Source organism: Pseudomonas sp. JL23 (genome assembly GCF_056933585.1).
This window is the reverse complement of record NZ_CM167795.1, coordinates 1308966-1366636: the sequence shown is the minus strand read 5'-3', so window position 1 is coordinate 1366636 and position 57671 is coordinate 1308966. Positions and strand designations below refer to the sequence as shown.

Sequence of the window (57671 nt, the reverse complement as noted above, 5' to 3'; positions counted from 1 at the left end):
TGCGACTACTCCGGATTTATAGGTTTTATGGCAGAGAAAAGTTCGGCATAACCATGCGGTGAAACACTGCCACGCTGTACGTGGCAAAACCGCTCAGGGCGCTCCGGGTTCGCTCTTGATGGCGAACATCTGGGTCGGGCGCCTCGACTTATCGGGGGTGAAACTTCAGGGCATCAACAACTCGCGTCGGCCATCGGCGTGCTCGACGACTTCGCCGGCCAGACGCAGGCGCTGGTCGTCCAGATAACGGTAATCACGGCGCGCTGCGGCCAGTTGGGCCAGGTCCAGCTCGACGCTGAACTGGCAAGGCTCGCGCCCGGCTTCATGCAGCAGCGTGCCGAACGGATCGACCAGGGCGCTGCCACCGGCAAATACCAACTGGCCGTCGCCCTCACCAACCCGATTGACCATCAGGGCGAATGCCTGATTCTCCTGGGCGCGGGCCATGATCGCGGTGCGATGAGTCGGACCGTAGGGGTCCATGTTGCCGTTGGTGACGATGATCAGCTCGGCGCCCAGTTGCGCCAGAGCCCGGGCCGACTCAGGGAATTCGATGTCGTAGCAGATCAGCACGCCGACGCGCAGGCCGTTCCACTGCGCCGTGACAAAGCGGTCACCGGCACTGAACACGCCACGGTCCGACGCCCACAGGTGAGTCTTGCGATAGCGCAGGGCAATCTCGCCTTCGGCGTCGATCAGCAGCGTGGTGTTGTAGAACGTGCCGTTATCGTTTTCCGCCACGCCAACCACGACTGCGACCTTCCTGGCCCGGGCAGCCTGTTGCACCGCTTGTACGGTCGGGCCGTCGAGGGGTTCGGCAATCTGCGCGACGGTGTCGGCGGACGGGAAGCCCATCAGGTGGGTTTCCGGGAAGACAATCAGTTGCGTGTCGCTGGAACAGGCGGCAATCGCAGCCAGTGCGCTCTTCAGGTTATGGGCAGTGCCATTGTCCTGGCCCGCAAGTTGAGCGAGTTCGACCTTCATGGGTTCTCCTTGTTCGGAACAGGAGCCGGTCCGGCACAATAAATGCTGGCCTGATCATCGGCTCGGCAGGCAGTATGCGCATCAGCAAGTGTTACGGGGTATTACGCAGCTGCGGTAACCCTAAAGGGGTATGAATGAGCATTTCACTACAGGACGTCGCCTGGCACCGTGCTGTCGCGCAATTGATCGAAGCACTGGACCGGCCCAATTTCTGGGCGCAGCTGGTCCGCCTGCTCGGCCAGTACGTACCGTTCGATAGCTGGGTCGCCCTGCAATTCAGCGCCCATGAACGCCCCCAGGTGTTCGCCGAATGCCCTGCCGAAGACGGCAGCCCCGACCAGTTGTTTCAGGACTACCTCAAAGGTCTGTACCTGCTCGACCCCTTCTATATCGCCAGCCGCGAGCACCCGCAGACCGGTCTGCTGCGCCTGGCCGAAGTCGCGCCGGAGCATTTCGAACTCACCGAGTATTACCAGCGCTACTTTCGCCTCAATGTGGTGGCCGACGAAATCCAGTTCAATTGCCAACTGCCGGGTGAGCGGACCTTGTGCCTGTCGCTGGGCTCGACCCAGCGTTTCAGCGCCGAGCACATTGCCCTGCTATCGTTGATCCAGCCGTGGGTGGTGGCACTGTTGCGCCAGCGCCTGCCCTTCGAATTGAACGATCATCCTGTGTCGGTGGAACCTGCCACTCAGGATCAGGACTGGCGCAGCCGCCTGGAAACTTCGGTGCAGCAACTCAAGGGCGCGCAACTGACCGCTCGGGAACTGGACGTCGGGCGCCTGATGCTCAGCGGCTGCTCGGGCAAGGAGATCGCCCGCAAACTGGATATTTCGGTGGAAACCGTACGCGTGCACAAGAAACACATGTACAGCAAACTGGGGATCAAATCTCAATCCGAACTGTTTTCGATTTTCCTTCAGGCGCAAAACGCTTGAAATGACTCAAGGCGTTACTCCCATAAGAAACCCTGGGTAGATGCGGCACAGATCGCCAGACCCTTTGACTACCAACCGCCATTAGCCCTCAGGATTCCGTATGAGCTTGTCTTTACTCAGTCGTTACGCCGTGTTCGTTGGTTGCGTGCTGTTCACCCTGTCAAGCCTGCCATTCTGGCAGCACGAATGGCTCTGGCCGTTCACCCTGATCACCGCCGTACTTAGCCTGGTCGGCCTGTTCGACCTGCTGCAATCGCCCCACTCGGTGCGACGCAATTACCCGATCCTGGGCAATATCCGCTACGCCGTCGAAGCCATCCGCCCGGAAATCCGCCAGTACCTGCTGGAGTCCGACAGCGACGCCCTGCCCTTTTCCCGCTCCCAGCGTTCGCTGGTCTATTCCCGGGCCAAGAACGAGTCGGCGGACAAGCCTTTCGGCACCCTGATCGACGTTTACCAGACCGGCTTCGAATTCATCGGCCACTCCATGCGCCCGGCGCCGTTGAGCGACCCCAATTCGTTCCGCGTCACCGTCGGCGGCCCGCAGTGCAGCCAGCCGTATTCGGCGTCGATCTTCAATATCTCGGCCATGAGTTTCGGCTCCCTCAGCGCCAACGCCATTCGCGCGCTGAACCAGGGCGCCAAGCTGGGCAACTTCGCCCACGACACCGGCGAAGGCAGCATCAGCTCGTATCACCGCGAAAACGGCGGCGACCTGACCTGGGAACTGGGCAGCGGCTACTTCGGTTGCCGCAATGCCGACGGCAGCTTCGACCCGCAACGCTTCAGCGTGCAGGCCAGGGACCCGCAGGTGCGAATGATCGAGATCAAGCTGAGCCAGGGCGCCAAGCCGGGCCATGGCGGCATCCTGCCCAAGCACAAGGTCACTCTGGAAATCTCTGAGACCCGCGGCGTGCCCATGGGCGAAGACTGTATCTCGCCATCACGGCACAGCGCCTTCTCCACGCCCATCGAGATGATGCATTTCATCGCGCAATTGCGTGAGCTATCCGGCGGCAAGCCGGTGGGCTTCAAGTTCTGCCTGGGCCACCCTTGGGAATTCATGGGCATTGCCAAGGCCATGCTGGAAACCGGCATCCTCCCGGACTTCATCGTCATCGACGGCACCGAAGGCGGCACCGGCGCAGCCCCGGTGGAATTCACTGACCACATGGGCTCGCCCATGCGCGAAGGCCTGCTGTTTGTGCACAACACCCTGGTCGGCCTGAACCTGCGCGACAAGATCAAGCTCGGCGCCAGTGGCAAGATCGTCAGCGCGTTTGATATCGCCTGCGTACTGGCCATCGGCGCCGACTGGGCCAACTCGGCACGGGGCTTCATGTTCGCCATCGGCTGCATCCAGTCGCAGAGCTGCCACACCAACAAATGCCCGACCGGCGTCGCTACTCAGGACACCCTGCGCCAGCGCGCCCTGGTGGTTCCGGACAAGGCCCAGCGAGTCTTCAACTTCCACCGCAATACCCTGCATGCCCTGGCGGAAATGCTTGCCGCTGCGGGCCTCGATCAGCCTTCACAACTGGAAGCCAAGCACCTGGTGCGACGCATGTCGGCCACCGAGGTCAAGCTGTTCTCCCAGACCCACGTGTTCCTGCAACCGGGGCAACTGCTCAACGGCATCGTCGACGACAGTTTCTATTCGCGCATGTGGCGCATGGCCCGTGCCGACAGTTTCGATGCCAATGATGTGGATTGATTGAGCCCGATTCAGACAGTTCGCCATCACGGCGAACTGCCTGTATTTCGAGACATCCTGTAATACCCCCGCTTTGCTTTTATCGCCAAATCCCGCCACCCTCCGCGCCGCCGATCAGCCCCTGACCGGCGACACGGAACCTCAGGTCTGCTTGACCTATCTTTTAAATACGACTCAAGAGCCTACCGTTATGACTGACGGACGCGACCCGCGCATCGACTTCTTCCGGGGTCTGGCGCTGATCTTCATTTTCTGGGATCACGTGCCCGACAACCCGCTGGGCCAGTTGACCCTGCGTAACTTCGGCTTCAGTGACGCGGCGGAAGTCTTTGTCTTCTTGGCGGGCTATGCCGCCGTTCTGGCTTATGGCCGCATCCTTCAGCGCGAAGGCTGGCTGGTGGCCTGTATGCGCATCCTGCGCCGCACCTGGGTGTTGTATGTGGTGCATATTTTCCTGCTGACCCTGCTGATGGGCATCGTCTTCATTGCCAACAACCATGTTGAAACCCGGGACATGGTGCAGCAGATGGGCCTGGAGTATTTCGTCGGCAATCCTCAGGCAGCCCTGGCCGATGAATTGCTGCTGCGCTTCAAACCCAACCTGACCGACCCGTTGCCGCTGTATATCCTGCTGTTGCTGGCCTTGCCCCTGGTGCTGCCAGTGTTGATGCGCAAACCGCTGGTGGCGGTAGGCTGCTCCATACTCCTCTACCTGATGGTGCCTCTGCTGGGTTGGAATCTATCGGCCTATAACGGCGGTGTCTGGTACTTCAACCCGGTGGCCTGGCAACTGCTGTTCGTGCTCGGCGGTTTTTGCGCCCTGCACGCCCGGCCTCCGAATGCCGCGCCGACACGCGCCTTGCGCCAACAGCCGCTGTTACTTCTCGCAGCGACCTATGTCATTGCTGCCGGTGTCCTCACCGTCAGCGTCAACTGGCCCGATCTGCATACCGCCCTGATGCCGCACTGGCTGATCCCGCTGATCTACAAGACCGACCTGGCCCCGGCGCGCCTGCTGCACTTCCTGGCCCTGGCTTACTGCATCGCCAGGCTGCTGCCCGACCATCACCGCTGGCTGAATAACTGGCCGGCACAACATACCTGCCGCATGGGCCGCTATTCCCTGGAAGTCTTCTGCTTCGGCGTACTGCTCTCGACCCTCGCCGACGCGGCAAATGCCCTGGCCGGTGATACCTGGCCGATGCAAATCTGCACCGCCCTGCTCGGCGTGCTGCTGATGGGGCTGATGGCCGCCGGGTTGGAGTGGAACAGGCAATTGAACAAACCGGCGCGGGTGGCGGCGGTTTGAGAACGGAGTCGCAATAAATATCCATCTCGGAATTTTCCTACGGGTTTATCAGGCCAAGTTTTTTGCGGGTTGGCCGCTAATCCTGAGGAAACCAGTTAATCCGAGGGATAATCGATGGAAATCAAAAGGAACGAAATCTGGGTGAATGGTTATAAGGCAATAGAAGTGCCTCCTGCGCCAAGCCAACGAGAACTGCCAGCCAGCCTTCGGGCGATCAAATCCATGGAGTTTTATACATTCGAGTCAGGTTCGCCGCTCAGTTGCGTGCCAATCCTGGTAGGCAAAGAACGCCTCACCGAAGCCACTTCCCGAGAAAAGGACCCGATGGGCGGAAATACCGTTGCGCTAAAAGAAGACGAGTGTTGCTGGATGTGCCGTTACTCTCGCATGAAAGCCATGGAAGTTTACGTTAAACAGGAACTACAAAACGTTGATAAAGAATGGGCAACATTCAGGAAAAACAGTACCCTATCCGACCCCGAACTTATGAAAAAGTCTTTTGGTGTCACGCTAAACCGCGATTATGGCATCCAGATCCTGGATCCAAACAATAGCCTTAGCATTGCCGAGAAGCAGCGAGCGGCGCAAGCGATCACAAACCAAAAATCATTGCACGCCGCCATAGTCAAGCACGCCAAGCTCCTATTAGAACTTGCAAGTTACTACACATATGAAAGACCTGGAAGCCAGCTAACGATTGAAAACTTCTCCGAAACAATAAACTACGTCAGCCTGCTTTCCAAGAACAATGATCGAGACTCGATCCGCACCCTACTGAACACGGAGCCGGACAACAGCTCGAAAGAATACAACATAATAAACACGGAAGCCTGACCGGATAGAAACCACTTCAATGGGCTTAATAAGTGCGGCCACAGAGTGGCTGCACTTATCAAGCGCCTAAATCATCAGTTTCTGATCTTCACGGCCGATACCATTTTTTGACTGCACACGTGCCCTAATCCGAATACGTAGTGATCATTGACATCCTCGCTGCCAATGATCGAATCAAATGCATACCAGCCACCCACGTTATAGCTAGTCACCCACGTATATAGATACCCGTGAGGCATTGGTTTGATCGCCTTTGCAGCGAACCCGCCTGACGTGCAGCGACTAATATCAAATGACAGTGATGCCCAGCCCGTTTCATCGCTCTCGACGCTTTGGGCCACGTCAACCCTGGAAGAGTCAAGCGTTTTAAATAAATGCAGCTTAGCGATACCGCCCTTCAATGGACGGCCAGTCGTATCTTTAAATAGGGCTTTAAATATCAAAGGCCCGTTCGTTTGGGTGCCCATAACCCTAATATTGGTAAGAGGTACTCGTGCCATGTCGGCAGGCCCCTCCAGTTTAGACTGTGCCAACACCGGGTATGATCCAATTGCAAGACCATATGCCCCACCAAAGAACACCTTCTCCTTATCATGAAATATCCTGACCAGAACAAAATCATCTGGCTTTAGATCGGAAAACACAATAGGTTGATTAGTGTTTTTCACTTGCCACCTCCCGGATAGAAAGTACTCCACCCTCCATGGGACCTCTCCAATGTTGTGAAAGGGTGTTACCAAGACAGCATCTTGCCCACGAATAACCTTGAAAGAGAAATAGTGAACACTGTCTTCAGTGGCAAGCCTTTTATCAATAATATTTAGCTGATCCGGCAACTCCCAAACCTTGAGATCCTCTTTTGAATGCTGCTCAAAATCGATGACTTCTGCAATACGCTCCTTTGAATTAAGGTTCATCATCTGCTGCGCAGGCGAAACGAACGGGGTAGCATTCGCTTCAAAAAAATTCAAAAGCATAACTGCAATAAAAATCCATTTTTTATACATTTTCATACATTCACTCCAATGAGTTAACCATAAGCCCTAAGGGCCATGTCGCAATGCGTCACCGCAATCACAAAACGACACAATCAACTTATTCATGCAGCGTCAACCGCTCAAAAAATATAGAGAACAGTCTTACAAATACATCAGACTGCCTGGCCTCATGAAGTAGTCCATTTAACCGGTACACCGTGGATACCTGGCGCATAAACATAATTTGCTCCGGCGGCTCGCCCACCGGCTAAGCTGTTAATCAGGTGCGATTAGCCGCTTTAACCGGGCCATTGAATCATGAGCGCATTCGGGCATTCAGATACGCAGCAGGTAGTTGATGCTGACCATCAGGGCCAGGTTTCCTCAGCGAAACCCTCAAGGCGTCGGCGTTATTTCTGGCGTTTTGTCTGGTTGCTGATGCTGATGGCGCTCGTAGGCATGGGCCTTGCCATTTATTCGGAAAGCCGCAGCTCGCGCTTGCAGGCGCAGGAGTTCAGCCGCTATAGCGGGGAGCTGAGTTACACCCTGCAACCCGGTCCCAGCGAGGCGGTGGTCTACCCCGGCGAGGGGCCGTTCGACAAGCGCCTGGGCTATTCCGCACTGGGCGAATTTCTGCCGCGTCTGCTCAAGCGCGACTATCTGATCACCGAACAGACCCGCTTCTCCCCCGCCCTGTTGCGCTACAGCCAGCGTGGCTTCTTCGTGCCCTATCAGGAGAAAGTCCAGGCCGGGCTGCTGATCAACGACTGCCGGGGCGATGCGCTGTACCAGTTCCGCTATCCGCAGCAGTTCTACCCGACGTTCGCTGACATTCCGCCAGTTGTCGTGCAAAGCCTGTTGTTCATCGAAAACCGCGACCTGCTCGACCCGCAGCAGCCCCAGGCCAACCCCGCCGTGGACTGGCCGCGCTTTGCCAAGGCGGCGCTGTCGCAACTGGCCAAGCTGATCGGCCTGCCGGGGCAATCCGCCGGGGGCAGCACCCTGGCGACGCAACTGGAGAAGTACCGCCACTCTCCCGATGGCCTGACCCAATCGAGCAGCGAGAAGTTGCGCCAGATGATTTCCGCCAGCGTGCGCGCTTATCAGCCTGGCGAGCAGACCCTGCCAACCCGACAGAACGTGGTACGGGACTATCTCAATAGCGTGCCGTTGTCGGCAGTGCCCGGCCATGGCGAAGTGCATGGCATGGCAGAAGGATTGCGGGTCTGGTACGGCGCCGACTTCAACCGCACCAACACGCTGCTGGCGGCCACCGCCGACGATCCGCAAAGTATCTCCGAGCGCGGTCTGGCATTGCGCGAGGTGTTGTCGCTAATCATCGCCCAACGGCGCCCGTCGCATTATCTGGCCACTGGCCGCAGCGAACTTTCCGACCTGACCGACAGCCATATCCGTCTACTGGCGCAGAATGGTGTGATCGACTCCCGGTTGGCTGATGCCGCCCTGCTCAGCACCGTGACCTACCGCGACTGGGTGCAGCAGCCGACCATGCAGCCGATCGAAAGCAACAAGGCCATCAATGCCGCCCGCAGTCGCCTGTCGGTGCTGCTCGACCGGCCGTTTTATGATCTGGATCGCCTTGATCTGGTGGCCGACAGCACCCTGCAGGCGCCGCTGCAGGAACGTGTCACCCAGTATCTGCACCAGTTATCGGACCCGACCTTCGCCGCCAGTGTCGGCCTGCTCGGCGAGCGCCTGCTGACCCCGACAACCACCGACAAAGTGCGTTACAGCTTCACCCTGTTCGAACGCGGCGCTGACGGTGCCAGGGTGCGGGTGCAGACCGACAGCACCGATCAGCCCTTCGATATCAACGAAGGCAGCAAGCTGGAACTAGGCTCCACCGCCAAGCTGCGGGTGCTGACCACATACCTGGAAATCATCGCCGAACTGCATGAGCGTTACGCCGATCAATCCAGTGCCGCCTTGCGCAAAGTGCCGGTCAACGAATCCGATCGCCTGACCCGCTGGGCCGTCGATTATCTGCTGCTGAACAAGGATCACGATCTGGCAAAAATGCTCGGTGCCGCCCTCGACCGCCAGTATTCGGCCAGCCCCGCCGAAAGTTTTTTTACCGGAGGTGGCCTGCACCACTTCAATAACTTTCAGGCCCAGGACAACAGCCGCAACCCGACCCTGCGCGAGGCCCTGCGTGAGTCGATCAACCTGCCGTTTATCCGCCTGATGCGCGATCTGGTGCGCTACAGCACCTATCAGGCACCGAACAACAGCGCCGAACTGCTCAAGGACGACGACAACCCGCGCCGTCAGGAATACCTGGCCCGCTTTGCCGACCGCGAGGGTACGGAGTTCCTGCTGCGCTTCTGGAAACGCTACAAGGACAAGTCCACCGCAGAACGTCTGGATACCTTTCTCGACGGCGTACACCCCAGTGCCGTGCGTCTGGCCGCCGTACATCGTTACCTGCTGCCCAACGCCAGCCAGGCGAGCTTCAACGCCTTTATCCGGGCCCATTACGCCGGGGAAAAAAGTGGCCCGGTACTCAACGAAAAGCGCCTGAGCGAGCTGTACGGCAAATACGGCCCCGGCGCCTACGATCTGCCGGATCAAGGCTATATCGCACGGGTCCATCCGCTGGATCTGTGGCTGGTGGGGTTCCTCATGCAGCATCCCCAGGCTTCATTCAAAGATACCGTTGCCGCGAGCCGCGACGAGCGTCAGGAAGTCTACGGCTGGCTGTTCAAGAGCCGGCACAAGAGCGCTCGCGACAGCCGCATCCGCACCATGATGGAGGTGGAGGCGTTCCTTGATATTCATCAGCGCTGGCAGCGCCTGGGCTATCCGTTCGACCATCTGGTGCCTTCCCTGGCCACCGCCATCGGCAGCTCCGGCGACCGTCCTGCAGCGCTCGCCGAGTTGATTGGCATCATTCAGAACGACGGCATGCGCCTGCCCGTGCTGCGCATCGACCAGTTGCACTTTGCCGCCGGAACACCCTATGAAACCCGCCTGAGCGACAACCCTGACCTGGGCAAGCGGGTCTTGCCCAGTGAAGTAGCGGCGGCCATGCGTGAGGCCTTGTCTCAGGTGGTCGAGGGCGGTACGGCCAAGCGCGTGCAAGGCACTTTCAAACTGGCCGACGGCCAGGCCCTGGTCATGGGCGGCAAGACCGGCACCGGCGATAACCGTATCGAAAGCTTCGGCGCAGGCGGGCGACTGCTGGGATCGCGCGCCATCAATCGCACCGCGACCTTCGTGTTCTACCTCGGCGACCACCACTTCGGCACCCTCACCGCCTTCGTCCCCGGCCGGGCCGCCGAAGGCCTGCGCTTCACTTCGGCCCTACCGGTGCAGGTGCTCAAGGGCATGGCACCGATTCTGGTGCCCTATCTGCAGCCTGGGGAACGGACCGGGTGTCAGGTGCCTGCCGTCGCCTTCGACCAGACAACACGTACCGCTATGAATTAACACGTTTTTCTGTGGGACCGGCTTCAGCCGGGAAGACGATATGGCAGGCGATAGAAATGTATCGATCATGCTCACCTCTTCCCGGCTAAAGCCGGTCCCACGGATTGTTGAGCCATCCAGCTCACAAATGAGAACCGTTCGTCTTTATCTCTCTTGCGCAACGCTTAAGATATATCTTAAGGTATATCTAAACGTAACAGGAGATAGAGAAATGCGTGATGACCCTCACCACCGCCACGAGCACCACCATCGCCCCTTCGAAGCGGGCGACAGCCGCGATGGCTTCGAAAAACGTCACGGCCGTGAACGCGGTGGCCGTGGCCCGCGGGTATTTGCCCCCGGCGATCTGAAGCTGCTGCTACTGGCCCTGATCGCCGAGCAGCCCTGCCATGGCTACGACCTGATCCGTCAGATCGAAGGCCTGTTCGATGGCGCCTACAGCCCGAGCCCCGGCGTGATCTACCCGACCCTGACCTTTCTCGAAGAAAGCGAGCTGATCCTCGGCGATGCCGACGGCGGCAAGAAGCGCTACACCATTACCGAGGCCGGCCAGCAATCGTTGCAGGAGCAGGCCATAGCCCTGGACGGCGTACGTATGCGCATCGACGTCAGCAAGCGTTCGCTGCGTGGCCATGACCGGCCGCCGGAGATTCATGAGGCCGTACACAACCTGCGCCACGCCCTGCAAATGCACCACGGACGCTGGAGCCCGGAAGAAATCCTGCGGGTTCGCGACCTGCTCAATAACACCGGCAGGGCCATCGTTGATGGTCCTCAAACTGCGTCGGAGAAGTCCGTATGAATTCGCAACAACAAGCTATCCACCGTGTCAGCCACGAAATCAAACGCCGTAAGCTCGAAGTGCTGCGCGTGACCGACGTCACCCCGCTGATGCGCCGCATCACTCTGCACGGCCCGGAGCTGGCCGGGTTCATCAGCCTGGGCGCCGATGATCACATCAAACTGCTGTTCGCCCAGACCCCGGAAGAACAGGCGGCACTGGAAAATTTCGGCCCCGGCGCCGAAGGCCCGCGTCCGACCATGCGCGACTACACCCCTCGCCGCTATGACGCTGCCACCGGTGAGCTGGATATCGATTTCGTCCTGCACGGCGAAGGCCCGGCCGCGACCTGGGCGGCTCAGGCACAACCGGGGCAATTGCTGCATATCGCCGGGCCACGGGGTTCGATGATCGTCCCGGACATGTTCGACAGTTACCTGCTGATCGGCGACGAAACCGCCCTGCCCGCCATCGCCCGGCGCCTGGAAGAATTGCCGGCCAATCGCGCCGCTCTGGTGGTGGTGGAAATCGCCAACCCGGACGAGCAGCAGGTGTTCCAGAGCGCGGCTCAGGTCGATGTGATCTGGATCGTGCGTGGCGAACAGGACCTGGTACAGGTCACGCGCAAACTGGAAATGCCCGAAGGCCGTCTGTACGCCTGGATCGCCACCGAGTCGGGGCTGTCACGCAAGGTTCGGGCGGTATTGCTCAATGAGTTTGGTCTGGATGAGGCGGCGGTGAAAGCGGCTGGGTATTGGCGCGCGGAGGGTGCGCAAGAATAAATCTGCAGACGCGGGAGTATTCTCCCGGCTAAAGCCGGTCCTACGGGCCATGCGCGTGCCTGTAGGAGGCTTTAGCCGCGAGAGCGCCGCCCGGCCGTTCCTACAGACCTGTGTTTGCCTTACTCCGGACGCTCACACGATCAGCCAGCAACAAAACCGCAGCCAACCCCACAAACCCCGCCAATATCCCCAACGCATTGCGCAGCGCCGGTGGATAGCCCAGGGTGCCAATGTCGATGAACGGGTAGACATAATCGCCGAGCATGTCGCCACGTAGCAGCAAATAGGCGAAATAGCCCAAGGGATAAAGCATCCACAGCAGGATATGAACCGGGCGCAAGAAGCCCTTGGCCACGTACCGCCACCAGTAGAGCAGGAACGCCAGCGGCATGATGTCGTGCAGCAGCTCATCGGCAACGAACTGCCAGCCCTCCGGCTTCCACAGATGCCGCAGCAGCAGGTTGTAGGCGATGCCGACCAGCACGATGCTCACCGTGATCCCGCCACAGACCACCGGATGACGAAAAAACCGATGCCCGGCCGACACGCCAGTACTGACCGCACAGGTCAGGGCCGTGGCCGCCAGGGTGTTGCTCAGTACGGTAAAGAAGCTGAAGAACTTGACCAGCCCGCCCAGCAGGCTGGCGTGGTCGGCCCAGCGCGAATAGAAAATCAGATAGAGCTGGATGGTCAGTCCGACCCAGCCCAGAAACGCTGCGGCAATGACGTAGCGACGCTGCCCCGACGTCATCGGCGCGGATCCGCTACCCGGTGTTTCGTTGTACATCTGTTCGATCCCGCCGTTACCAGCCCTTGCTGCGATGCAGCTTCACATACAAGGCTTCGACCTTCTCCCGCGCCCAAGGTGTCTTGCGCAAGAAGGTCAGGCTGGACTTGATGCTCGGATCGCTTTTGAAACAGCGGATATCGATGCGCTCGGCCAACCCCGACCACTCGTAATGCGCCACCAGGGCATTGAGGATCTGCTCCAGCGTCACGCCATGCAAAGGGTTGTCGTTGGGAGTGGTCATGCCGGGCCTTTTCAACTCGAAGAATAGAAGCTGCGCACCTTAGGGTCGTTGCCGTCCAAGCGCAAGCCGCGCCGTTAAATCAGCCCGCTTCATGAACTCTGGCCGCACGCGGATGCCTATCAAACAACGCCGCACCAAACTGGCGCCCGCAACCATGCGCAACGTTCTGACCAACGGTTGATTTTGCCTGTCATTCAGCCTCGTCACGAACTAGCGTCAAAAGTACGGCTTAACGGTGTCTGACGCCCCGGCCAAAAGAATAAAGCGACATTCAATTTTTTCGGAGATTCACACTATGAGCACTGACGGTGCCTTGAGTAGAAATCGCCTGCTGCCGACCCTGCTAGGCGTGGTAATCGTGCTGATGGGCCTGGCCTTGCTGGCATTGGGCATACGCCTGAGCCAATTGGGTGGCTCGCTGTACTACCTGATCGCCGGGATCGGCTTCACAATCACCGGCGTACTGCTGGTCCTGGGCCGCCGCTCGGCCTTGAGCCTGTATGCCGTGCTGCTGTTCGCCAGCACCGTCTGGGCCTTGTGGGAAGTCGGCCTGGACTGGTGGCAACTGGTGCCGCGTCTGGCCTTGTGGTTCGCCATTGGCGTGGTCCTGTTGCTGCCATGGCTCCGCCGTCCGCTGCTGATGGGGCAGCCGGGGGGCATGGCTACCGGTGGCCTGACCATAGCGGTCGTACTGGCCGGTGCTGCGGCCGTCGCCAGCCAGTTCACCAATCCCGGCGAGATCAAGGGCCAGTTGGACCGCGATACCGCAGGCACCACCAGCGCCGCCCCGGCCATGCCCGATGGCGACTGGCAATCCTACGGTCGTACCGCCTTCGGTGATCGCTACTCGCCTTTGGCGCAGATCACCCCGGACAACGCCCACAAGCTGGTGCCGGCCTGGACTTTCCGCACCGGCGATATCCCCGGGCCCGGCGACCCTGGCGAGACCACGGCGGAGAACACTCCGCTCAAGGTCAACAACATGCTTTATGTCTGCACGCCACACAGCCAGGTGATTGCCCTGGACCCGGACTCGGGCAAGGAACTGTGGCGCTACGATCCTAAAATCAGCACCCAGAAGGCTGCCAACTTCAAAGGCTGGGCGCACATGACCTGCCGTGGCGTGGCCTATCACGATGACGCCACCTACGCCGCTGCGCCTGCCGCTCCCGCGCAAAGCCCGGCGACCACCGCCAGCGCCAGCTCATGTCCGCGCCGTCTGTTCCTGCCTACGGCCGACACTCGCCTGATCGCCCTGAACGCCGACACCGGCAAGGTCTGCGAAGACTTCGGCGACAAGGGCCAGATCGACCTGGGTGCCAATATCGGCACCTTCGCGCCGGGCGGTTACTACTCCACCTCGCCACCGGCTGTCACTCGTGACCTGGTGGTGATCGGCGGCCACGTGACCGATAACGTTTCCAATGACGAGCCGTCCGGGGTCATCCGTGCCTTCGACGTGCACACCGGGCGCCTGGTGTGGAACTGGGACAGCGGCAATCCGGACGACACCACGCCCATCGCGCCGGGCAAGACCTACACACGCAACTCGCCGAACATGTGGTCCATGTTCAGCGTCGATGAAAAACTCGGCATGCTTTACCTGCCCATGGGCAACCAGACACCCGACCAGTGGGGCGGCAATCGCACCCCGGCCTCGGAGAAATTCAGTGCCGGCCTGACGGCCCTGGATATCGCCACTGGCCATGTGCGCTGGACGTTCCAGTTCACTCACCATGACCTGTGGGACATGGACGTCGGTGGTCAGCCAACCCTGATCGACATGAAGACCGCCGAAGGCGTGAAGCCGGCCGTTATGGCTTCGACCAAGCAAGGCAGCATCTATGTGCTGGACCGCAGCACCGGCCAGCCGATCGTGCCGATCAACGAAGTGCCGGTGCCCCAGGGCGCGGTCGCCGGTGATCACACGTCGCCGACCCAACCCAAGTCCGACCTCAACTTCATGCCGCCGCCGCTGAAGGAACGCGACATGTGGGGCGTCACACCTTTTGATCAGGCCCTGTGCCGTATCGACTTCAAGTCACTGCGCTATGACGGCGCCTTTACCCCGCCGTCGCTGCAAGGCTCGATCGTCTATCCGGGCAACTTCGGCGTGTTTGACTGGGGCGGTATTTCGGTCGATCCGGTGCGCCAGATCGCCTTCGTCAACCCGGACTACATGGCCTTCCGCTCAAAACTGGTACCGGCCGCCGAGGTCGAGGGCGGGCCAGGTCGCAAGAGCGAAACCGAAGGCGTACAGCCGAACAAGGGCACGCCTTATGGTGTGATCCTCGAAGCGTTGCTGTCGCCACTGGGCCTGCCTTGCCAGGCGCCAGCCTGGGGTTATGTTGCCGCCGTGGACCTGACCACTCACCAGACCCTGTGGAAACACAAGAACGGTACGGTGCGTGACAGCTCGCCCGTGCCCCTGCCCCTGACCATGGGCGTACCGAGCCTGGGCGGGACCTTTACCACTGCCAGTGGCGTAGGTTTCATGAGCGGCAGCCTGGACCAGTTCCTGCGCGCTTATGACCTGCGCAACGGCAAGCAACTGTGGGAAGGCCGCCTGCCTGCAGGCGCCCAGACCACGCCAATGACCTACACCGGCAAGGACGGCAAGCAGTACGTGCTGGTCGTGGCCGGTGGTCATGGGTCGCTTGGGACGAAGCAGGGTGACTATGTGATGGCGTACAAACTGCCGGATTGAGGCAGGACTGACGTGAAAAAGGCGGCCATCTTTCGATGGCCGTTTTTTGTGGCGCACACGGTGGGACCGGCTTTAGCCGGGAAAGGGGCGGTGCTGCTGACGCATCTCCATCGTCTGTACCAACGCCTTCCCGGCTAAAGCCGGTCCCACAAAAACCAGTTATGTGTTGTTTGATAAAGGCCGGTCACTTATTGATAACATCCCCCCGCATCGGCGCCAGCCGTGCGATCAAACGGTTCTGCACCGGCACCGGGATCTTCTGCGCGTTCATCGAGTCGATCAGGTCTTCCACCAGGGCGTTGAAGTCGCTGGGGGTCAACTTCTGGCCCTTGTGTGCTTCGGCCATATCGCTGCCGGTATAGCGACAAGGGCCGCCTGCTTCGACGCAGAACTGTTCGACCAGTTTGTCACGCAGGCGCTCGATATCGATCTTGCGAAAGCGCTCGACGATACGTTCGTCCCTGGCAATGTTCAGCAGCATGCCTTCGACGATGCGCTGGATGCCGGCACGCTGGCCGAGGTCTTGATACAGGCTGTCATCCTTGGGCGGTTGCTGGGCGCAGGCGGCCAGCAGGGCCAGGACCAGGCAGGGCAACAGACGCAGGGCACGCATCAGAAACTCCCCTGAACGGAAAGATAAGTGCCGTTCTGGTTATCCAGGGTGGCGATCTCACCCAGGCGCGCGTAGGCCAGGACAAAAGAAACGTGTTTGTTGGGGAAGTAGCCGACGAACAGATCGACCCAGTCGCTTTCTCCGGCAAAAGACAGGTTGTCGGGCTTTTCCCGGTAGTCCATGCCCAAGGCCCAGTGCGGGTTGAACAGCACGGCCACGCCGCCTTCCTTGAGCAGGCTGCGGCTGTCGCGGCGGTCACCGCCGAAGCCCAGCAAGCCGGTTTCATTGGCCCGGCTGTAGCGCACGCCGCCGTTGACCACGACGTTGTAGCCAAAGGCCGCACCCATGAACAGACGGCTGGCGGTCAGGTAGCCTTCCACATCCGAGTCACGCTTGGCGCCGACCAGGCTGGGAATCAGGAAGTCGTTCTGATGCTTGTATTCCAGACCCAGGGAAACCTGAGGCAGGTTGTCGTAGATCAGGTCGCCGAACAGGCGCACCTTGACCCCGAAGATGTCCTGGGACAGGTTGTCATCCGGCAGGCTGAGCTTGTGCACCAGAGTGCCCAGATCGAATCGCTGATGGGCGTAGGAGAGTTCCACACGGTTACCGTAGGACGCCGCCATACCGGCCACATCCAGGGTGTAATCCGGCAGATTGACATGAGTCGCGAATGCGCTCGCGCCCCATTCGCCTTCATCGCCATAACCGGTCAGCACGGCCCAGGGAATAACCCCGCCGCCGGCACCACCCTCAATACTGGTCGCGCCACCGGTAGCGATCAGTCGGCCATTATCAGCCTCGGCCAAGGGTGTCGAGATTCCCAACACACAGCCCAACAACAACGGGAGTTTGTACTGCATAACCAAGCGTCCTGTTTCAAAAATAGGCGTTCCCCTCGACGAACGGGGTCAGTCACCGCCTTACTGCATTAAAACCTTCCAGACTTGCCGTGCTAATGCACCATGATGCTTGGTGCCGTCAGCGGCTTGGCCATCCAGGCCTCGAACGCGGCAGCCGATAGCGGCCGGCTGATCAGGTAGCCTTGGGCTGTGTCGCAATGCCAGCGTTCCAACAGACGCAGGCTGTGCTCGTACTCGACACCTTCGGCCACCACCTTGAGCCCCAGGTTGTGGCTCATTTCGATGGTCGAACGAACAATCACCGCGTCCTCGCTGGTTTCATCCAGGTTGCGCACGAATGACTGGTCGATTTTCAGTTCCTGCACCGGCAGGCGCTTGAGGTGTGCCAATGAAGAGTAGCCGGTGCCGAAATCGTCGACGGACAAACTGATGCCGCATTCACGCAGACGGTTTAGCACCTTGAGAGCCTGCTCCGGCTCGCGCATCACGGCACTTTCAGTGATCTCGAATACCAGTTGTTCGGCCGGCACCCGATACATCTTGAGCAAACCATTGACCCGATCCGACAGATCGCCGATGAGCAGGTCATCGGCGGAAATATTCACGGAAACTTGAATCTGCAATCCGCGCCGTGACCATTCGGCCAACTGACGCATGGCTTCTTCGATCACCCAGTTGGTGAGGATCTGAATGCTGCCGGTGCGCTCGGCCAGGGTGATGAATTCAGCAGGCGAAACATTGCCGAACTGCGGGTGATTCCAGCGCAGCAAGGCCTCGGCCTGACGCACCTGACCCTGGCGGATATCCAGCTTGGGCTGGTAGTGCAGGTGCAGTTCGCCGTTGCGCGCGGCCTTGCGCAGGTCGCGAATCAGAGTGATCTGGCGCTGATGCTCGAGGTCGCGGCCATCTTCGTAGATCTGCAGGCGGCCCGGCAGGTTGCTGGCATCCTGGCGGGCAATGGCGGCGCGCTGGAGCAGTTCCTGGGGCGCATCGCCATTGTCCGGGTAACTGGCAATACCGATGCAGGGATCCAGGCTGATGTCATGGCTGTCGACGCGCTGGATGTCACTGAGCATACGCTGCAACTGGTCAGCCACACCGACCGCGCCTTCGCTGCCGGTCTGATCGAGCAGCAGCAAGAATTCATCGGCGTTCAGGCGCGCCACGGTATCGCCGGAACGCACCGTGTCTTGCAGGCGCTGACCGACTTCCTGCAGCAAGAGGTCGATGCCCTCGGCGCCGATACCGTCGCGAATGGCGCGGAAATTGTCGATCCCCAGGTACAACAGGGCCACCGGACGTTCGGCGGAAATGGCGCTGCCCAGGCGCTCCAGCACCAGGGCACGGTTGGGCAGACCGGTGAGTACGTCATGCAGGGCGTTGTGCGCCAACTGGCTTTCGCGAACGGCAATACCGTGTTGCATATGGTTGATGGCACCGGCCAGCATACCCAACTCGTCGCTGCGCTTCATGATCACCGGCGTGGCATAGTCGCCATCGCCAATGCGTTTGGCTGCCAGGGCCAGGGCCTGGACCGGCAACGACACGCTACGTGCCAGCAGCAACGTACCGATCAGCGAGGCAATCAAGGCTGCCAGGGTGATCCAGAAAATGTTTTCGTCCAGTGGCACGAACGCCTGCAGCGCCTGATCCAGCGGGCTTTGCAGCAAGGCGATGACCTGTTCGCTACCGTCGCTGACCACGTTGGCCAGCATCAGCGACTGACTGAGGAAGTTCAGCTCGCCATGCTCGCTCATCTTCATCTGGCTTTGCGGGGCCTTGAGCATCAACTCGATCAGGCTGTTGTGCAGGTTATCAGGCAAGGTGCTGATCAATTGCCCCGGATGGGACTTTTCCACCGCCAGGAACGACACCTCAAGGCCGCTGAGCGAGCGCAGTTCCTGGGCGAAATCGACGTCCATGGCAAAACCCATGACCACCCGACCGATGGGCAGCGGCGCCAGCACTGTACTCTCGACCAACAGGTGCGGCTTGCCCTGCAACGGCACGATCAACATGGCCTGCTTGTTGTTTTTCGCGTCACGCAGCGGCTTGTCGAAACGAAACCGCGAGCCCTCGGGAATCTCGGCCACAGTACTGGAAATCACTTTGCCATCCATGCCCAGCAGGAACATGTCGCTGGCATTGATCCGCGCACCGTGATTGAGCAGCACCGAACGGATGGTGGCTGAGTCGGCACTGGCCACCGCATCGCGAAATCCGAAATCCGTCGCCAGCAACTGCACCGCATCGCTCAAACGCTTGCCGCGGATATCCAGCAAGCCTTCGAACACACGGGTACCCACCTCCAGTTGCTCGCGAGCCTGACGCTGCACGGCATCGCCGGTTGCGACCTTGACGGCAAAGAACAACGCACCGATGACGACCAGCAACAGGACGATTAGAACGCTGGCAATGCGTGCCTGAAAGCTGGTCCGCAGGTTCATGGCGTGGCAGCTTTCTTGAAGGCATCACCGAAAGCGCTGGGCGCTGGCGCCTTGGGGGTATCGTCGCTCTTGGGTTGAACAGCCAGGCTGAACGTCTGGCTCAGACCCGCAGCCGGAACGTCGAACTCGCCCGCAGCGATGGGTTGCATGTCTGCCACTTGGGGGTGCCACAGGGTCGCGGTGTAATGACCGGCCGGAACCTGGTCGAATTTGAGCGCGCCCTTGGCATCACTGACGCCGAACCACGGCTCGTCGGTGACATAGATATAACCGAGCATCCAGTCATGAATATTGCAGCCCAGCACCACGATGCCCGCCTTGTCAAACAGCAGCGGGTCCGAAGGCGTGCCTTCGTACAGACGCAGTTCGAAGCGCTTGGCCGGGGAAAAGGAATACACCTGATGACGAATATTGTCGCTATTGGGAAACTTGACCTGGGTGCCGGTGTGTACTGCCAGCACGCGCGGGACAAATTCCTTGTCGCGCTGGTCCATGTCGGCCTTGAGCACCAGTGGCGCGGTTCCAGCAGGCCCTTTCAGGGTCAGCACGGCGCCGGACAATGGCTGGCCTTGCTGATCGTTGATCCGGGCATTAAAGGTAGCGGCCGAAGCCGTTGCAGCAGACAACATCAACAGTCCAGCGAGGTACGCCGAGGAAAATGCGTTGATCATCATGAGTTCCAATCCGCAACGGCAAAGCCGGAAATGATAAAGCCAGCCTTGGCGGTGAAAACACGTGGGACCCAGATTAGCTGGCGATGCAAATAAGTTCACGCCTTATAAAAGTGGCATTAAGCCATTGCTGACTAAAGGTCAGCCTTTGCGCGCGTTTTCGCCAAACTCGCCCCTGTCTTCGATGCTATCGGCAGCGACCATTGAAACCTGAGCCTAGTTGCCCCATCTAAGGACCATGTTCAATTATGCAGGTGCCCCATGAGCGACCAGCAAGCAGACTCACAGAATGTGCCCGAAGACGATCACGAGCACGAAGTTACCCTGAGCTCCGACAGCACCTCTCTTGCCCTGCCGGGGCAAAATCTTCCGGACAAGGTCTACATCATCCCGATCCACAACCGGCCGTTCTTTCCCGCGCAAGTGTTGCCGGTGATCGTCAACGAAGAGCCGTGGGCCGAGACCCTGGAACTGGTGAGCAAGTCCGAGCACCACTCCCTGGCCCTGTTCTTCATGGACTCGGCGTCCGACGACCCGCGCCACCTCAACACTGCAGCGATGCCGGAGTACGGCACGCTGGTCAAGGTGCACCACGCCAGCCGCGAGAACGGCAAGCTGCAATTCGTCGCCCAGGGCCTGAGCCGCGTACGCATTCGCACCTGGCTCAAGCACCATCGCCCGCCTTATCTGGTGGAAGTGGAATACCCGCAGCAGTCCAACGAAGCCACCGATGAGGTCAAGGCCTACGGCATGGCCCTGATCAACGCGATCAAGGAACTGCTGCCGCTCAACCCGCTGTACAGCGAAGAGTTGAAAAACTACCTGAATCGCTTCAGCCCCAACGATCCCTCGCCGCTGACCGACTTTGCCGCCGCCCTGACGTCCGCCAAGGGCGCCGACCTGCAGCAGGTGCTCGATTGCGTGCCGATGCTCAAGCGCATGGAAAAAGTCTTGCCGATGCTGCGCAAGGAAGTCGAGGTTGCGCGCCTGCAGCAGGAGATCTCTGCAGAGGTCAATCGCAAGATCGGCGAGCACCAGCGCCAGTTCTTCCTTAAAGAGCAGCTCAAGGTCATCCAGCAAGAGCTGGGCCTGAGCAAGGACGACCGCCAGGCCGATATCGAACAGTTCGAACAGCGCATGGTCGGCAAGGTCCTGCCCGCCCAGGCGCAGAAACGCATCGACGAAGAACTGGGCAAGCTGAAGATCCTCGAAACCGGTTCGCCGGAGTACGCCGTGACCCGCAACTACCTGGATTGGGCCAGCTCAGTGCCATGGGGCATCTACGGCAAGGACAAGCTCGACCTCAAGCACGCGCGCAAGGTGCTCGACCAGCACCATGCCGGGCTCGATGACATCAAAGCGCGGATCATCGAATTCCTCGCGGTCGGCGCCTACAAAGGCGAGATCAGCGGTTCCATCGTATTGCTGGTCGGGCCGCCGGGCGTGGGCAAGACCAGTGTCGGACGCTCCATCGCCGAATCCCTGGGCCGGCCGTTCTATCGCCTGAGCGTCGGCGGCATGCGTGACGAAGCCGAGATCAAGGGCCACCGCCGCACCTACATTGGCGCCCAACCGGGCAAGCTGGTGCAGGCGTTGAAAGACGTGGAGGTGATGAACCCGGTGATCATGCTCGACGAAATCGACAAGATGGGTCAGAGCTACCAGGGCGATCCGGCGTCGGCCCTGCTGGAAACCCTGGACCCGGAACAGAACGTCGAATTCCTCGATCATTACCTGGACCTGCGCCTGGACCTGTCGAAAGTGCTGTTTATCTGCACCGCCAACACGCTGGACTCGATCCCCGGCCCGTTGCTGGACCGCATGGAAATCATTCGTCTGTCCGGCTACATCACCGAAGAAAAAGTCGCCATTGCCAAGAAACACCTGTGGCCCAAGCAGCTGGAAAAGGCCGGTGTGGCCAAGACCAGCCTGTCCATCAGCGACGTGGCCCTCAAGGCCGTGATCGACGGTTATGCCCGTGAAGCCGGGGTGCGTCAGCTTGAGAAGCAATTGAGCAAGGTGGTGCGCAAGGCCGTGGTCAAGTTGCTGGATAACCCGGACTCGGTGATCAAGGTCGGCCCCAAGGACTTGGAAGCAGCCTTGGGCATGCCGGTGTTCCGTAACGAGCAGGTGCTTTCCGGCACCGGCGTCATCACGGGCTTGGCCTGGACCAGCATGGGCGGCTCGACCCTGCCGATCGAAGCGACCCGCATCCACACACTGAACCGCGGCTTCAAGCTCACCGGCCAGCTGGGTGATGTGATGAAAGAGTCTGCGGAAATTGCCTACAGCTATGTCAGTTCCAATCTGGCGAAGTTTGGCGGCGATGCCAAGTTCTTCGATGAAGCCTTCGTGCACCTGCACGTTCCTGAAGGTGCTACGCCCAAAGACGGCCCAAGTGCCGGTGTGACCATGGCCAGCGCCCTGCTGTCGCTGGCCCGCAACCAGGCGCCGAAGAAAGGCGTGGCCATGACCGGCGAGTTGACCCTGACCGGGCATGTCCTGCCGATTGGCGGCGTACGGGAGAAAGTCATCGCGGCGCGGCGGCAGAAGATCAACGAACTGATCCTGCCTGAGCCTAACCGCGGCGACTTCGAAGAACTGCCGGACTACCTTAAGGAAGGCATTACCGTACACTTCGCCAAGCGCTTTACGGATGTGGCGAAGGTGCTGTTCTAAATCATCTGGATTGGACTGGTACCTGTGGGACTGGCTTTAGCCGGGAAGGCATATTCCCGGCTAAAGCCGGTCCCACGGGTTACCCGCAGTTCTGCACTCCCCGGACAAATCCCTCATCGGTTATGCTCCTGCCATCGTGTCCGCCTGGAGGCTCCATGACCCCATTTCGCCTGATCGCTCCCCTGAGCCTGGCCCTGCTTGCTGCCTGCGCTCAGCAGCCACGGCAGAATGTCACTCTGGAAAAACAGACTGACTGCCCCATCCAGCTCAAAAACGGGCAAAACCTGATCCTCAGCCTGCCCAGCTCCCCCGCCACCGGTTACCGCTGGGCCATTCAGGACTCAGCGGGCGGCGTGTTGCGCAGCCTCGGCCCTGAGGTCTATCACAACCCGGACGCCTCTGACCTGCTCGGTGCCTCCGGTATCTCGACCTGGCGTTTCCAGGCCTTTGCCTCCGGCAGCGGCCGCCTGCGCCTGACCTACCAACAGCCCTGGGCGCCAGAAGAACCCTCGGCGCAGGTGTTCGACTGCCCGATCAAAGTCGACTGATCATCCGCCAGCATCAGACAGTGCGCGCATCGCCAGATCAATTTGGCTAAAATGCCGCCCTTTCTGATCCATCGCCGGAATCGCCGTGAGCAAAGAACCCGACCGCATATTCGCCCAGCCCCTGGCCCAAGTGCCGGACTTCGCCTTCAACGAAGACGTGGTCAGGGTCTTTCCGGACATGATCAAGCGCTCTGTGCCGGGCTATCCGACCATTGTCGAGAACCTCGGCGTGCTCGCCGCGCAATTCGCCCAGCCGGACACCCTGCTGTATGACCTGGGTAGTTCGCTGGGTGCGGTAACCCAGGCCCTGCGTCGCCATGTGCGTACCGATGGCTGCCGGGTCATCGCGGTGGATAACTCTGCGGCCATGGTCGAGCGTTGCCGCCAGTACCTCAATGCCCAGGATTCGATGTTTCAGGAGCTGCTACCGGTGGAGGTGATCGACGGCGATATCCTCGCTCTGGAATTCAAGCCGGCCTCGGTGGTGGCGCTGAACTTCACCCTGCAATTCATTCCGCCGCCACAGCGCCTGGAACTGCTCGGGCGGATTCGCCAATCCCTGGTACCCGGCGGTGCGTTGATCCTCTCGGAAAAACTGCGCTTCAACGATGAACAGGAACATGCCCTGCTCACCGACCTGCATATCGCCTTCAAGCGCGCCAATGGCTACAGCGAACTGGAAATTGCCCAGAAGCGCAGTGCCATCGAGAACGTGATGAAACCCGACAGCCTTGAAGACCACCGGGAACGCCTGCTCGCTGCCGGCTTCTCGAAAGTCGTGCCCTGGTTCCAATGCCTTAACTTTGCCTCGTTGATTGCCCTGCCATGATCGATCTCGCTCCTCTGGTCCGCCGCCTGGCGGGCACCCCTCTGGCTGACTGGGCCAAAGGCCTGCAAGCCCAACTCGATGCCAAGATGGACAAGGGCCACGGCGACCTCGAACGCTGGCAAGGTGCACTGGATGCGCTGCCGAACTTGCTGCCGAGCCAGGTTGAGTTGGCCGACAGCTTCACTCTGAATGCGGACTGCGACGGCGAAACCCGCACGCAATTGCGTCAGGCCCTGATGGGGCTGTCGCCGTGGCGCAAGGGGCCGTTCAACCTGTTCGGTGTGCATATCGACACCGAATGGCGCTCGGACTGGAAGTGGTCGCGGGTGTCGCCGCACCTCGATCTCAAAGGCAAGCGCGTCCTCGATGTCGGCTGCGGCAACGGTTATTACCAATGGCGCATGCTCGGCGCCGGTGCCGAGAGCGTGATTGGCGTCGACCCGAACTGGCTGTTCTTCTGCCAGTTCCAGGCCATGCAGCGCTACCTGCCGGATCTGCCCGCCTGGCACCTGCCCTTCGCTCTGGAAGACCTGCCAGCACGGCTGGAAGGGTTCGACACAGTGTTTTCCATGGGCGTGCTGTATCACCGCAAGTCCCCCATCGACCATTTGCTGGCCCTGAAGGACTGCTTGGTCAAGGGCGGCGAACTGGTGCTGGAAACCATGGTGGTGGAAGGCGATGTGCACCAGGTACTGGTGCCGGAAGACCGTTATTCGCAGATGCGTAACGTCTGGTTTCTGCCGTCGGTCCCGGCGCTTGAGCTGTGGCTAAGGCGTGCCGGGTTTGTTGATGTGCGCTGTGTCGATGTCAGCGTCACCACGGTGGAAGAACAGCGCAGTACCGAATGGATGCGTTATCAGTCCCTGGGGGACTTCCTCGACCCTGAAGATCACAGCAAGACCGTGGAAGGCCTGCCAGCGCCGATGCGCGCGGTGATTGTTGGGCGCAAGCCCTGACACCGGACCCTGTGGGAGCGTGGCTTGCCCGCGAAGATGCCATTACATCCGCAACATCCTTTTAGCGGAAGAACCATCTTCGCGGGCAAGCCTCACTCCCACAGATCATTTCAATTCAAATGGGGGCGTCAGCCTCAGCGCGCAGCCGCCAGAATCAACGCCTTCATTTCGCTCACCGCCGCTTTAAAGCCAACGAACAGCGCGTGGGCCACCAAGGCGTGGCCGATGTTCAGTTCGTTGATGCCCTTGATCGCCGCCACGGCTTCGACGTTGTGGTAATGCAGGCCATGCCCGGCATTGACGATCAGGCCCTGGCTGACGCCAAACGCCACCCCATCGGCAATGCGCTTCAGCTCTTCAGCCACTTCAACCGGGGTTTCGGCATCGGCATAGCGGCCGGTGTGCAGCTCGATGGCCGGGGCGCCGACGCGCTTGGAGGCGGCGATCTGGCGTTCGTCGGCATCGATAAACAGCGACACTTCACAGCCGATCTTGCTCAGGCGCTCTACCGCTGCCTGAATCCGCGCTTCTTGCCCGGCCACATCCAGGCCGCCTTCGGTGGTCAGTTCCTGACGGGTTTCCGGAACCAGGCAGACGTGGGCCGGACGAATACGCTCGGCAAAGGCGAGCATTTCCTCGGTCACGCCCATCTCGAAGTTCATGCGGGTCTGCAGCACATCCTTGAGCAGCAGCACGTCGCGCTCCTGAATGTGTCGACGATCTTCACGCAAGTGCACGGTGATGCCATCGGCGCCCGCCTCTTCGGCGTCCAGCGCCGCCTTGACCGGGTCCGGGTAGCGAGTGCCACGGGCCTGACGCAGGGTGGCAACGTGGTCGATGTTCACGCCAAGCAGAATGCGGGGGCTTTGAGTCACGGGTGTCTCCTGAAGAGTGATCGGAACAGGTCGCAGAGCATAAAGCTTGCTTACGGCTTGCGAAACAATTCGCGGCTGACTAATGGCCGGCCGCCCAGATGTACAGCCAAGGCCTGGCGCATCAGACGCTTGGCCGCAGCCAGTGCGCCGGGGGCATCCCAGTCGGCTTCGGCCATGGCCTGCAGTTCGACGCCCTGGAACAGACCGGGCTGAACCATATAGACCCGCTCAAGCCCGGCATCCACCTGCAGACGGTAGAGACCATCGGCGGCGAGAGGTTCACCGTTGATGTCCATATCAAGAGCAAAGCCATAGCCCAGGTCGTCGAGCAGGCGCCATTCGAACGAACGCAGCAAAGGCTCCAGCGGACGGCCTTCGGCCAAGGCTATGAGCGTCGCGGCATAGTGATCGAATACGGCGGGATGAGGGTCTTCGGCGGGCAGCAGACGAATCAGCAATTCGTTGAGATAGAGGCCGCTAAACAACGCTTCGCCAACCATCCAGCTGGCCACCCCCGCCGCTTCCATGCGCCCGACGTTTTTCAGTTCGCCACGACCGCGAAACTCGATTTCCAGCGGCACAAAGGGCCGGGCCAGGCTGCCCGCCTTGCCCTTGGCGCTGCGCAGTACCGCGCGCAGGCGACCTTGCGGCGTGAGGAAATCGACCAGGGCGCTGTTCTCGCGGTATGCCCGACTGTGCAATACATAGGCAGGTTGGGCGACAGGAGCGCTCATGGTTCGGGCCGATTCGCGAGGAAAGCAGAGGATGGGCCGGGGGACCGCAACGGGTCCCCGGGCCGGATCGGGTTACAGGTCGCCGTAGCCCAGCGAACGCAGGGCGCGCTCGTCATCGGACCAACCGCCTTTGACCTTGACCCAGAGGTTGAGCATGACCTTGGAGTCGAACAGCACTTCCATGTCACGGCGGGCGTCACTGCCGATACGCTTGATGCGCTCGCCCTTGTCGCCAATGATGATTTTCTTCTGGCCGTCACGTTCGACGAGGATCAGCGCATGGATATGCAAGGTGCGTCCCTGCTGCTTGAACTCTTCGATTTCAACGGTGATCTGGTACGGCAGCTCGGCACCCAGCTGGCGCATGATCTTCTCACGGACCAGTTCGGCGGCCAGGAAGCGGCTGCTGCGGTCAGTGATCTGGTCTTCCGGGAAGAAGTGGTCGTTCTCCGGCAGATGACCGGCGATCAGGCTTTCCAGCGCTTCGAGGTTATGTCCGTGCTGGGCCGAGATCGGCACGATGGAGGCCTTGGGCAACTGGCCCTGCAACCACTCCAGGTACGGCATGAGCTCGCCCTTGTCTTCAATGCGGTCCGTCTTGTTGATGGCCAGGATCACCGGGCCTTCAACGTACTGCACACGCTCAAGTACAAGCTGGTCCTCATCGGTCCAGCGGGTACGGTCAACCACGAAGATTACGACGTCAACGTCTTTCAACGCCGCCGAAGCAGTCTTGTTCATGTAGCGATTGAGCGCTTTCTCGTTGTTCTTGTGCATGCCGGGAGTATCAACGTAGATCGCCTGCACGGCGCCTTCGGTCTTGATACCCAGCATGTTATGCCGCGTGGTCTGGGGCTTGCGCGAGGTGATCGCCAGTTTTTGCCCGAGGATATGGTTCAGCAGCGTGGACTTGCCCACGTTGGGACGGCCGACGATGGCAACATAGCCACAGCGTGTTGCGGTTGTATCAGTCATGGCCATTCTCCACGCCAAGGGCGATCAGTGCTGCAGCGGCCGCTACCTGTTCGGCAATACGACGGCTGACACCCTGGCCCCGGCTTTTTTCATTCAATAAGGTCACTTCGCATTCGACGAAGAACGTCCGGCAATGCGGTTCACCCTGGATATCGACAACTTCGTAGCGCGGCAGCTCGCAAGCACGGGACTGCAGGAATTCCTGAAGGCGGGTCTTGGGATCCTTGTTGGTATCGACCAGCGTCAGGCTGTCGAACTCGGTGGTCAGCCAGGCCAGCACGCGTTCACGGGCCATTTCCATACCGGCGTCCAGGTAGATGGCGCCAATCAGCGCCTCCAGGGCATCGGCCAGGATCGACTCGCGGCGGAAGCCACCGCTCTTCAGCTCACCGGAACCCAGGCGCAGATACTCGCCCAGATCGAAGCCGCGAGCCAGCAAGGCCAGGGTCTCGCCCTTGACCAGGCGTGCCCGCAGACGCGACAACTGACCTTCACGAGCCTGAGGGAAGCGCTCGAACAGCGCCTCGCCGGCGACGAAGTTGAGGATCGCATCGCCGAGGAATTCCAGGCGCTCGTTATTGCGACCGGCAAAACTGCGATGCGTCAGGGCCAGGACCATCAGTTCCTGGTCCTTGAAGGTATAACCGAGCTGACGCTCCAGACGACTCAAGGAAACGCTCACGGTTTACCTACGCTGAATTCTTGGTCGAACTTCACCACCAGATCGATATTCTGGATCAGAGGTTCACGCTGTTCATACTGCAAATGGGCGAGGATCTTGTTGTCCCGCGCCGTGACATTTAAAGCCTTTTTCAAATCCACATCCTGAATACCGTTGACCTGCAAGCCCTTGGCCACATAGTCATAAAAGTCACTGGCCGTCATATCGGTCTGATTACGGTCAATGCTGGTGATGATTCTTTTTATCTGCAGGTTCTGCGCGTAATGCGGCCCAACCTTGAATGCCACGTTGATCGCGAACCCGGCCAGGGCAATGAAAACCAGCAGGCCCAGTGCAGACACACCCTTTTGCGAACTTGCGAACGCCATACTCGACCCCAAGGATAGCCCGTGAATTCAGCTGGCAAGGTTTATTGACCGGCGACAGCGCTTCGAGCGACCCGAAATGACATACGGCGCTGTCCAGACAGCGCCGCATTGATTATTTGATTAACCCTACCCGCGAGAAGTTGGGCAGGTGACTCAGTTTAGGCTCGGGCCAGCTCATCCACACGGCAAATGCCTTGCCGACGATGTTCTTGTCCGGAACCATGCCCAGCTCGTCCTTGGGAATGTTGGGATCATCCCAGTAACGGCTGTCATTGGAGTTGTCGCGGTTGTCGCCCATCATGAAGTAATGCGCGGCAGGCACCGTCCACTCGGAATCAGGCGGCGCACGGTAGCGGCTCATTTCCTGACGAATCAAATGCTCGACACCACCCAACTGCTCTTTATACAGCTCGGCGCTGCCCAGGGTGCCAGGCTCGGTGCCCAGCAGCTGTTTGGCGACCAGTTGGTCGTTAACGAACAGGCGCTTATCACTGGTGTAGCGAATCTTGTCGCCCGGCAGGCCGACGACGCGCTTGATGTAGTTCACGCTGGGGTCACTTGGGTAGCGGAACACCATCACATCGCCACGCTGCGGATCACCGACGGGAATCACCTTCTGGTCCAGGACCGGCAGGCGAATACCGTAGGAGAACTTGTTCACCAGGATGAAATCTCCCACATCCAGTGTCGGCTTCATCGACCCCGAAGGAATCTGGAACGGTTCGACCAGAAACGAACGCAGCACCAGCACGATGAACAACACCGGAAAGAACGACTTGCCGTATTCAACCAGCAGAGGTTCTTTGTTCAATCGCTCGACGACCGCGATATCCGGTTGGCTGACACTGCCCTGGTAAGTCGCTATGGCGGTCCGACGGCGCGGCGCCAGAAAGACCAGGTCAAGCAGCGCCAGCAAACCGCATACGAATACAGCGATGACTAACAACAGCGGGAAATTTAGTGACATAGGACCTGACTATTCCAACCTGAGCACAGCAAGGAAGGCTTCCTGTGGAATTTCCACGTTGCCGACCTGCTTCATGCGTTTCTTACCGGCCTTTTGCTTTTCCAGCAATTTACGTTTACGGCTGACGTCGCCGCCATAACATTTAGCCAGTACGTTCTTTCTGAGCGCCTTGACGGTTGTCCGCGCAATGATCTGACCACCGATGGCGGCCTGGATCGCTACGTCGAACATCTGCCGCGGGATCAATTCTTTCATCTTTTCCGTCAACGCCCGGCCTTTGTAGGCCGCGTTGTCGCGGTGCACGATCAATGCCAGGGCATCGACCTTGTCACCATTGATCAGTACATCCAGCTTCACCAGGTTGGCGGACTGGTAACGATCGAAATGGTAATCCAGCGAAGCGTAGCCACGGCTGGTCGACTTCAGGCGATCGAAGAAGTCCAGAACCACTTCGTTCATCGGCAGATCATAGGTCACCTGGACCTGGGTGCCGAGGAACAGCATGTCGTGCTGGATGCCGCGCTTTTCGATACACAGGGTAATAACGTTGCCCAGGTGTTCCTGCGGAACCAGGATATTGGCCCGCACGATCGGCTCGCGCATGTCTTCGATGCTGGACAGATCGGGAAGTTTGGACGGGTTATCGACGTAGATCGTTTCACCGGTCTTGAGGACCAGTTCGAAGATTACCGTTGGTGCCGTGGTGATCAGGTCCAGGTCGTACTCGCGCTCCAGCCGCTCCTGGATGATCTCCATGTGCAGCATGCCGAGGAAGCCGCAACGGAAGCCGAAGCCCAGTGCGTCGGAGCTTTCCGGCGCATATTGCAGCGACGAATCGTTCAGCGTGAGCTTTTGCAGGGCATCGCGGAAGTCTTCGAAATCTTCGGAACTGACCGGAAACAGACCGGCATAGACCTGCGGCTGGATGCGTTTGAAGCCAGGCAGCACTTCAACGTCCGGCGTGGTGCTCAGGGTCAGGGTGTCACCCACCGGCGCACCGTGAATGTCCTTGATACCGGCGATGATGAAGCCTACTTCACCGGCTTTCAGGTCGGCAGTGGCGCTGTGCTTGGGGTTGAATACACCGACGCTGTCCACCAAGTGGAGCTTGCCAGTGGACTTGACCAGGATCTTGTCGCCTTTCTTGACCCGGCCATGACGTACGCGCACCAGGGACACAACGCCCAGGTAGTTGTCGAACCAGGAGTCGATGATCAGCGCTTGCAAAGGGTCTTCGATGTTGCCGGTCGGGGCCGGAATGGTCTGGACCAGACGCTCCAACACCTCATCGACGCCCATACCGCTCTTGGCGCTGCATGCAACAGCGTCAGTGGCATCGATGCCGATGATCTTCTCGATCTCTTCCTTGACGCGGTCCGGATCGGCCTGCGGCAAGTCCATCTTGTTCAGTACCGGCATGACCTCAAGGCCTTGCTCGATAGCGGTGTAGCAGTTGGCGACGGATTGCGCCTCCACGCCCTGACCGGCATCGACGACCAGCAACGCACCCTCGCACGCCGCCAGGGAACGGCTGACTTCATAGGTGAAGTCCACGTGACCGGGGGTGTCGATGAAGTTGAGCTGGTAGGTCTTGCCGTCTTTGGCCGTGTAATACAGCGTTACGCTATGGGCCTTGATGGTGATCCCGCGCTCGCGCTCAAGGTCCATGGAGTCAAGCACCTGCGCTTCCATTTCGCGCTCGGTCAAGCCGCCGCACATCTGGATGAAGCGGTCGGCCAGCGTCGACTTGCCATGGTCAATGTGGGCGATGATGGAGAAATTGCGGATATGACTCAAATCACTCACGGATCAACACTCAAAAAGGTTGCAGGCAGATTGCCCGCCGAAAAATAGCCGGGAATTGTACCTGAAGGAAGACTGGGGCGTCACGTCAAGTGGCGACCCTGACTGTCGGGATTCAGGCGACATGCACAAAAAAGGGCGGTCGCGCCGCCCTTTTTCGTACCTGTTACTCCGGCTAGTGTTACTCAGCCAGTTTGAAGGTGATGAAGCTTGCACGGCCCTGACGCAGCACGCGCATGGACACGGAGCGATTCTTCGGCAGATCCTTGGCGATATCGGTGAAATTCTTGGCCGAGGCAATGGCCTGGTTGTTCAAGTGAGTGATGACATCACCTGGCTGCAGGCCGATCAGCGCCGCAGGACCATCCTGAACATCCTTGATGACCACGCCACCTTTGAGCTCGAGGGTTTTCTTCTGCTCAGCGGTCAGGTCGACCACGGAAACACCCAGGCGATTGCTGTTGCGCTCGACGCCCGGTGCCGAATCACCCATTTCCTGGCCTTCGTCGGGCAGTGCACCGACGGTCACAGTCAGGGTCTTGCGCTTGCCGTCACGGATGACTTCCAGGTCAGCCTTGGTGCCGTCCTTGAGGTTGCCGATCAGGTGCGGCAGGTCGGCCGACATAACGATAGGCTGGCCGTTGGCGCTGAGAATCACGTCACCGACCTGCAGGCCACCCTTGGCTGCGGGACCATCTTCCAGGACCTGGGCAACCAGGGCACCGGCCGGCTTGTCGAGGCCGAAGGACTCAGCCAGATCCTTGCTGACTTCCTGAATCACGACGCCCAACCAGCCACGATTGACCTTGCCGCTGGCCTTGAGCTGATTGGCCACGTCCATTGCCACGTCGATCGGAATCGCGAACGACAGGCCCATGAAGCCGCCGGAACGGGTGAATATCTGCGAGTTGATACCCACGACTTCGCCAGCCATGTTGAACAACGGACCGCCGGAGTTACCCGGATTGATCGCTACGTCGGTCTGGATGAACGGTACGTAAGTGTCGTTTGGCAGGCTGCGGCCCTTGGCACTGACGATACCTTTGGTCGCCGAATGGTCGAAGCCAAATGGCGAACCAATGGCCAGTACCCACTCACCGACTTTCAGCTTGTCGGAGTTGCCCAGCTTGACGGTAGGCAGGTCCTTGCCGTCAATTTTCAGCACGGCCACGTCAGTACGTGGATCAGTGCCGACCAGCTTGGCCTTCAATTCGTTACGGTCGGACAGGCGCACGATGATTTCATCGGCACCGTCGATGACGTGGTTGTTGGTGAGGATGTAACCATCTGCCGAAATGATGAAGCCCGAACCCAGGGACTGCGCTTCACGCTGACGATCACCGCCACCACCGCCCTTGCCTGGCGCACGGGAGCCTGGCGGCATGCTGCGCTCGAGGAACTCACGGAGCATTGGCGGCAGGCCTTCGAGGTCTGGCTGGTTACCGGCGACTGAACGCTGGGGCATTTTCTGACGGGTACTGATGTTCACAACGGCAGGCGAGGCCTGCTCCACCAGGCTGGTGAAGTCCGGCAGGGCTTCTGCCTGGGCAGCGGCGACCTGACCCAGCATGAGCAGGGCGGCAACCAGAGAAAAGTAGGATTTCAAGCGTGGTATCGACATACGGCTCCCGTTCACAACGAGGATAAGTAAGCAGTACGCAGGCAAGAAGATATCCCGTGGATAGCTTCTTGCCTGCGTTGAATGGACCCGGAAACAACAAAGGCCAGAGCTGCGAAGCTGTGACCTATAGAAGAAAAATTCTTACGATTTTGCAACGTGAAAACATCTCCAGACATTTCAACGTGGTAGCCCCAGGCCCTGCAAACGCCTGTCTTACGGCCACACAAGGCCAAAATGAAACCTTTTACATCTTGGCCTTTCAACCCCATCCACCGACTACTTGCTAACCGGTGCATCGACACTGCGCATCGATAGCGCGATACGTTCAGCCGTTCCCAGGGGTATCTCGCCCACGACCGTGACCATTACATCGCCCTTGGGCGTGGTCAGGCGGCGGGAAACTGCAACCGTCGGCCCCAACTGAGTACGGATATCCGTGACTGCGGCACCGCTCAACGCCTCGATGAACACCGAAAAACGCGCCAGACCATCGTCATACATCATGCTGGTGACGGTGGACTTGGTCGCAGGCTCCTTGCGCACCGAACTGTTGGTCAGCTCAAAACCTGGCGGCAACCAGTCGGAACGCCAGCCCAGCGGCTTGGCGGCGGCATTCGAACTCGCCTTGACGGATTCCACAGGCTTGCAGTCAGCACTGGCTTGCAGCATCGCATCGGTAGGCGGGTCGAACGTATTAAGTCCGGTGAACTGGAAACGCTCCAGCAACTGGCCCTTGTCGCCAAGCAATAGCGATTTGAGCAGCAAGCCGGTCTCGTTATCGATATGCAATTCGATACCGTAACGGTGCGGATCCTTGGGTGTCAGGGTGACGATGGTTGCCGGTCGGGCGGCCACTCGCGAGGTTCCGGCGACCTTGAGGTCGTACCAGTTCGCCAGTTTCTTGGCATCCAGACCATGGGCGGGGGAATCAGGCAGATTACTCACGCCATCGGCGAGCGTGCCACTGACGCATTGAGTCACGCCATCGACACGCAGGAGTTCCTGGGCAGAGCCATCGAGTTGCAGCACGTGCTCACGGACCTTACCGTCAGCGACGCGATGCCAGATCCGATGGCTGGAAAAGCTGCCATTGCGCTCGTAGACGAACGTACCCTGGAAACTCTGCTGCTGCTCGGCCTGCGCAAGACGCTTGAGCATGTCCTGCGCATCATCGGCATGTACTGGGAGGACCAGCCATCCACTCAACAGCAAAGGCAATAGACGGATGGCTTGCATGATCCTCCTTAACGGTTTTCCAGGCTGGCCGCACGTGCGTAAGGCAGGGCGCTTTCAGTACCCTTCAATGCTGCTTGCTGAGCGTGCTGTCGCAGATAGCCTGGCAGACGCTGATCCTGCCAACCGGCCTGACCCTGCATCACACCATTGACCATTGGGCCGCTGGCTTGCTCGGAGCTTTCAGTATAACCCGCCAGTACAGCCGGGCCTTTAACTTGTGGAACCGACAGATTGGCAGGCTGTGGAGCCTGTTGCGCCAACTGTGCACCAGCGATGTCGTCATGGTTGTACAGACGAACACCCGCCAGAACGGCGACAGTAACCGAAGCAGCGACGGCCAGGCGACCCAGGGTACGCCAAGGACCACGACCGGGCTTGAGCGGGCTGATTTCATCGGCGATAGCGGCAGATACAGCTGCCGAAATATCCAGATGAGGAACCAACAGCTCTTTATGCATTGCTGCACGAGCCAACTGATAACGCGACCATGTGGCCCGTGTATCCGCATCGTCAATGGCACTCAGTACCCGACGTAATTCCAATTCGTCCGCTTCGTTATCCATCACCGCGGACAGCGATTCCTGCAGGGCTTCACGACTCATGGCGGTTTCCTCTCTTGGCTATCGCCGCTGTCTCAGGTTTCCTGCAACAAAGGTTGCAGGGCTTTATCGATGGCTTCCCGAGCGCGAAATATGCGAGAGCGCACGGTACCCACCGGACATTCCATAACACTGGCAATGTCCTCATAACTCAGACCATCGAATTCACGCAAAGTTAACGCCGTACGCAAATCTTCTGGTAGTAACTGGATAGTTCGATGGACAGTGCCTTCGATCTCATCCCGCAACAATGACCGCTCCGGTGACTCGATGTCCTTGAGGCCATGATCGCCGTCGTAGAACTCCGCGTCTTCAGACCTTACATCGCTATCCGGCGGCCGCCGACCGCGCGACACCAGATAGTTCTTCGCCGTGTTGATGGCGATACGGTACAGCCATGTATAAAAGGCGCTGTCACCGCGAAAATTTCCAAGTGCACGGTAGGCCTTGATAAAGGCCTCTTGTGCGACGTCCTGGGCTTCATGGGTGTCGTGCACAAACCGCACGATCAACCCGAGAATCTTGTGCTGGTATTTCAGCACGAGCAGATCAAACGCTCGCTTGTCACCGCGCTGTACGCGCTCGACCAGCTGCTGATCCTCTTCCTGGGTTAGCATGAACACTCCTCATTGAGCTTGAAGGAGCATTGCCTCAGCGATTGTTCAGGCTTGCAAACATAGACTCGGGCTTTTGGCAAAAGTTCTCCCCCTTCAAGCAAGTTTCCTGCGGACACTGATTTGGCCTGCACGAAAAACGCAGCTCGACCTAGGTCGGCTGCGTCAATAATCTTGTCGTCGAATTCGCCGGCGGTGGCTGCTTTCGAGCCCCGCGTAAAGCCGACGCTGTCCCTTTATAGGCAACCGTCTATTGAACGTGGGCACTCACGAAAAGTTCCCAGGTTTTGCAGTCGGTTGTAAAAACTCAGCGGTCCGATCGGATTACGCCCAAGTCATCGTACGACACCAGCACTTTTCTCCTCCGGAAAAACAATATGCAGGGTGTATCTGACTGGCGCACAATCCGAGCCCGCTGTGGCCTCACAATGCCAATAAAGCGCAGCTATTGTGCCGGTCCACCCCTACATATACTAGTGGCCGCGACTCGCGGAAATAAGAAATGAGCCAACATTTTCAGCACGACGTTCTAGTCATTGGCAGCGGTGCAGCTGGGCTCAGCCTGGCCCTGACCCTGCCCGGCCATTTGCGTATCGCGGTATTGAGCAAGGGCGACCTGGCAAACGGCTCCACCTTCTGGGCCCAGGGCGGCGTTGCTGCTGTGCTGGACAACGCCGATACCGTGCAGTCCCACGTCGAGGACACCCTCAACGCCGGTGGCGGCCTGTGCAATGAAGAAGCGGTGCGATTCACCGTCGAGCACAGCCGCGAGGCCATCCAGTGGTTGATCGACCAGGGCGTGCCCTTCACCCGTGACGACCAGTCCACGGTGGAAGATGGCGGTTTCGAGTTTCACCTGACCCGCGAGGGCGGCCACAGTCATCGACGCATCATTCACGCGGCTGATGCCACCGGCGCGGCGATCTTCAAGACGCTGCTGGCCCAGGCCCGTACGCGATCGAATATTGAACTGCTGGAACAGCGCGTCGCCGTCGACCTGATCACCGAGCGGCGCCTGGGCCTGGAAGGCGATCGCTGCCTCGGCGCCTATGTGCTCAACCGCACCAGCGGCGAAGTCGATACCTACGGCGCGCGCTTCGTCGTACTGGCCTCGGGTGGCGCGGCAAAAGTCTACCTTTATACCTCCAACCCGGACGGTGCCTGCGGCGACGGTATCGCCATGGCCTGGCGCTCCGGCTGCCGGGTGGCCAATCTGGAGTTCAACCAATTCCACCCGACCTGTCTGTATCACCCGCAAGCCAAGAGTTTTCTGGTGACCGAAGCCCTGCGCGGCGAAGGCGCCTACCTGAAGCTGCCCAACGGCGAACGCTTCATGCAGCGCTTCGACGACCGCGCCGAACTGGCCCCACGGGATATCGTCGCCCGGGCCATCGACCATGAAATGAAGCGCCTGGGCATCGACTGCGTCTATCTGGATATCAGCCACAAGCCCGCCGAATTCATCAAGAGCCACTTCCCGACGGTGTACGAACGCTGCCTGGAATTCTCCATCGATATCACTCGCCAGCCGATCCCGGTTGTACCTGCTGCGCATTACACCTGCGGCGGCGTGGTCGTGGACAGCCATGGCCGCACCGACGTGCCCGGCCTGTACGCCATCGGCGAAACCAGTTTCACCGGCCTGCATGGCGCCAACCGCATGGCCAGCAACTCGCTGCTGGAGTGCTTCGTCTATGCGCGCTCCGCCGCCACCGACATCATCGGCAAGTTGTCGACGGTCGAAGTACCGCAAAGCCTGCCGGGCTGGGATGCCAGCCAGGTCACCGATTCCGACGAAGACGTGATCATTGCGCACAACTGGGACGAACTGCGGCGTTTCATGTGGGATTACGTCGGCATTGTGCGCACCAACAAGCGTTTGCAGCGCGCCCAGCATCGGGTGCGCCTGCTGCTCGATGAGATCGATGAGTTCTACAGCAACTATAAGGTCAGCCGTGACCTCATCGAGCTGCGCAATCTGGCCCAGGTGGCCGAGCTGATGATTCAGTCAGCCATGGAGCGCAAGGAATCCCGCGGCCTGCATTACACTCTGGACTATCCGGACATGCTGCCCGAAGCGCTGGACACTATTCTGGTGCCGCCCACCTTCGTCGGCTGAACTTCAAACGCAGCCGCAGTCGCCGATGTTCGTCCGGCGCCAGGGCATCGACCGGGATGCACACGCTGCGCACCCGGCCCCGGCCCGCCAGACGAAAGCGCAAGACAATCAATAAAGGCAGGGCCAGGCTGTCGCGGCGTAATTGCACCGGTCGCCAACCCTGTTCTGCACTCCATAACTGCCAGCCGTCACGGTCGCGACGCAGGCCGGTAAAAGCCTGCGCACTATTGAATATGATTGCTCGCGGGAGCATATAAGCTGCATGCAGCAGGCAGCCAAAAACCCCGAGCACCAGGGCGCGGGGTGGGATATCAAGCCAGCAGAGGGAAAACAGCGCCAGGCACTGGGCGCCCAGATAAGCCGTCAGCAGCCACCGCGAGGCGCGCCAACGGCACTGGAAGAAATCACTGCGGCTGGACACGATCCAGAATCATGCGAACCATGCGCTGCAGCTCAGCGTCTTCTGACTCAGCACGCTGCATGAACCAGCCGAACATATCCTGGTCTTCACAGGTCAATAGACGGCGATACAGATCGCGATCGACGTCGTTGAGGGTTGGATAGACTTCACGGACAAAAGGCACCAGCAGGCAATCCAGTTCGAGCATGCCGCGGCGGCTGTGCCAGTAAAGGCGATTGAGTTCGACTTCTTCGACCATGGAGGGGCTCCTCAAAATAGGCCGCGAGTATACAGCCACAAGGCGCTTGCGCGAATGGCCCAATGGTCGCAGCAGTTTTCATGTACCCATAATCAACACTCGGCACTATGATGTGCCCCAGACTTTTTTCCTGCGATGAACCATGGCCGACTCAGCTTTCTTCTGCCCGCTTTCCCACGAAGGGGTTCTTGCCGTTCGCGGCGTGGACGCCAGCAAATTCCTGCAAGGCCAATTGACCTGCAATATGGACTACCTGAGCGACGCCAAGGCGACCCTCGGTGCCCGTTGCACGCAAAAAGGCCGCATGCAGTCGAGCTTCCGCATTCTGCTGCAAGGTGATGGCTGCCTGCTGGCCATGGCCAGCGAACTGATCGAGGCACAACTGGCCGATCTGAAAAAATACGCAGTGTTCTCCAAATCCAAATTGACCGACGAAAGTGCCGCCTGGGCCCGCTTCGGTCTTCAGGATGGTGATGGGGCGCTGGTCAGCCTGGGTCTGGAGCTGGCTCACGACACCGACGCCGTCACCCGCGCCAACGACCTGATCGCCATTCGTGTCTCGCCCAACCGCACCGAACTCTGGGTGCCGGTTGCACAGGCCGCCGACGTGCAGTTGCGCCTGGCCGCGCAGCTGGCTGAAGGCTCGCTCAATGACTGGCTGCTGGGGCAAATCCGCGCTGGCATCGGCCAGGTGTTCGCCCAGACCCGAGAAGAATTCATCCCGCAGATGATCAACCTGCAGGCCGTCGGCGGCGTCAGCTTCAAGAAAGGCTGCTACACGGGCCAGGAAATCGTTGCACGCATGCAATACCTGGGCAAACTCAAGCGCCGCCTGTATCGCCTGTCTCTGGACGGTAGCGACCTGCCGGAAGCGGGCGCTGCCCTGTTTTCCCCGGTGCATGCAAGCTCGGTGGGCAATGTGGTGATCGCCGCGCAAGGCGAGCAAGGTATCGAGTTACTGGCCGTGCTGCAGGCAGACGCGGTGGAAAATGGTGATATCCGTCTCAACGCCGCCGACGGCCCGGCATTACACTTGAACGAACTGCCATACGCCCTGGACAGCAAACTCGAAACCCAGCGTTAAGCCAGCCATGGCCCCTGCCCGCCCCTGTCCGAGACTGGCGGGCATCTCACCACCCCAATGCCCAAGAGATGCAAGATGAGCAAGATGGCTGACGAGGTGCAGAGAAATTTGATCAAGGCCATCGATAGAGATGCCTTGTTCCTGCCGACCTTGCCTGAAGTAGCACTGAAAATCCGCCTCGCCGCAGAAGATACGGAAATCAGCGTCGCCGCCTTGAGTAAAGTCATTGGCAGCGATACCGCGTTGTCGGCGCGCCTGATCAAGGTGGTAAACAGCCCGCTGCTGCGCCCCAATTTCGAAGTCAGCGACGTCAATACCGCGATTACCCGGCTGGGGGTCAACTACACCTGCAACTTGGCCATCGGCCTGGTGGTGGAGCAGATGTTCCACGCCAAGTCCGGGGTTATCGAGCAGAAAATGCGCGATATCTGGAAGCAGAGCCTGCAAGTAGCGGGTATCAGCTATTCGCTGTGCCTGAACATTCTCAACCTCAAGCCGGACCAGGCGACCCTGGCGGGTTTGATCCATCTGATTGGCGTGCTGCCGATCCTGACCTACGCCGAAGACCATTTCGAATTACTGTCCGACCCGGTCAGCCTGAATCATGTGATTGAGCACATTCATCCGATCATTGGTGAGCGCCTGCTGCGCTCGTGGGATTTCCCCGAACATCTGGCCACAGTCCCGACGCAATACCAGAACTTCGAGCGAATTTCGGCCAGCGCCGACTATATCGACCTGGTTCAGGTCGCAACGGTGCATACCTATCGCGACACCGGACACCCGTTCAGCCAGATCGATATCAGCAGCCTGCCCGCCTTCCATGCGCTGCGCCTGGATCTGGCCGGTGGTCATCTGGCGGCAGAGATGGATGAAGCCAAGGTCATGCTCTACTGAGCAGACCCGGCAAAGTCAGCTCAGGGATGCGGCGACGAAACTGACCCGCACCTTGAGCCCGTGAGGCTCGCCGTCATGCAGACTGATCTGGGCCAGATGCGCCCGGCAGATCTCGCCGACAATGGCCAGGCCCAGGCCCGAGCCGGCGCTCTGCGGGTTGCGCCGATAAAAGCGCTCGAACACCCGCGCACGATCGGCTTCCGGAATACCCGGGCCATCGTCCTCTACCTCAAGAATCCCCGGCGCGTAGACCCGCAAAATCACATTGCCGCCTACCGGCGTGTGAGCCAAGGCATTGTCAATCAGATTGCTCAAAAGCTCGTTGAGCAACGTCGGCTCACCGCGCAGCCAGACCGGCTCGTCAGCCTCCAGTGCCAGGGAAACGCCGCGGCCGTAGGCCAACGGCGCCATAGCCATGCCCAGTTCACGGGCCAGTTGAGAAAGATCCAGACTCTGGGCGCCGCCCTCGGCAATCGCCCTGGCACCATTCTCGATGCGGGCCAGAGACAGTAGCTGATTGGCCAGATGAGTCAGGCGGTCCGTGCCCTGGGCAGCCGCTTCAAGGGTCGTGCGCCAATGGCTCGGCTCCGGGTCGCGCAACCCCAGTTCGACCCGGGCCTTGAGCGCAGCCAAGGGGGTGCGCAGTTCATGCGAGGCATCGGCGATGAACTGCCCCTGCCGCTCGAATTGCAAGCGCAGGCGCTCAGTAAAGTGGTTCAGCGCACTGACCAGCGGACGCAATTCATGCTGCACCTCAACCATGGGCAAGGCACGCAAGTCATCCGGTTGACGCTCTTCAACCGCCGTACGGATCCGTTCGAGTGGACGCAATGCGGCGCTGACAGTAAACCAGACCAGCAGCAACGCCCCCGCGCCGAGCATGCCAAGGCGCAACAAGGTATCGGCCATCAGGCTGCGGGCCATCTTCACCCGCGCTTCTTCCGTCTCGGCCACCCTTATCTCCGCCATGCCCTGCATGTCCGGCTCGCTGACCGGCTTGAGCAGGCTGACCACGCGCACGTCCTGCCCTTGATAGCGGGCGCTGTAGAAACTGGCCAGGGCCGGATAATCGTCGGTGCGCAGGGTGCCCGGCGGTGGCGGCGGCAGGTTCTCGTAGCCGGAAATCAGCTTTTTATTGATGTCATTGACCTGGTAGTAAATCCGTCCTTCGCTGTCGTAGGCGAAGGTATCCAGGGCGATATAAGGAACGTCGGCACTCAGGGTGCCATCGCGTTGCGAGACCCCGGCCGCAATGGTCCGGGCCGAGGCCAGCAGAGTGCGGTCATAGGCTGTGTCGGCCGCCTCACGACCATTCCAGTAAGCACTCAAGCCACTGGCCAGCATCAATACAGTCAACAACAGGCCCAGATTCCACAGCAGCCGCCAGCGCAGGCTGTCCTGATTAAGCATCGCGGCTTTCCAGGAGGTAACCGAGACCGCGGAAGGTCACGATGGCAATTGGCTGACCGTCGAGTTTTTTACGCAGGCGGTGAACATAGATTTCGATGGCGTCGGCACTGGCCTCTTCGTCCAGGCCAAATACCTGAGCCGCCAGTTGCTCCTTGCTCATCACCCGCCCCGGCCGGGCGATCAGCGCTTCCAGCACGGATTGCTCGCGGGAGGTCAGGGTCAGCAACTCGTCGCCCAGGGTGAAACGCCGGGTGTCCAGGTCATAGACCAGTACGCCGCAACGCTGCTGCCGCTCGCCGCCGAGTACACTGCGCCGCAGCAAGGCCTTGACCCGCGCCTCCAGCTCGGACAGCTCGAATGGCTTGGCCAGGTAATCGTCGGCCCCCAGGTTCAGGCCATGGACCCGATCCTTGACATCGCTGCGTGCGGTCAGCATCAGCACCGGCAGATTCTGCCCACGGCTGCGAAGGCGAGCGAGCACCTCGAAGCCGTCCATGCGCGGCAGGCCGACGTCAAGAATCGCCACGGCATATTGTTCGCTGCTCAGGGCCAGATCGGCGGCGACGCCATCGTGCAGCACATCCACCGTCAGCCCCGCGCCCTTGAGCGCCTGGGCCACGCTATCGGCCAGTTGCAGATGGTCTTCGACGAGAAGAACACGCATCGACGTCTCCTGTTTTATAGGTGTGTGGGGAGATTGCCCGGTGGCGGAGTTTACCGTCGTGCCCCGGCCTGTGAAGCCCGTCAGCAAGTAAAATCGGATTCGCGGTGTTTGCAAGGTAGCTGAAAGGTTTGCGAAAGCTTCGCCACTTAACATGGAGAAACAGAAGGTGCCGCAGATGCGCTTTCGTTAATAAAAACAATAAACGGAGTTATCAAATGATGCAGATCCTGCACTCTCGCCCCCGTCCATCCGTGTCTACCACAAGCCTTACCCGTCTCATTCAGTCCGCCACTCTGGCCGTCGGCTGCGTGCTGTTCGCTTCCCAACTGTCCGCCGCCGAACCCAAGCGTCCAGAATGCATCGCCCCGGCAGCGCCTGGTGGCGGCTTCGACCTAACCTGCAAGCTGGCCCAAAGCGCACTGGTCAACGAGAAAATCCTGACCAAACCCATGCGCGTGACCTACATGCCCGGCGGCGTCGGCGCAGTAGCCTACAACGCCGTGGTCGCCCAGCGCCCTGCCGATGCTGGCACCCTGATCGCGTGGTCCAGCGGTTCGCTGCTCAACCTGGCCCAGGGCAAGTTCGGTCGTTTCGATGAAAACGCCGTGCGCTGGCTGGCCGCCGTCGGCACCAGCTATGGCGCCATCGCCGTGAAAAGCGACTCGCCGTACAAAAACCTCGACGATCTGGTCAAGGCCCTGAAAGCCGATCCGAGTAAAGTCGTGATCGGTTCCGGTGGCACCGTCGGCAGCCAGGACTGGATGCAGACCGCCCTGATCGCCAAGGCCGCCGGGATCAACCCGCGTGACCTGCGCTACGTCGCCCTCGAAGGCGGCGGCGAGATCGTCACCGCCCTGCTCGGTGGTCACATCCAGGTTGGCAGCACCGACATTTCCGACTCCATGCCGCACATTCTCAGCGGTGACATGCGTCTGCTCGCGGTGTTCTCCGAGAAGCGCCTGGAAGAACCGGAAATGAAGAACATTCCTACCGCCAAGGAACAGGGGTACGACATCGTCTGGCCTGTGGTTCGCGGCTTCTACCTCGGCCCGAAAGTGACCGACGAAGAGTACGACTGGTGGAAGGCTTCGTTCGACAAGCTGCTGGCTTCGGAAGACTTCGCCAAGCTGCGCGACCAGCGTGAACTGTTCCCCTTCGCCATGACCGGCCAGGAACTGGACACCTACGTCAAGAAACAGGTCGCCGAGTACAAGAGCCTGGCCAAGGAATTTGGTCTGATCCAATAACGGCGCAGAACCCTTGTGGGACCGGCTTTAGCCGGGAAGAAGCATTCCCGGCTGAAGCCGGTCCCACATGAGTGTTTATTTTGCGGCAGCGCGGTGCTTCATACCGTGCAACCGGAGTTCCCCACATGATCCTGCAAAGAATCTTCACCGGCGCCCTGCTGCTGGTGTGCATCGCCCTGGCCGTCATGGCCTGGCCCTACAAAGCGTCGTTTTCCTACGAACCCGTCGGCCCGCGGGCCTTCCCCTTGCTGATGCTGGGGTTGATGGGCCTGGCGCTGCTGTACCAGCTGATTCGCCCGACGCCCATCGTCCACAGCGAAGACGAACCGGCACTGGACCGCGAGACCCTGATCAAAATCAGCGTCTGCGTCGTCCTGCTGCTGGTTTTCGCCGGCCTGTTCGAACCCCTTGGCTTCATTCTCAGCAGCATCCTGATCGGCATCCCGATGGCCCGTCTGTATGGCGGCAAATGGCTGGCGAGCACGGTCGTGGTGATCTTCATGAGCGTTGCCCTGTACCTGCTGTTCGACAAAGCCATGGATGTTCCATTGCCCCTGGGCATGCTCGAATTCCTGGAGAATTAATGTGGATACTTTCGGTTATCTCGGCCAAGGCTTCGGCGTTGCGCTGACCCCTTACAACCTCATCACCGCACTGTGCGGCACCCTGATCGGCACCGTCGTCGGCCTGCTGCCGGGCCTTGGCCCGATCAACGGCGTGGCCCTGCTGATCCCCATTGCCTTCGCCCTGGGCCTGCCACCTGAATCAGCTCTGATCCTGCTTTCAGCGGTCTATCTGGGCTGCGAATATGGTGGCCGGATCAGCTCGATCCTGCTGAACATTCCCGGCGAAGCTTCCACAGTCATGACCACCCTGGACGGCTACCCAATGGCCCGTCAGGGGCTGGCAGGCGTGGCCCTGTCGCTGTCGGCCTGGAGTTCGTTCATCGGCGCGCTCATCGCCACTTGCGGCATGGTCCTGTTCGCGCCGCTGCTGGCGAAATGGGCGATTGCCTTCGGTCCGGCGGAATATTTCGTACTGATGGTATTCGCCATTGTCTGCCTTGGCGGCATGGCCGGTAATCGTCCGCTGAAGACCTTCATCGCGGCGTTGATCGGCCTGTTTCTGTCGAGTATCGGCATCGACGCCAACAGCGGCGTCTATCGTTTCACCGGCGACAGCGTGCACTTGGCCGACGGCATTCAATTCGTCGTACTGGTACTGGGCTTGTTCTCCATCAGCGAAATCCTGCTGTTGCTGGAGAAAACCCACCACGGCCAGGAAGCGGTCAAGGCTACCGGGCGCATGATGTTCAACATCAAGGAAGCGTCTTCGGTATTCGTGGTCAACCTGCGCTGCGGCCTGCTCGGCTTCATCATGGGCGTATTGCCAGGGGCCGGCGCAACGCTGGCCAGTGCCGTGGCCTACATGACAGAGAAACGCCTCGCGGGTAAATCCGGCAAATTCGGCCAGGGCGACATGCGCGGCCTCGCCGCCCCGGAAACCGCCATCGGCGGCGCGGCCTGTGGTGCTCTGGTGCCGATGCTGACCCTGGGCGTTCCGGGTTCCGGCACCACCGCAGTGATGATCGGCGCCCTGTCGCTGTACAACATCACGCCCGGCCCGCTGCTGTTCCAGCAACAGCCAGATATCGTCTGGGGCCTGATCGCCTCGTTGTTCATCGCCAACGTTATGCTAGTGATCCTCAACATCCCGATGATCCGCGTCTTCACCCGCATCCTCGCCGTGCCGAACTGGGCACTGGTGCCAGTCATCGCGATCATCACCGGGATCGGTGTCTACGCCGTGCACGCCACCACGTTCGACCTGTTCATGATGGTTGGCATCGGCATCTTCGGTTACATCCTGCGCAAGCTGGACTTCCCGCTGTCGCCGATCTTGCTGGGCTTTATCCTTGGCGGCCTGATGGAGCAGAATCTGCGTCGCGCGCTGTCGATCTCCAACGGTGCGCTGGAAATTCTCTGGTCCAGCCCGATCACCCTGAGCGTCTGGGTACTGACGGCCATCATGTTGCTGATGCCAGTGGTGCGTATCTGGCGTCGGCGTTCGGCAAAGGCAGGCGATGCGTTGAATAATGTCTGACAGGCCACTCAAGCTTTGGCTGGCCACTCCTCTGGTCGGCCTGGCGGGCGGTTATCTCGCCAGCCAAGTCGGCTGGCCACTGCCCTGGATGATCGGCTCGTTACTGGCGATCATCCTTGTGCGCTGCCTGACGCCCTGGCAACTGGCGGAAATCCCCGGCGGTCGCAAATGCGGACAATGGATCGTCGGCATCGGTATCGGCCTGCATTTCACCCCCGTGGTGATGGAGCAGGTGCTGGCCCACTTCGGCCTGATTTTCTTCGGCGCGCTGGTGACCAGCGTTTCCAGCGTGGTCGGCGTCTGGTTGATGCGCCGCACCGGTGAGGACCGCGCCACGGCGTTCTTTTCCAGCATGCCAGGTGGTTCGGGGGAGATGGTCAACCTCGGCGCACGCAACGGCGCACAACTGAGCAGCGTCGCGGCGGCCCAGAGCCTGAGGGTACTGGCCGTGGTCCTGTGCGTGCCGGCCATCTTCAAATACTTGCTGGGCGATGGCGCACCGAACCCGCAAACGGGCACGGTGGATTGGGCCTGGCTGGTGCTGCTGTTCCCGGCAGGCGCCTTGCTGGCCTGGGGCTGGCAACGCCTGAAACAACCCAACCCCTGGCTGTTCGGCCCGCTGTTGCTAAGTGCCGCAGTCAGTATTGCCTGGAACCTGCACATTGCTCTGCCACCGGGCGGTAGCCAGATTGGCCAGTGGCTGATCGGCAGCGGCCTCGGCTGCCACTTCAACCGCTCGTTCTTCCGCCGTGCGCCGTCGTTCATGGCCCGCACCCTGCTGGGCACCGCGCTGACCATGATCATTGCCACCCTCGCCGCCCTGGCGTTGAGCGCCATGACCCATCTGGATCTGCGCTCACTGACCCTGGGCATGATGCCGGGCGGCATTGCCGAAATGAGCCTCACGGCCGAGGTGCTGCAATTGTCGGTGCCACTGGTGACGGCGATGCAGGTCATGCGCCTGCTGTTCGTGCTGTTTCTCGCCGAGCCGCTGTTTCGTTACTGGGATCGCGAACCGGGCTGATGACTCAGACCGGCGGCAAGCGCCAGTCAATCGGCGTCATGCCGTTCTGTTCCAGATAGGTGTTGGCCCGGCTGAAATGCCCGCAACCGAGGAAGCCCTTATAGGCCGACAGCGGTGACGGGTGTACCGACGTCAAGACCAGATGTTTGGTAGGGTCAACCAGCTTGCGCTTGCCTTGGGCATGGGCGCCCCACAGCAGGAATACCAGGTGCGGCTGGTGGGCGCTGACGACCTCTATCACTTTGTCAGTGAAGTGCTGCCAACCGCGACCGGCATGGGACGCGGCATTGGCGCGCTCGACAGTCAGCGTCGTGTTGAGCATCAACACGCCCTGATCGGCCCAGGATTGCAGGTGGCCGTGACTGGGGATGTCGATATTCAGGTCGCGCTTGAGCTCTTTATAGATATTGACCAGCGAAGGCGGCGCAGGCACCCCCGGCTGCACCGAGAAGCACAGGCCGTGAGCCTGGCCTGGGCCGTGATACGGGTCCTGACCGAGGATCACCACCTTGACCTGATCCAGCGGCGTGGAATTGAGCGCGTTGAAAATCAGCGGCCCCGGCGGATAGATTTCCTTGCCCGCAGCGTGCTCCTGGCGCAGAAATTCGCGCAACTCAGCCATGTAAGGTTTGTCGAACTCCTCACGCAGTGCGTGCTTCCAGCTGGGTTCGAGTTTGATACGGTCGTCGCTGGTCATGGTGGCATCCCTGAAACAATGGGCGCACCCTAGAAAACACAGACGCCAATGTCAAATGCCCGGCAACAAAGCAGTCATTTCCTACACTCAGATGCAAATAGCCCGTTCGCTTTCGGTTATCTGTATCGTTTCGATGAGGTCACGATGAATCTGCAATTCGAGGAAATACCCACTCAGGACGATGCCCGCATCGGCATCGCCACCCTGGACGCCGAGCAATCGCTCAATGCCCTGTCCCTGCCCATGCTGATCACCCTTCAGGAACGTCTGGACCAGTGGGCCAGCGATCCGCAAATCGTCTGTGTACTGCTGCGCGGCAACGGCGCCAAGGCCTTCTGCGCCGGCGGCGATGTGCGCAGCCTGATCCAGGCCGGTCGTACTCATCCCGGCGAAGTCCCACCTCTGGCCGCGCATTTTTTCGCAGCGGAATACCGTCTGGACTACAGCCTGCACATCTACCCCAAGCCGCTGTTCTGTTGGGGCCACGGCTATGTCCTGGGCGGCGGCATGGGCCTGCTGCAAGGCGCCAATGTACGTATCGTCACTCCGAGCAGCCGCCTGGGCATGCCGGAAATCAGTATCGGCCTGTATCCGGATGTCGGCGCCAGCTGGTTCCTCTCGCGCCTGCCCGGCAAACTGGGCCTGTTCCTCGGCCTGACCGGCGCCCTGATCAACGCCAAGGACGCCCTGGACCTGGGCCTGGCCGACCGTTTTATGCTCGACGAGCAACAGGACGCGCTGATCGACGGCCTGCAACAACTGAACTGGCAGGAGCAGACCGACATTCAGCTCAACAGCCTGCTCAAGGCCCTGCAACAGGAAGCCGTCGGCCACCTGCCCGCCGCGCAATGGCTGCCTCGTCGTGAGCGTCTGGATGCTTGCCTGGACGTGGGCAACCTGCTCGGCGCCTGGAATGCCATCAGCCTGCTGCAACACAGCGACGACCCGCTGCTGGTCAAGGCCGGTAAAACCCTGTTCGACGGCTGCCCGCTGACAGCTCATCTGGTTTGGGAACAAATCGCCCGGGCCCGCAACAAATCCCTGGCCGAAGTGCTGCAGATGGAATACGCCATGAGCCTCAACTGCTGCCGCCACCCCGAATTTGCCGAAGGCGTACGCGCGCGCCTGATCGACAAGGACCATAAGCCCCACTGGCACTGGCCGGAGGTCGGCAGCGTGCCCCAGGCGGTGATCGATGCGCATTTCAGCAAGGCGTGGGAAGGACGGCATCCGTTGGCGGATTTGACCGAGTACTGAAACAAAAAGAGCTGAGGTCCGAAGACACTCAGCTCAATTGATCCGACTGGCAATGGGCCTCAGCGATTCCCGCCCCCCGGCCCACCATGTCCACCGCGCCCCTGATGCCCGGGCCCATCGGACTCATGCCCGCGTCCACTGTAGTTGTCATCGCGAGTGGGCGATGGACGATATTGCGGCGGCGGAGGTGCTGGCGAACGGCCAGGGTTGCCCTGGAAGTGTCCACCGCCTCCGCCACCACCGCCCCAATTGCCACCACCGCCACCACCGCCATTCCAGCCTCGATCAGGACGTGGCTGGTAGTAACGAGGCGGCGGTGGCGCCTGGTAATAACGCGGTCCCGGCGAGTAGTAACGACGTGAAGGCTCTACGTAGATGCGCTCCTGCCGATAAGGGCTGTAATAGCCGCCGTCATAGACTGCGCCGCCATAGACGGGTTGCGAGTAGGTTTCGGATGGGTAGTAGCCGTCTGAGTAGCAACCGGCCAGAGACGAAGCCAGCAAGAAAATAAGCAAGGGTCGTCGATACATGGCGGCCTCCTGGACCGCGATAGAGCACACACCAGCGACGCTGGCGGGCGTTCGCCATAATCTGGCGGACATGAAATAAGACCGGCTAACTGCCATCAAGTGCCACTCACCTAAAACAAAATTTAATAATTCCGACGACCTGCAACGGTGCGCGCGCGCACCAATTCAACGCAATCATCGCCCTTTTTTTATTCTTCCCATCCAGGTGAGGCCCGGAAACCGGTGCTTGCGGCGACTTGGCACAACTCTCGCTTAGCCCTTGGTGTGCAGGAGTCAACACGCTTCGCGGCACCACAATTTGCAATAGCTGACTAGGGTTCCGGCTCGCTTACACAGCGAGTGGCTGGTCCGAGAGTTGGCGACCTCCAGTAGAGGTTACACGGCGGGATAAAAGCCCGGGAGACAGGACACCTGTGGTGTCGCGTTGCTCCTGGCCGCCCCTTTTACTACTGGAGGTACTTCAATGCAAAAGTCCCGTCTGTTCAGCCTCATCACCGCTGGCGTTTTCGCCGCCGTCTGCCTGGGCGCCAATGCCGCCGCCAAGAAAGACTTCAATGTCTGCTGGACCATCTACGCCGGCTGGATGCCTTGGGAATACGCAGGTACCCAGGGAATCGTCGATAAGTGGGCGAAGAAGTACGGCATCACCATCAAAGTCACCCAGCTCAACGACTACGTCGAGTCGATCAACCAGTACACCGCCGGCCAGTTCGATGGCTGCACCATGACCAACATGGACGCCCTGACTATCCCTGCCGCAGGCGGCGTGGACAGCACCGCCCTGGTGGTCAGCGATTTCTCCAACGGTAACGACGGCATCGTCATCAAGGGTAGCGGCAAAAAGGTCGCCGACTTGAAGGGCATGAACGTCAATCTGGTTGAACTGTCGGTTTCCCACTACCTGTTGGCCCGGGCCCTGGACAGCGTCGATCTCACCGAGAAAGACCTGAAAGTGGTCAACACCTCCGACGCCGACATCTCCGCCGCCTTCAACACCGACGACGTCAAGGCCGTGACCACCTGGAACCCGATGCTCGCCGATATCAAGGCCAAGCCCGGCGTGACCGAAGTGTTCGACTCGAGCAAGATCCCCGGCGAGATCATGGACATGATGGTGGTCAACAGTGAAACCCTGAAAGACAACCCGGCCCTGGGCAAAGCCCTGACCGGCGCCTGGTTCGAAGTGGTCGCGCTGATGAACGCCAAGTCGGCTGAGAGCAAGCTTGCGCTTGAGCATATGGCCAAGGCTTCCGGCACTGACCTGGCCGGTTTCCAGTCGCAACTGGACACCACCAAGCTGTTCGCCACGCCTAAAGAAGCCCTGGAGTTCGCCAACAGCGCGCAGTTGCCGAAGACCATGCGCAAGGTCGCCGACTTCTCCTTTGAACACGGCCTGCTCGGCCAGGGTGCCAAGGACTCCAGCGCCATCGGCATGTCTTTCGCCAAGGGTGTGATCGAGGGCGACAAGGCCAACGTCAAGCTGCACTTCGACCCTAGCTACGTGCAGATGGCCGCCGACGGCAAGCTGTAAACCGCGTCCCGGACAAAGGTCTTTGCCATGCGTTTGATAAACCGCCGCCCGGATCGCGCCAGCCGTTTGATTCTGGTGATCCTGCCGTTCGCCCTGTTGCTGTTCGCCTATTTCATGGGCTCGGCCACGCGGCTGACGGAGAACCCCAACGACAAACTGCTGCCCAGTGCCGTGCAAATGACCGACTCGATCAAGCGCATGGCCCTGGTGCCTGACACCCGTACCGGCGAATACCTGTTGTGGGCGGACACTGCGTCCAGCCTGCAACGTCTGGCGATCGGCCTGGGGATCAGCGCGCTGCTGGGCCTGTGCCTGGGTATCGCCTCGGGGGTGTTGCCGCTGTTTGGCGCGCCTCTGTCACCGCTGCTGACGGTGCTGTCCATGGTGCCGCCACTGGCGATTCTGCCGATCCTGTTCATTGTCTTTGGTCTTGGCGAGCTATCGAAGGTGATGCTGATCGTGATCGGCATCACCCCGGTACTGGCCCGGGACCTGGAACAGCGCGCGCGGGAAATCCCGGTGGAACTGCTGATCAAGGCACAGACCCTCGGCGCCTCGACCTGGACCCTGATCCTGCGGGTGGTGCTGCCGCAATTGCTGCCGCGCCTGTTGATCGCGCTGCGTCTGGTACTGGGTTCGGCCTGGCTGTTCCTGATCGCGGCTGAAGCCATTGCTTCCACCGATGGCCTGGGCTACCGGATCTTCCTGGTCCGGCGTTATCTGGCGATGGACGTGATCCTGCCCTACGTGGTGTGGATCACCCTGCTCGCCTGGCTGATGGACTGGGGCCTGAAACTGCTTACGCGCAAGGCTTTCCCCTGGTACGAGGGAGCGCGGCCATGAGCTTTATTTCAGTGAATAACGTGTGGCAACAATACGACGATCAAGTGGTGCTCGAAGGCCTGAACCTGAGCGTGGCCGAGGGTGAGTTCTGCACCCTGGTCGGCGCCTCGGGCTGCGGTAAATCGACCTTTCTGCGCCTGCTGCTGGGCCAGGAAGTACCGAGTCGCGGCAGTATTCTGCTCGACGGCCAGGCCCTGGCCAGCGAGCCGGATGCCAGCCGTGGCGTGGTCTTTCAGCGTTACTCGGTATTCCCCCATCTGTCGGTGCTGGATAACGTCGCCCTGGGCCTGGAACTGCCGCGCTCGGCGCTGCTCGGCCGGCTGTTCGGCAGTGCCAAGCGCGAAGCGCGGGAACAGGCATCGGTGCTGCTGCACAAGGTCGGCCTTGGCCATGCGCTGGACAAGTACCCGTCGCAGCTGTCCGGCGGCATGCAGCAACGTCTGGCCATTGCCCAGGCGCTGATCATGAAGCCGCGCGTGTTGCTGCTCGACGAACCCTTCGGCGCCCTCGACCCCGGTATTCGCAAGGACATGCATGCCCTGCTGCTGGAGCTGTGGCGCGAGACCCGGCTGACCGTGTTCATGGTCACCCACGACCTGTCCGAAGGCTTCAACCTCGGCACGCGCCTGATGGTGTTCGACAAGATCCGCCACGACCCTCACGCACCCGGCGCCTATGGCGCGCGCATCACCTACGACATTCCCCTGAACACCGACCGCCGCGCCGCTCGCGCGGCGATCGAAGCCCTGCAAACGGCTTAAAGGACCTTACACATGACTGCATCAACCACGCTCTTTCCGGTATTCGCCGAAGAATTGCTGCCCGCTGGCGGCCACCGCTCTTTCGTGCTCAAGCGCGGCGAACTGCTGCGCCTGACCGACCTCAACGGCAACGCCAATGTCAGCCTGACAATGCTCAATGCCAACGAAAAAACCGAACGCCTGAACCTGCCCGACAGCCTCAAGTGCCAGCACACCGCCAAGCTCACCAACGGCCACTGTCTGTACTCGGACATGGGCCGCGTCCTCGCCGCCATTACCGCTGATACCTGCGGCTGGAGCGACAGCATTGGTGGTGTGCTGTGCGCCGAAGAAGTCGAGGAAAAATACGGCCAGGGCCGCTATCAGGAACTGCGCAACGGCTTCTTCCGCAACGGCGCCGACAACCTGCTCGTAGAACTGGGCAAATGGGGCCTGGGCCTGTCCGACCTGCTGATGACCCTGAACCTGTTCAGTCGGGTCAACGTCGACGACGCCGGGCTGCTGCATTACGTACCGGACAATTCCAAAGCCGGCGACTATATCGAGCTGTACGCGCCCATGGACACCCTGGTGGTTTTGACCGCCCTGCAACACCCCATGGACCCTAACCCGCAATACGCCCCGCAACCGGTGCAACTGACCTGGATGAAAGCCGACGCCAGCGTCGCTGAACACTGCCGTACTTCGCGCCCGGAAAATGAGCGCGGCTTTATCAACACCGACCGCCTGTTCGCCTGAGGAGCCTTGCCATGATCCATAAATACGCCAATCAGCATGCCGCTTCGCAGATCCTCGCGCCCAAGCTCGCCCGCGCCCCGGTGTACCGCGCCACCATTCCGGCCGGCGAGCCGTGGATGAAAGAGATCAAGGCCGGGCAGACCCTGCGCATCCTCGATCTGGAGGGCAATCAGGCCGTAGACACCCTGTTCTACAGCGCCGCCAATCCGCGTGAACGCTATGACGTGCAACGCACATTGCGCCGCCAGGGCCGGATCTACCTGAGCACCGGCAGCGTGCTGTATTCCAACCTGGGCCACGCCATGCTGACCATCGTCGACGACACCTGCGGTCGCCACGACACCCTCGGCGGCGCCTGCGCCCAGGAGAGCAACACCGTGCGCTACGCCCTGGACAAACGCCACATGCACAGCTGCCGCGATAACTACCTGCGCGCCTGTGCCCATGACGGGCGCCTGGGTAAAGGCGACATCGGGCCGAACATCAACTTCTTCATGAATGTGCCTGTCACCGCCGACGGCGGCCTGACCTTCGAAGACGGCATCTCGGCACCGGGCAAATACGTGGAACTGCGCGCGGAAATGGACGTGATCCTGCTGATCTCCAACTGCCCGCAACTGAACAACCCGTGCAACGGCTACAACCCGACGGCGGCTGAGTTGTTGATTTGGAATTGATCGGCCTCAGCCACCTGTAGAAGCCGACTTGCTGGCGATAGCGATGCAACAGGCTTTAGGTGGGACCGGCTTCAGCCGGGAAAACAATAGGACAGGCGATAGATCCGTATCGATCCTATCTACGCCTTCCCGGCTGAAGCCGGTCCCACATTGTAAAGCCCATGAACACGCCATGACGGACGACCGTCATGCAGCACCACCCATAGCGGGACGGCCCGCTTCCCATAGCGAGACCAACGATGATTGGTCTGCGGGGGTTATGCCATGTTCGACAAACTGCTGATTGCCAATCGCGGCGCCATTGCCTGCCGCATCCTGCGCACCCTGCGCGAGCTCAAGGTTCAGGGCGTTGCAGTGTATTCCGAAGCCGACGCCGCCAGCCTGCATCTGCTCCAGGCCGACGAAGCCCATAGCCTGGGCGAAGGCGCCGCAGCGGGCACTTACCTGGCGGTGGACAAAATCCTTGCCATCGCCAAGGCCACGGGCGCCAGGGCCATTCATCCCGGCTACGGTTTTCTCTCGGAAAACGCCGCCTTTGCCCAGGCCTGCGAAGACGTCGGCATCGCCTTCGTCGGCCCGACGCCCGAGCAACTGCGGGTGTTCGGCCTCAAGCACACCGCCCGCGCCCTGGCCAAGGCCCACGGCGTGCCGATGCTTGAAGGCACCGAACTGCTCGACAGCCTGGCCGACGCCCTGACGGCCGCCCAAGCCATCGGCTACCCGGTGATGCTCAAGAGCACCGCAGGCGGTGGCGGCATCGGCATGCGCGTGTGCCGCGACGCCGACGAGTTGAGTGAATCCTTCGAAGCGGTCAAGCGCCTGGGCCAGAACAACTTCAGCGACGCAGGCGTGTTCATCGAGAAATACATTCAGCGCGCCCGCCATCTGGAAGTACAGGTGTTCGGCGACGGCCGGGGTGAGGTCATCGCCCTCGGCGTGCGCGATTGCTCGGTGCAGCGGCGCAACCAGAAAGTGCTCGAAGAAACCCCGGCACCCAACCTGCCTGAAGGCATGGGCGAAGCGCTGTGCGCGGCGGCGATCAAGCTGGCCAAGGCGGTCAGCTACCGCAGCGCCGGAACCGTGGAATTCGTCTTCGACAGCGATGATCAGCGTTTCTACTTCCTTGAAGTGAATACCCGCCTGCAGGTGGAACACGGTGTTACCGAGCAGGTCTGGGGCGTCGATCTGGTCAGTTGGATGGTGCAACTGGCCGCCGGTGACCTGCCGCCTTTGCAGCAACTCAGAGCCGGGTTGCAACCCAGTGGCCACGCCATTCAGGCACGGTTGTACGCGGAAGATCCGGGCAAGGATTTCCAGCCAAGCCCCGGCCTGCTGACCGCCGTCGAATTCGCCCCGGCAGACGGCAAACACCTGCGCATCGATACCTGGGTCGAGGCCGGTTGCGAGATCCCGCCGTTTTTCGATCCGATGATCGCCAAGGTCATCAGTTGGGCGCCAACCCGAGAGCAGGCGCGCCTGGATCTCGGCAAAGCCCTGCACGACAGCCGCCTGTATGGCGTGGAAACCAACCGCGACTACCTGCGGCAGATCCTCGATGATCAGCCCTTCGCCAACGGCCAGCCGTGGACCCGCTGCCTGGAAGGGCTGATCTATCAGGCCAGTACCTTCGAAGTGCTCAGCGGTGGTACCCAGACCAGCGTGCAGGACTACCCTGGCCGCCTCGGCTACTGGGCGGTCGGTGTACCGCCGTCCGGGCCGATGGACAGTCGCGCCCTGCGCCAAGGCAACCGTCTGCTGGGTAACGCCGAGGGTTGCGCCGCACTGGAAATCACCATGAGCGGCCCACTGCTGCGCTTCAATTGCGACGCCGTGGTGGCCGTGACTGGCGCAACCATCGAGCTGACGCTGGAGGGACAACCCCAGGCCATGAACACGGCCCTGCTGATCCCGGCCGGTGCAACCCTGGCTTTGGGCAGCATCAGCGGCGCCGGAGCGCGCAGCTACCTGTGCCTGCGCGGCGGTCTCGACGTACCGGATTATCTGGGCAGCAAAAGCACCTTCACCCTCGGTCAGTTCGGTGGTCATGGCGGTCGTGCCCTGCGTGCAGGCGACGTACTGCATATTCAGCCACTGCTTGAGCGTAGCGCCGGGCAGAGTATCCCTGCCGAGCAGCTCGAAGACCTCGCCGAGGTACGCAGCATCCGGGTGATCTACGGCCCTCATGGCGCGCCTGAATACTTCACCGAGGCCTACATCGCCACTTTCTTCGCCACGCGATGGGAAGTGCACTTCAACTCCAGCCGCACCGGCGTGCGCCTGATCGGCCCGAAACCGGAATGGGTCCGCGCGGACGGCGGCGAAGCCGGGTTGCACCCCTCGAACATCCATGACAACCCCTACGCCATCGGCGCCGTGGACTTCACCGGCGACATGCCCGTGATCCTCGGCCCGGACGGCCCGAGCCTGGGCGGGTTCGTCTGCCCGGTGACCATTATCGAGGCCGACCTGTGGCAGCTCGGCCAGCTCAAGGCCGGGGATAAAGTGCAGTTTTGCGCGGTAAGTGTTGCCGAGGCGCGCAGTTTTTTTGCAGACACCGCAGTACCTGGTGGGACTGGCTTAGGTGGGACCGGCTTTAGCCGGGAAAACAATGGAACAGGCGATAGAAATACATCGACCACACCTATGCCTTCCCGGCTGAAGCCGGTCCCACAAAACCTGGTCTCACCTATCGTTCTGGATATAGGTTCAAACGACACCCGCCTCGTCGCCCGCCTCTGCGGCGACACCCACCTGCTGCTGGAAATCGGCGCGCCGGAGCTGGATCTGGTCCTGCGCTTTCGCGGCCATGCTCTGATGCAGGCGCTGGAAGCCAAGGCCCTGGCCGGGGTGATCGACCTGACGCCGGGCATTCGCTCGTTGCAAGTGCATTACCAACCCGAACAACTGCCGTTGGCCGAGCTGCTGGCCATCGTCAGCGGCGAATGGGACGCAGTGTGTGCCAGTCGCAATCTGGAAGTACCCTCGCGCATCGTTCACTTGCCGTTATCCTGGGACGATCCGGCCTGCCAGTTGGCCATCGAGAAATACATGACCACCGTGCGCAAGGACGCGCCGTGGTGCCCGAGCAACCTGGAGTTCATCCGTCGCATCAACGACCTGCCCAACCTCGATGAAGTGCAACGTACGGTATTCGAGGCCAGCTATCTGGTAATGGGCCTGGGTGACGTCTACCTCGGTGCGCCGGTAGCCACCCCGCTGGACCCACGCCATCGCCTGGTAACCACCAAGTACAACCCGGCGCGCACCTGGACCGCAGAAAACTCCGTGGGCATCGGTGGCGCCTATATGTGCGTTTACGGCATGGAAGGCCCCGGCGGCTATCAGTTCGTCGGTCGCACCCTGCAGATGTGGAATCGCTACCGCGCCGTCGCCGCATTCGATGGCAAACCCTGGCTGCTGCGCTTCTTCGACCAGATCCGCTTCTACCCGGTCAGCGCCGAAGAGCTGCTGCGCATCCGCCGGGACTTCCCCCTCGGGCGCTACCCGCTGTCCATCGAGCACAGCACCCTCAACCTTGCCGATTATCAAGACTTCCTCAGCACTGAAGCCCCAGGCATCGCCGCCTTTCGCCAGCAACAGCAGGCGGCGTTTCATGCCGAGCGCGAACGCTGGATCGCCAACGGCCAGGCGGATTTTGTCAGCGAAGAAGGGGTTGCACCTGCCGCCGACGAGGCGCCACTTGCCGCGGGTCAGCACGGCGTTGAAAGCCCGATTGCCGGCAACCTCTGGCAAGTACAGGTCGAGGCCGGGCAGCGGGTCGCGGTGGGCGATGTGCTGGTGATTCTGGAGTCGATGAAGATGGAAATCCCGGTACTGGCCTCC

The 57671-nt window shown here is 60.5% G+C and carries 51 protein-coding genes and 1 riboswitch (1 of these 52 only partly in view); of the genes, 26 read left to right on the top strand and 25 right to left on the bottom strand.

Going from position 1 to position 57671, the window contains the following annotated elements:
- Positions 1-165 precede the first annotated feature (165 nt).
- A complete protein-coding gene (locus AC1Z24_RS06360; protein ID WP_483744975.1) occupies positions 166-984 on the bottom strand; it encodes a carbon-nitrogen hydrolase family protein in 819 nt (272 codons plus the stop codon).
- Positions 985-1118: 134 nt separating this feature from the next.
- On the opposite strand from AC1Z24_RS06360, the gene AC1Z24_RS06355 reads away from it, so the two are divergent.
- From AC1Z24_RS06355 to AC1Z24_RS06340, 4 genes are all read left to right on the top strand, one after another.
- Positions 1119-1922, top strand: coding sequence for a helix-turn-helix transcriptional regulator (locus AC1Z24_RS06355; protein WP_483744974.1), 804 nt, complete (start codon positions 1119-1121; stop codon positions 1920-1922).
- 100 nt (positions 1923-2022) lie between these two features.
- Complete coding sequence (locus AC1Z24_RS06350; protein WP_483744973.1) at positions 2023-3636, top strand: FMN-binding glutamate synthase family protein; 1614 nt, start codon at positions 2023-2025, stop codon at positions 3634-3636.
- 190 nt (positions 3637-3826) lie between these two features.
- Positions 3827-4945 (top strand): OpgC domain-containing protein, encoded by a 1119-nt coding sequence (locus tag AC1Z24_RS06345; RefSeq protein ID WP_483744972.1) that lies wholly within the window; start codon positions 3827-3829, stop codon positions 4943-4945.
- Positions 4946-5059: 114 nt separating this feature from the next.
- The gene (locus AC1Z24_RS06340) at positions 5060-5779 is read left to right on the top strand and encodes a hypothetical protein (RefSeq protein WP_483744971.1); all 720 of its coding nucleotides are present in this window, start codon (positions 5060-5062) and stop codon (positions 5777-5779) included.
- 74 nt (positions 5780-5853) lie between these two features.
- Here AC1Z24_RS06340 and AC1Z24_RS06335 read toward each other — a convergent pair whose 3' ends face one another.
- The gene (locus AC1Z24_RS06335) at positions 5854-6792 is read right to left on the bottom strand and encodes a hypothetical protein (protein ID WP_483744970.1); all 939 of its coding nucleotides are present in this window, start codon (positions 6790-6792) and stop codon (positions 5854-5856) included.
- Positions 6793-7074: 282 nt separating this feature from the next.
- On the opposite strand from AC1Z24_RS06335, the gene AC1Z24_RS06330 reads away from it, so the two are divergent.
- The 3 genes from AC1Z24_RS06330 (at position 7075) to AC1Z24_RS06320 (ending at position 11769) form a co-directional block, all read left to right on the top strand.
- Positions 7075-10206: a transglycosylase domain-containing protein gene (locus AC1Z24_RS06330; protein ID WP_483744969.1), complete on the top strand. Its 3132-nt coding sequence runs from the start codon at positions 7075-7077 to the stop codon at positions 10204-10206.
- 211 nt (positions 10207-10417) lie between these two features.
- The gene (locus AC1Z24_RS06325) at positions 10418-11008 is read left to right on the top strand and encodes a PadR family transcriptional regulator (protein ID WP_483744968.1); all 591 of its coding nucleotides are present in this window, start codon (positions 10418-10420) and stop codon (positions 11006-11008) included.
- Entirely contained in the window at positions 11005-11769 is a 765-nt protein-coding gene (locus AC1Z24_RS06320) for a siderophore-interacting protein (RefSeq protein WP_483744967.1), read from the top strand. Before AC1Z24_RS06325 ends, AC1Z24_RS06320 begins: the two co-directional genes overlap by 4 nt.
- A 100-nt stretch (positions 11770-11869) precedes the next feature.
- On the opposite strand, the gene AC1Z24_RS06315 is transcribed toward AC1Z24_RS06320, so the two are convergent.
- Positions 11870-12556, bottom strand: coding sequence for a Pr6Pr family membrane protein (locus AC1Z24_RS06315; RefSeq protein WP_483744966.1), 687 nt, complete (start codon positions 12554-12556; stop codon positions 11870-11872).
- Positions 12557-12572: 16 nt separating this feature from the next.
- Entirely contained in the window at positions 12573-12800 is a 228-nt protein-coding gene (locus AC1Z24_RS06310) for a VF530 family protein (RefSeq protein ID WP_259098635.1), read from the bottom strand.
- A gap of 295 nt (positions 12801-13095) precedes the next feature.
- On the opposite strand from AC1Z24_RS06310, the gene AC1Z24_RS06305 reads away from it, so the two are divergent.
- Complete coding sequence (locus tag AC1Z24_RS06305) at positions 13096-15507, top strand: glucose/quinate/shikimate family membrane-bound PQQ-dependent dehydrogenase (RefSeq protein ID WP_483744965.1); 2412 nt, start codon at positions 13096-13098, stop codon at positions 15505-15507.
- A gap of 184 nt (positions 15508-15691) precedes the next feature.
- Here AC1Z24_RS06305 and AC1Z24_RS06300 read toward each other — a convergent pair whose 3' ends face one another.
- The 4 genes from AC1Z24_RS06300 to AC1Z24_RS06285 all read right to left on the bottom strand — a co-directional run bounded on the left by AC1Z24_RS06300 (position 15692) and on the right by AC1Z24_RS06285 (position 20101).
- Positions 15692-16120: a group I truncated hemoglobin gene (locus AC1Z24_RS06300; RefSeq protein WP_483744964.1), complete on the bottom strand. Its 429-nt coding sequence runs from the start codon at positions 16118-16120 to the stop codon at positions 15692-15694.
- The gene (locus AC1Z24_RS06295) at positions 16120-16983 is read right to left on the bottom strand and encodes a DUF3034 family protein (protein WP_259098631.1); all 864 of its coding nucleotides are present in this window, start codon (positions 16981-16983) and stop codon (positions 16120-16122) included. Before AC1Z24_RS06295 ends, AC1Z24_RS06300 begins: the two co-directional genes overlap by 1 nt.
- Positions 16984-17075: 92 nt before the next feature.
- Positions 17076-19430: a putative bifunctional diguanylate cyclase/phosphodiesterase gene (locus AC1Z24_RS06290; protein WP_483744963.1), complete on the bottom strand. Its 2355-nt coding sequence runs from the start codon at positions 19428-19430 to the stop codon at positions 17076-17078.
- On the bottom strand, positions 19427-20101 hold the full coding sequence (locus tag AC1Z24_RS06285) for a methylamine utilization protein (protein ID WP_483746544.1): 675 nt from the start codon (positions 20099-20101) through the stop codon (positions 19427-19429). Before AC1Z24_RS06285 ends, AC1Z24_RS06290 begins: the two co-directional genes overlap by 4 nt.
- 261 nt (positions 20102-20362) lie before the next feature.
- Between AC1Z24_RS06285 and lon the strand changes: the two genes are divergently transcribed.
- The 4 genes from lon (at position 20363) to cmoB (ending at position 25113) form a co-directional block, all read left to right on the top strand.
- Positions 20363-22780, top strand: a complete 2418-nt coding sequence (lon, locus tag AC1Z24_RS06280; RefSeq protein WP_483744962.1) for an endopeptidase La — start codon at positions 20363-20365, stop codon at positions 22778-22780.
- Positions 22781-22935: 155 nt separating this feature from the next.
- Positions 22936-23328 (top strand): protease inhibitor I42 family protein, encoded by a 393-nt coding sequence (locus AC1Z24_RS06275; RefSeq protein ID WP_483744961.1) that lies wholly within the window; start codon positions 22936-22938, stop codon positions 23326-23328.
- 85 nt (positions 23329-23413) lie between these two features.
- Positions 23414-24157 (top strand): carboxy-S-adenosyl-L-methionine synthase CmoA, encoded by a 744-nt coding sequence (gene cmoA / locus AC1Z24_RS06270; protein WP_483744960.1) that lies wholly within the window; start codon positions 23414-23416, stop codon positions 24155-24157.
- Entirely contained in the window at positions 24154-25113 is a 960-nt protein-coding gene (cmoB, locus tag AC1Z24_RS06265; protein WP_483744959.1) for a tRNA 5-methoxyuridine(34)/uridine 5-oxyacetic acid(34) synthase CmoB, read from the top strand. The genes cmoA and cmoB overlap by 4 nt, the downstream gene beginning before the upstream one ends.
- A gap of 134 nt (positions 25114-25247) precedes the next feature.
- Here the strand turns inward: cmoB and pdxJ are convergent, their stop codons facing one another.
- The 11 genes from pdxJ to rpoE form a co-directional block, all read right to left on the bottom strand.
- Positions 25248-25988, bottom strand: coding sequence for a pyridoxine 5'-phosphate synthase (gene pdxJ, locus AC1Z24_RS06260; protein ID WP_483744958.1), 741 nt, complete (start codon positions 25986-25988; stop codon positions 25248-25250).
- A 50-nt stretch (positions 25989-26038) separates the two neighbouring features.
- Positions 26039-26722, bottom strand: a complete 684-nt coding sequence (recO, locus tag AC1Z24_RS06255; protein WP_483744957.1) for a DNA repair protein RecO — start codon at positions 26720-26722, stop codon at positions 26039-26041.
- 72 nt (positions 26723-26794) lie between these two features.
- Positions 26795-27697: a GTPase Era gene (gene era, locus AC1Z24_RS06250; protein ID WP_483744956.1), complete on the bottom strand. Its 903-nt coding sequence runs from the start codon at positions 27695-27697 to the stop codon at positions 26795-26797.
- Positions 27690-28379, bottom strand: a complete 690-nt coding sequence (gene rnc, locus AC1Z24_RS06245) for a ribonuclease III (RefSeq protein ID WP_413302265.1) — start codon at positions 28377-28379, stop codon at positions 27690-27692. The genes era and rnc overlap by 8 nt, the downstream gene beginning before the upstream one ends.
- Positions 28376-28747 carry a DUF4845 domain-containing protein gene (locus tag AC1Z24_RS06240; protein ID WP_483744955.1) on the bottom strand — a complete coding sequence of 124 codons (372 nt, stop codon included), beginning with the start codon at positions 28745-28747 and terminating at the stop codon, positions 28376-28378. Before AC1Z24_RS06240 ends, rnc begins: the two co-directional genes overlap by 4 nt.
- 112 nt (positions 28748-28859) lie before the next feature.
- Entirely contained in the window at positions 28860-29714 is an 855-nt protein-coding gene (gene lepB, locus AC1Z24_RS06235) for a signal peptidase I (protein WP_259098612.1), read from the bottom strand.
- A gap of 9 nt (positions 29715-29723) precedes the next feature.
- Positions 29724-31520 carry a translation elongation factor 4 gene (lepA, locus tag AC1Z24_RS06230; RefSeq protein ID WP_259098610.1) on the bottom strand — a complete coding sequence of 599 codons (1797 nt, stop codon included), beginning with the start codon at positions 31518-31520 and terminating at the stop codon, positions 29724-29726.
- Between the two features lie 178 nt (positions 31521-31698).
- Positions 31699-33138, bottom strand: a complete 1440-nt coding sequence (locus tag AC1Z24_RS06225) for a DegQ family serine endoprotease (protein WP_483744954.1) — start codon at positions 33136-33138, stop codon at positions 31699-31701.
- A gap of 276 nt (positions 33139-33414) precedes the next feature.
- Positions 33415-34374, bottom strand: a complete 960-nt coding sequence (locus AC1Z24_RS06220) for a MucB/RseB C-terminal domain-containing protein (protein WP_483744953.1) — start codon at positions 34372-34374, stop codon at positions 33415-33417.
- 8 nt (positions 34375-34382) lie between these two features.
- A complete protein-coding gene (locus tag AC1Z24_RS06215; protein ID WP_259098606.1) occupies positions 34383-34976 on the bottom strand; it encodes an anti sigma-E factor RseA C-terminal domain-containing protein in 594 nt (197 codons plus the stop codon).
- A 32-nt stretch (positions 34977-35008) separates the two neighbouring features.
- Positions 35009-35590, bottom strand: coding sequence for an RNA polymerase sigma factor RpoE/AlgU (gene rpoE, locus AC1Z24_RS06210; protein ID WP_259098605.1), 582 nt, complete (start codon positions 35588-35590; stop codon positions 35009-35011).
- A 499-nt stretch (positions 35591-36089) separates the two neighbouring features.
- Here rpoE and nadB point away from each other — a divergent pair, with 499 nt between their 5' ends.
- Positions 36090-37706: an L-aspartate oxidase gene (gene nadB, locus AC1Z24_RS06205; protein WP_483744952.1), complete on the top strand. Its 1617-nt coding sequence runs from the start codon at positions 36090-36092 to the stop codon at positions 37704-37706.
- On the opposite strand, the gene AC1Z24_RS06200 is transcribed toward nadB, so the two are convergent.
- The gene (locus AC1Z24_RS06200; protein ID WP_483744951.1) at positions 37675-38127 is read right to left on the bottom strand and encodes a protein YgfX; all 453 of its coding nucleotides are present in this window, start codon (positions 38125-38127) and stop codon (positions 37675-37677) included. The two genes, nadB and AC1Z24_RS06200, sit on opposite strands and share 32 nt — an antisense overlap.
- A complete protein-coding gene (locus AC1Z24_RS06195) occupies positions 38111-38365 on the bottom strand; it encodes an FAD assembly factor SdhE (RefSeq protein WP_259098600.1) in 255 nt (84 codons plus the stop codon). The genes AC1Z24_RS06200 and AC1Z24_RS06195 overlap by 17 nt, the downstream gene beginning before the upstream one ends.
- Before the next feature lie 142 nt (positions 38366-38507).
- Between AC1Z24_RS06195 and ygfZ the strand changes: the two genes are divergently transcribed.
- Complete coding sequence (gene ygfZ / locus AC1Z24_RS06190) at positions 38508-39449, top strand: CAF17-like 4Fe-4S cluster assembly/insertion protein YgfZ (RefSeq protein WP_483744950.1); 942 nt, start codon at positions 38508-38510, stop codon at positions 39447-39449.
- 75 nt (positions 39450-39524) lie between these two features.
- Positions 39525-40346: an HDOD domain-containing protein gene (locus AC1Z24_RS06185; protein ID WP_483744949.1), complete on the top strand. Its 822-nt coding sequence runs from the start codon at positions 39525-39527 to the stop codon at positions 40344-40346.
- A gap of 15 nt (positions 40347-40361) precedes the next feature.
- Here the strand turns inward: AC1Z24_RS06185 and AC1Z24_RS06180 are convergent, their stop codons facing one another.
- Both AC1Z24_RS06180 and AC1Z24_RS06175 read right to left on the bottom strand, forming a co-directional pair.
- Positions 40362-41756: a sensor histidine kinase gene (locus tag AC1Z24_RS06180; RefSeq protein ID WP_259098596.1), complete on the bottom strand. Its 1395-nt coding sequence runs from the start codon at positions 41754-41756 to the stop codon at positions 40362-40364.
- The gene (locus AC1Z24_RS06175) at positions 41749-42420 is read right to left on the bottom strand and encodes a response regulator (RefSeq protein WP_483744948.1); all 672 of its coding nucleotides are present in this window, start codon (positions 42418-42420) and stop codon (positions 41749-41751) included. Before AC1Z24_RS06175 ends, AC1Z24_RS06180 begins: the two co-directional genes overlap by 8 nt.
- Before the next feature lie 215 nt (positions 42421-42635).
- Between AC1Z24_RS06175 and AC1Z24_RS06170 the strand changes: the two genes are divergently transcribed.
- The 4 genes from AC1Z24_RS06170 to AC1Z24_RS06155 all read left to right on the top strand — a co-directional run bounded on the left by AC1Z24_RS06170 (position 42636) and on the right by AC1Z24_RS06155 (position 46794).
- Positions 42636-43667, top strand: coding sequence for a Bug family tripartite tricarboxylate transporter substrate binding protein (locus tag AC1Z24_RS06170; protein ID WP_483744947.1), 1032 nt, complete (start codon positions 42636-42638; stop codon positions 43665-43667).
- A gap of 125 nt (positions 43668-43792) precedes the next feature.
- Positions 43793-44251 carry a tripartite tricarboxylate transporter TctB family protein gene (locus tag AC1Z24_RS06165; RefSeq protein ID WP_483744946.1) on the top strand — a complete coding sequence of 153 codons (459 nt, stop codon included), beginning with the start codon at positions 43793-43795 and terminating at the stop codon, positions 44249-44251.
- Position 44252: 1 nt separating this feature from the next.
- Positions 44253-45770: a tripartite tricarboxylate transporter permease gene (locus AC1Z24_RS06160; RefSeq protein WP_483744945.1), complete on the top strand. Its 1518-nt coding sequence runs from the start codon at positions 44253-44255 to the stop codon at positions 45768-45770.
- Positions 45763-46794, top strand: coding sequence for an AbrB family transcriptional regulator (locus AC1Z24_RS06155; protein ID WP_483744944.1), 1032 nt, complete (start codon positions 45763-45765; stop codon positions 46792-46794). Before AC1Z24_RS06160 ends, AC1Z24_RS06155 begins: the two co-directional genes overlap by 8 nt.
- A gap of 4 nt (positions 46795-46798) precedes the next feature.
- Here the strand turns inward: AC1Z24_RS06155 and ung are convergent, their stop codons facing one another.
- Entirely contained in the window at positions 46799-47491 is a 693-nt protein-coding gene (gene ung, locus AC1Z24_RS06150) for a uracil-DNA glycosylase (protein ID WP_259098588.1), read from the bottom strand.
- A gap of 144 nt (positions 47492-47635) precedes the next feature.
- Here ung and AC1Z24_RS06145 point away from each other — a divergent pair, with 144 nt between their 5' ends.
- Positions 47636-48748 (top strand): enoyl-CoA hydratase/isomerase family protein, encoded by a 1113-nt coding sequence (locus AC1Z24_RS06145; protein ID WP_483744943.1) that lies wholly within the window; start codon positions 47636-47638, stop codon positions 48746-48748.
- 59 nt (positions 48749-48807) lie between these two features.
- On the opposite strand, the gene AC1Z24_RS06140 is transcribed toward AC1Z24_RS06145, so the two are convergent.
- The gene (locus tag AC1Z24_RS06140; RefSeq protein WP_483744942.1) at positions 48808-49278 is read right to left on the bottom strand and encodes a hypothetical protein; all 471 of its coding nucleotides are present in this window, start codon (positions 49276-49278) and stop codon (positions 48808-48810) included.
- A 300-nt stretch (positions 49279-49578) separates the two neighbouring features.
- Positions 49579-49682, top strand: a riboswitch (guanidine-I (ykkC/yxkD leader).
- Positions 49683-49741: 59 nt separating this feature from the next.
- Here AC1Z24_RS06140 and AC1Z24_RS06135 point away from each other — a divergent pair.
- From AC1Z24_RS06135 to uca, 6 genes are all read left to right on the top strand, one after another.
- Complete coding sequence (locus tag AC1Z24_RS06135; protein ID WP_483744941.1) at positions 49742-50809, top strand: putative urea ABC transporter substrate-binding protein; 1068 nt, start codon at positions 49742-49744, stop codon at positions 50807-50809.
- A 27-nt stretch (positions 50810-50836) separates the two neighbouring features.
- Positions 50837-51652, top strand: a complete 816-nt coding sequence (locus AC1Z24_RS06130; RefSeq protein ID WP_483744940.1) for an ABC transporter permease — start codon at positions 50837-50839, stop codon at positions 51650-51652.
- A complete protein-coding gene (locus AC1Z24_RS06125; RefSeq protein ID WP_483744939.1) occupies positions 51649-52413 on the top strand; it encodes an ABC transporter ATP-binding protein in 765 nt (254 codons plus the stop codon). The genes AC1Z24_RS06130 and AC1Z24_RS06125 overlap by 4 nt, the downstream gene beginning before the upstream one ends.
- A gap of 12 nt (positions 52414-52425) precedes the next feature.
- Positions 52426-53151 (top strand): urea amidolyase associated protein UAAP1, encoded by a 726-nt coding sequence (locus AC1Z24_RS06120; protein WP_483744938.1) that lies wholly within the window; start codon positions 52426-52428, stop codon positions 53149-53151.
- Positions 53152-53267: 116 nt separating this feature from the next.
- A complete protein-coding gene (locus AC1Z24_RS06115; protein WP_483746543.1) occupies positions 53268-53828 on the top strand; it encodes an urea amidolyase associated protein UAAP2 in 561 nt (186 codons plus the stop codon).
- 264 nt (positions 53829-54092) lie between these two features.
- A protein-coding gene (gene uca, locus AC1Z24_RS06110; RefSeq protein ID WP_483744937.1) for an urea carboxylase crosses the window boundary here: on the top strand, positions 54093-57671 show its 5' portion. Its footprint extends 87 nt past the window's final position; 3579 of the gene's 3666 nt are visible here — the first part of the coding sequence; its start codon is at positions 54093-54095; the stop codon falls past the right edge of the window.

Excerpts from the sequence above, each read along its gene's own strand:
- AC1Z24_RS06335 (WP_483744970.1), bottom strand. The coding sequence starts at position 6,792 with ATGAAAATGTATAAAAAATGGATTTTTATTGCAGTTATGCTTTTGAAT.
- AC1Z24_RS06340 (WP_483744971.1), top strand. The coding sequence starts at position 5,060 with ATGGAAATCAAAAGGAACGAAATCTGGGTGAATGGTTATAAGGCAATA.
- AC1Z24_RS06360 (WP_483744975.1), bottom strand. The coding sequence starts at position 984 with ATGAAGGTCGAACTCGCTCAACTTGCGGGCCAGGACAATGGCACTGCC.
- lon (WP_483744962.1), top strand. The coding sequence starts at position 20,363 with ATGAGCGACCAGCAAGCAGACTCACAGAATGTGCCCGAAGACGATCAC.
- AC1Z24_RS06350 (WP_483744973.1), top strand. The coding sequence starts at position 2,023 with ATGAGCTTGTCTTTACTCAGTCGTTACGCCGTGTTCGTTGGTTGCGTG.
- AC1Z24_RS06330 (WP_483744969.1), top strand. The coding sequence starts at position 7,075 with ATGAGCGCATTCGGGCATTCAGATACGCAGCAGGTAGTTGATGCTGAC.
- AC1Z24_RS06140 (WP_483744942.1), bottom strand. The coding sequence starts at position 49,278 with ATGTATCGACGACCCTTGCTTATTTTCTTGCTGGCTTCGTCTCTGGCC.
- AC1Z24_RS06165 (WP_483744946.1), top strand. The coding sequence starts at position 43,793 with ATGATCCTGCAAAGAATCTTCACCGGCGCCCTGCTGCTGGTGTGCATC.
- recO (WP_483744957.1), bottom strand. The coding sequence starts at position 26,722 with ATGAGCGCTCCTGTCGCCCAACCTGCCTATGTATTGCACAGTCGGGCA.
- AC1Z24_RS06220 (WP_483744953.1), bottom strand. The coding sequence starts at position 34,374 with ATGCAAGCCATCCGTCTATTGCCTTTGCTGTTGAGTGGATGGCTGGTC.
- AC1Z24_RS06170 (WP_483744947.1), top strand. The coding sequence starts at position 42,636 with ATGATGCAGATCCTGCACTCTCGCCCCCGTCCATCCGTGTCTACCACA.
- AC1Z24_RS06185 (WP_483744949.1), top strand. The coding sequence starts at position 39,525 with ATGAGCAAGATGGCTGACGAGGTGCAGAGAAATTTGATCAAGGCCATC.
- AC1Z24_RS06155 (WP_483744944.1), top strand. The coding sequence starts at position 45,763 with ATGTCTGACAGGCCACTCAAGCTTTGGCTGGCCACTCCTCTGGTCGGC.
- AC1Z24_RS06315 (WP_483744966.1), bottom strand. The coding sequence starts at position 12,556 with ATGTACAACGAAACACCGGGTAGCGGATCCGCGCCGATGACGTCGGGG.
- AC1Z24_RS06195 (WP_259098600.1), bottom strand. The coding sequence starts at position 38,365 with ATGGTCGAAGAAGTCGAACTCAATCGCCTTTACTGGCACAGCCGCCGC.
- ygfZ (WP_483744950.1), top strand. The coding sequence starts at position 38,508 with ATGGCCGACTCAGCTTTCTTCTGCCCGCTTTCCCACGAAGGGGTTCTT.
- ung (WP_259098588.1), bottom strand. The coding sequence starts at position 47,491 with ATGACCAGCGACGACCGTATCAAACTCGAACCCAGCTGGAAGCACGCA.
- AC1Z24_RS06135 (WP_483744941.1), top strand. The coding sequence starts at position 49,742 with ATGCAAAAGTCCCGTCTGTTCAGCCTCATCACCGCTGGCGTTTTCGCC.
- AC1Z24_RS06345 (WP_483744972.1), top strand. The coding sequence starts at position 3,827 with ATGACTGACGGACGCGACCCGCGCATCGACTTCTTCCGGGGTCTGGCG.
- AC1Z24_RS06355 (WP_483744974.1), top strand. The coding sequence starts at position 1,119 with ATGAGCATTTCACTACAGGACGTCGCCTGGCACCGTGCTGTCGCGCAA.
- rpoE (WP_259098605.1), bottom strand. The coding sequence starts at position 35,590 with ATGCTAACCCAGGAAGAGGATCAGCAGCTGGTCGAGCGCGTACAGCGC.
- AC1Z24_RS06290 (WP_483744963.1), bottom strand. The coding sequence starts at position 19,430 with ATGAACCTGCGGACCAGCTTTCAGGCACGCATTGCCAGCGTTCTAATC.
- AC1Z24_RS06225 (WP_483744954.1), bottom strand. The coding sequence starts at position 33,138 with ATGTCGATACCACGCTTGAAATCCTACTTTTCTCTGGTTGCCGCCCTG.
- AC1Z24_RS06275 (WP_483744961.1), top strand. The coding sequence starts at position 22,936 with ATGACCCCATTTCGCCTGATCGCTCCCCTGAGCCTGGCCCTGCTTGCT.
- AC1Z24_RS06175 (WP_483744948.1), bottom strand. The coding sequence starts at position 42,420 with ATGCGTGTTCTTCTCGTCGAAGACCATCTGCAACTGGCCGATAGCGTG.
- nadB (WP_483744952.1), top strand. The coding sequence starts at position 36,090 with ATGAGCCAACATTTTCAGCACGACGTTCTAGTCATTGGCAGCGGTGCA.
- AC1Z24_RS06310 (WP_259098635.1), bottom strand. The coding sequence starts at position 12,800 with ATGACCACTCCCAACGACAACCCTTTGCATGGCGTGACGCTGGAGCAG.
- AC1Z24_RS06295 (WP_259098631.1), bottom strand. The coding sequence starts at position 16,983 with ATGCAGTACAAACTCCCGTTGTTGTTGGGCTGTGTGTTGGGAATCTCG.
- AC1Z24_RS06285 (WP_483746544.1), bottom strand. The coding sequence starts at position 20,101 with ATGATCAACGCATTTTCCTCGGCGTACCTCGCTGGACTGTTGATGTTG.
- AC1Z24_RS06320 (WP_483744967.1), top strand. The coding sequence starts at position 11,005 with ATGAATTCGCAACAACAAGCTATCCACCGTGTCAGCCACGAAATCAAA.
- AC1Z24_RS06115 (WP_483746543.1), top strand. The coding sequence starts at position 53,268 with ATGAAAGAGATCAAGGCCGGGCAGACCCTGCGCATCCTCGATCTGGAG.
- AC1Z24_RS06180 (WP_259098596.1), bottom strand. The coding sequence starts at position 41,756 with ATGCTTAATCAGGACAGCCTGCGCTGGCGGCTGCTGTGGAATCTGGGC.
- AC1Z24_RS06215 (WP_259098606.1), bottom strand. The coding sequence starts at position 34,976 with ATGAGTCGTGAAGCCCTGCAGGAATCGCTGTCCGCGGTGATGGATAAC.
- AC1Z24_RS06130 (WP_483744940.1), top strand. The coding sequence starts at position 50,837 with ATGCGTTTGATAAACCGCCGCCCGGATCGCGCCAGCCGTTTGATTCTG.
- AC1Z24_RS06120 (WP_483744938.1), top strand. The coding sequence starts at position 52,426 with ATGACTGCATCAACCACGCTCTTTCCGGTATTCGCCGAAGAATTGCTG.
- AC1Z24_RS06305 (WP_483744965.1), top strand. The coding sequence starts at position 13,096 with ATGAGCACTGACGGTGCCTTGAGTAGAAATCGCCTGCTGCCGACCCTG.
- cmoB (WP_483744959.1), top strand. The coding sequence starts at position 24,154 with ATGATCGATCTCGCTCCTCTGGTCCGCCGCCTGGCGGGCACCCCTCTG.
- AC1Z24_RS06145 (WP_483744943.1), top strand. The coding sequence starts at position 47,636 with ATGAATCTGCAATTCGAGGAAATACCCACTCAGGACGATGCCCGCATC.
- lepB (WP_259098612.1), bottom strand. The coding sequence starts at position 29,714 with ATGTCACTAAATTTCCCGCTGTTGTTAGTCATCGCTGTATTCGTATGC.
- AC1Z24_RS06300 (WP_483744964.1), bottom strand. The coding sequence starts at position 16,120 with ATGCGTGCCCTGCGTCTGTTGCCCTGCCTGGTCCTGGCCCTGCTGGCC.
- AC1Z24_RS06240 (WP_483744955.1), bottom strand. The coding sequence starts at position 28,747 with ATGGCGTTCGCAAGTTCGCAAAAGGGTGTGTCTGCACTGGGCCTGCTG.
- AC1Z24_RS06325 (WP_483744968.1), top strand. The coding sequence starts at position 10,418 with ATGCGTGATGACCCTCACCACCGCCACGAGCACCACCATCGCCCCTTC.
- era (WP_483744956.1), bottom strand. The coding sequence starts at position 27,697 with ATGACTGATACAACCGCAACACGCTGTGGCTATGTTGCCATCGTCGGC.
- AC1Z24_RS06125 (WP_483744939.1), top strand. The coding sequence starts at position 51,649 with ATGAGCTTTATTTCAGTGAATAACGTGTGGCAACAATACGACGATCAA.